Origin of the sequence: Granulicella tundricola MP5ACTX9, from assembly GCF_000178975.2 — a bacterium.
GTDB classification, from domain to species: domain Bacteria; phylum Acidobacteriota; class Terriglobia; order Terriglobales; family Acidobacteriaceae; genus Edaphobacter; species Edaphobacter tundricola.
The window spans coordinates 860,976-917,025 of record NC_015064.1 but is presented as its reverse complement, the minus strand read 5'-3'; the positions used below and the strand labels follow the sequence as shown (position 1 = coordinate 917,025).

Here is a 56,050-nt window from a genome sequence, read left to right as displayed (position 1 = left end):
GAGTAGACCTGCAGGGGGGAGCTGGCGAAGACGGGCCAGTCAAAGGAGTTGTGAGCTGGGGGGAGGGTTCCGCCGTGGAGCGAGGTGAAGGAGTTGAACTCGTCGTCTAAGTCGGAATCGGTTTTGTGTTTGTGGAGGTGCGGCGTCTTTGGGGTGCCGGGCTTGCCGATGGTGAAGACGGGCTTGACGGCGTTGCCGTCAGCCTTGGCGATGACGACTACGTTGCCATCGTCATCTTTCATCTCTCCCTTGCCCGTTTCCTTGCCGACGGCGAACTGGGCGTGATCGTCTTCGTCATCGATCTTCTTTTTGTCGTCCTCTGTGTAGTTTGCGCCGAGGCTGGTGTGGACGCCGATGCCGGGGCTGATGTTGAGCGAGCCGAGGCCGGTGGCGAAGGTGGTGACCTGCTCCTCGCCGAAGGGTGTGGATTCGAGCACGAGGATGGAGTGGGAGTCGGTCTGGGCTCCTCCGGCAGCGCAGAGGTAGAGCTTGCCATCCGCGGCGACGAGTCCGCTGAAGCCGGGATGCAGCCATGCGGGAGGCGCAGGCGTGGCGAAGGGGCTCGCTGGTGCGGAGGCTGGGGGCTGGGTTGAGGCAGCGTGGGGGGTGAGGGTGTGGAGTGTGCCATCCTCCCAGACGTGGGCGACGTTGTGTTCTCCGGCTCGGCCGAAGTTTGTTTCGTTGGTGAGGATGGAGAGGGGCAGGTGGGCGATGGCGTCGGAGCGATGCGAGGCGAGGGCGAGGTCTTCATCGATGCCGGTCATGGCGGCGCTGGTGCCGAACTGGCCGGCGAAGACGTAGCTGGCGATGGAGATGAGCGTGCCGAAGAGGAGGATGGGCGCGAGCGCGAGGAGGAGACAGGTGACGATGAGGCGGTTGCGGACCTTCCAGAGGATGTGGCCCATGATCCATCGCCAGATGAGGATCATGAGGAAAAGGGTCAGGACGGACATTGCCGTGAAGGCCAGAATCCAGAAGAGTTTGCCTATGGTGCCGGGGACAAAGGTGGCGGATGCGAAGGCGATGAAGCTGACGAAGACGAGACGGATGGTGGCGTGCTCGATGAAGCCACTGGGCGGGCGGCGGGCGACGGCTGCGAAGACGGATGATTCTGCGTTGCGGAGGCGCTGGGACAGTGGATTCATTGGTATGGCTTCACGTTACATCATGTGGCTGGGGAGTTTTACGGAAGATGGGGCGGAACGGTTCCGCGAATTGGTTTTTCGGTTCCGGGTGTGTCTGTCATGCACGGGACAGACGTAACTGACGACAGTTCTTACCATGGCAGCTATGGCAGATCTTCTCGATGCTCCTCGCGTTGTCGTTGCGGAACGGACGCATGACGGAATCTATCTTGAGTTCGAGGATGGGAAGTGTGCGGTCTACCCTGCCTTTTTCCTCTATGCGTCATATGACATGGCGCGCGTCCTGAGCGAAGCTGATCTGGCGACGTCTCCTAAAGTACGGACGAACGCGTAGAGATCCAGCCTGATCTCGACTCCATTGAGCGTTTGACTCGGAATGTTTCACCACACTAGTCTCTGAGGCGGTGGCGAAGTCAGGCAGAGCGCGTTCCGTTTCAGCCCATGCTCGTCCGCGATGAGTCTACGAGGGTGTGAATGGAAGTGTCACGGCGGTCGTTTCTGGTGGGTAGCGCGGCGGTGTGCGCGGCTACAGGTCTTCATGCTCCTTTGCTGGCTTCGGTTTTGCAGAGCAGCGATGACGCAAGGAACGTTCGGCTGGAGGATGGGTGGGAGTTTTACAAGGGACCTCTGGATGGGCGGTTCCAGGTGTGGCACAGCGAGGAGCTGGTGACGTGGCAGAAGATCGCCATGCCGCACTGCTTCAATGCGTACGATGCGTGCGATCCGGATACGCCGGCGTATCGCGGAGTGGGCTGGTACAGGATGAAGCTGAAGGTGACGAACCCCTCCAGCGATGGGCGGACGGTGCTGCACTTCGAAGGCGCGGGGCAGCGGTCCGAGGTTTGGATCGGCAATGAGAGGGTGGGGAGCCATAGCGGTGGGTATGACGAGTTTGTCGTCGATATTACGGACGCTTGTGCCAAGACGAAGGGTGCCGAGGTGCAGCTTGCGGTGCGCTGCGACAACGAGCGGGATATCGAACGGATGCCGTCTGACCTGAGCGACTTTACCTTGTACGGCGGGCTGTATCGTGCGGTCCACCTGGTGTATCTGCCTGCGGTCTCGCTGGAGGCCGTGCATACGCGGGTGGAGTTTGAGCCGGGTAAGGTGGCGAAGATTGCGGTGAACGGGCGGCTGTATGGGACGGGTGGCGTGGGCGTGGTGCTGCGGCTGAGTCTCTTCGATCCGCAGGGCAAGCGGGTGTTTGAGAAGACGGTGGAGCGCAGGGCGTGGACAGGCGAGGAGACGTTTGCGAGCTTCGATCTGCCGCAGCCGCAGCTCTGGTCTACGAAGACGCCGTCGCTCTACCGGTGCGAGGTGGAGTTGAACGGGGTGACGGTGGCGCACCGGTTTGGCGTAAGGCATACGCGCTGGGAGGATCATGGGCCTTTCTTCCTGAACGGCGAACGGCTGGCGATCCGGGGGACGCAGCGGCATGAGGATCATGCGGGCTACGCGGCGGCGATGCCTGAGGAGTTGATCCGGCAGGAGATCAGGCTGATGAAGGAGATGGGCGCGAACTTTTTGAGGCTGGCGCACTATCAGCAATCGCGCGTGGTGCTGGAGATGTGCGACGAGCTTGGGATCATGGTGTGGGAGGAGGTGCCGTGGTGCAGGAGCGGGGTGGGGACGAAGCTGTTCCAGGAGCGTGGCAAGACGCAGCTGACGAACATGATCGACCAGCACCGGAACCATGCGTGCGTGGTGATCTGGGGGCTGGGCAACGAGGACGACTGGCCGGGTGAGCTGAACGGCGAGGATCATGCCGCGATTCGGGCTTATATGACGGAGCTGCGGGAACTTTCGCACAAGATGGACCCGGAGCGGATGACGGGGTATCGTCGCTGTGATTTTGCGAAGGATATTCCGGATGTTTACTCGCCTTCGATCTGGGCGGGATGGTATGGCGGGGTCTATACGGAGTACAAGGCGACGCTCGAAAAGGCGAGGCCGACGGTGAAGCATCTGCTGCATGTGGAGTGGGGGGCGGACAGCCATGCGGGTCGTCATGCGGAGGAGCCCGATGCAGTGTTGAAGCAGGCGCTGGCGGATAAAGATGTAGCGGAGAAGGGGCTCGACTATAAGCTGACGGGCGGGGCGGCGCGGGTTTCAAAGGATGGGACGTGGAGCGAGACGTACGCTTGCGATCTGTTCGACTGGTATCTGAAGACGCTGGAAGAACTGCCGTGGCTGCCGGGTGCGGTGCAGTGGGTGTTCAAGGACTTTACGACGCCGCTGCGGGTGGATAATCCTGTGCCGCGGGTGAACCAGAAGGGCTTGCTGACGCGGGATATGGTGCCGAAGGAAGGGTACTTTGTGTTCCAGTCTTACTGGGGTGAGAGGCCGATGGTGCGGGTGTATGGGCATGACTGGCCGGTGCGGTGGGGGAAGGTTGGGCAGGAACGGATGGTTCGGGTGTACTCGAACTGCGCTGAGGTGGAGCTGTTTTTGAACGGCAAGAGTGTTGGGAAGAAGAAACGGAATGCTGAGGACTTTCCTGCGGCTGGGTTGCGGTGGAACCTGGCGTTTGCGGCGGGGAAGAATGAGCTGCGGGCGGTGGGGGTTGGCGGGGTTGCGGATACGGTTTCGTTTGAGTATCAGAGTGCGGTTTGGGGGAAGGCTGAGAAGCTGGTGCTGGCGGTGAAGAGCAAGGGTTCCGGCGGCACGACGGTGGAGGCTTTGCTGCTGGATGCTGCGGGGGTTCGGTGTTTGGACAGCCGGGCTGTGGTGCGGTTTTCTTTGGCTGGGGATGGGGTGCTGAAGGATAACCTGGGGACTCCTACGGGGTCTCGGGTGGTGCAGATGTATAACGGGCGGGCGGAGATTACGGTGGCTGGGACTGGGATGGTGGGGGTGGTTTCGGATGGGGTGACTGCGGGGTTTGTGGCGATTTGAGGGTAGGGTCGTTTGCTTCCGCAAACGAGGCCCACCCTAACCTGACGATGGGGCTGTCAGGTGAGGATGGGGCACACGGCCTGTGTTGAGAGTTCTCAGGCGCGAGAACTTTGTTTGCTGGGGATGCGTATCGATGTAGGCTGGTTGCGATAGATTCAGCAACCAAAGGAGATAGAGATGCAGAGCAGGATTCAAGGGACGACGATGCCGGTGCTTGAGGTTCTTTTGCAGCCGGGTGAGGCCGTGATCTCAGAGGCAGGCGAGCTGAGCTGGATGTCGCAGTCGATCCAGATGACGACGCATACGCAGATGGGCGGGGGCGGCGGGTTCTTTGGCGCGATCAAGCGCGTGGCGGGCGGCGGTACGCTGTTCATGATCGAGTACACGGCGGCCGGCATCCCGGGTGAGATTGCGTTTGCGACGAAGATTCCGGGGCATATCCTGCCGATCGAAGTTGGGCAGGGCAACGAGATCATGGTGCATCGGCATGGGTTTCTGTGCGCGACGCAGCAGGTGCAGTTGGGAGTCGGGTTTCAGCAGTCGCTGGGCGCGGGCATCTTTGGCGGCGATGGATTTCTGCTGCAGAAGATCAGCGGCTATGGGACGGCGTGGCTGGAGCTCTCGGGCGAGGTGATCGTCAAGGACCTGCGGCCGGGCGAGATGCTGCGGGTGCATCCGGGGCATGTGGGTGCGTTTACGGGCGGGATGTCGTTCCAGATCACGCGGGTTCCGGGGATCAAGAACATGATCTTTGGTGGCGATGGACTGTTTCTGGCGGCGCTGACGGGGCCAGGGCGGGTTTGGCTGCAGACGTTGCCGCTGGCCAGACTGGCGCACCAGATTTTGGAGTTTGCTCCGAGTGAACGGCGGCAGGAGAGCGTGCAGAGCGGGGTTGTGGGCGGGATCGTTGGGTCGCTGCTGGATGGGATGAATCGGGGGTAGAAAAGAAAAAGCCAGAACCAATACAGAGGTTCTGGCTTCGCCAGAATGACGAGCTTCTGGTGCTTATGGGCTAGAAGCTGCGTTTGGGGCCGTGCGTCACCTTGTGCAGGACGAACTCCTGCAGGAGCGCGTTGGCGACACGGCCTCCGGTGGCGACGGCAGCGTTGCCGAAGACGAGACCTGCGCCGCGATTGGTGGGTGGGTAGTAGATGTTGGTGAGGGCGCTGGAGGCTAGGTCGCCGCCGATGCTGGAGTAGTTGAACTGCCAGCGGCCGTTGTCACCGCGCGCGATGAAGGGTGCGGAGGCGGCGTGGAGGGCGCGGGACTTCTTGGTGCCGGTACCCTGATAGAAGTAGCGCGGGTCCTGGTGCAGGAGCGAGGGCAGGATGGCTCCGCCGATGAGGATTCCTGAGGCTCCCTGGGCGTAGACGGCTCCGAAGCGCTGGCCGTAGCCTTTGGCTCCTTCTACATAGGCGGGGGTGTCGGCGGCCTGGTCGATGCCGGCGAGGAAGGCTGCGGCGGCGAAGGTGAAGGCGTCGGTGGAGGCCTTGAAGGCGAGCTGATATTTGAGCTTGGTGGAGAGGGGCGCGAACTGGTGATCGTACTCGACGTAGAAGTTGGGGATGACGCCGAAGACACGCTGCTTCTCATCGATCTTGACCTGCTCGGTGGCGAGCTGCTCGATGGTGATGGCGGAGACGGAGGTCTCGACGACGCCGACGGCGAGGGGGATGTTCTTGAGATCGCGCTCTTCGCCGGGGGTCAGGATCTCCTCCGGGGAGTTCCACGCGGCGAAGCCCTTGGCAGTGACCATGAGGTGATAGGCGACGGCAGGGTGCAGATCCGTGAAGGTGAAGACGCCGGATGCGTCCGCGATGGCGGTATGGTGATCTTCCGGGGTGGGACCGTCGATGGTGACGGTGGCTCCGGGGATAAGGCCGCCGTCCGTATCGGTGGCGGTTCCTACGATGCCGGCGCTCTGCGGTTGGGGGCCGGAGACCTGCTGGGCGATGCCAAAGGGGGCTGAAAGGCTGAGAAGAAGGATGCTAAGAGCTTGCTTGCTGGACATAAGTTGCACGACGTACCTAAGGAGCAGACGCGCCAGAAGGCGCAAGGGTTCAGAAATTGCATGTTTGAACCTTCGGAAACGAGGAAAAGTCTGTGACAAAGCTGGTTTGCGGGGCGTATATTCGGTTCGCAGTTCGGTCGGAATGCGTGCCGCTGCGGAGGTAGGGCGATGAACGTGGATCCGAAGACGGACAGGATCGGCGGTACGGCTTCGCTGATGTTCAGCGTGATCTGTGCGTGGTTTGCCTGGATGGACTGGCAGGGGGGGCAGAGCATCTGGAAGGTGTGGGTGGTGATGTGCGTGGTGCTGGCGCTGAACGGCGTGGCCATGTTTGTTCATGCGAGCAGGACGACTGCCCGCTGAATGTCATCATCGCTGCAAAGATGTAATCTTTTTTGCAGGAGCGTTGCCGCGATCCGGTGTGGGGCCGTAGACTCGCAGGCATGAACCGAAACTCACTTCCCTTCTCTGTCTCGTGTGCGGCCGCTGCGGCTGCGTTGGCTCTTTCGATTGCACCTGCGCGGGCGCAGGACTGGGCCAAGGCGGAGCTCGCCAAGAGCCCACGGCATGGCGAGTACGTCACGATCAATGAAGCCAATGGCCGCAAGCTGCAGGCGTTCGTCGTATACCCCGAGGTGAGCGGCAACGCTCCCGTGGTGGTGATGATCCACGAGATCTTTGGGCAGAGCGACTGGGCGAAGCTGATGGCGGATGAGCTTGCGGCGAAGGGATATATCGTTGTGGAGCCGGATCTTCTGAGCGGCTTTGGCGCGCCTGCGGCGGACTCCATGGCGGGGATGAAGATGGCTCCGGGCGAGAAGATGCCTGAGGACCATATGCATGCGGCAGCCCCGACGGGCGCGGCGTTTGTGGCTGCGACGCCGGGTGGGACGGCGGCGTTTCCGGATCAGCCGTCGGTGACGAAGGCGGTTTCAGGGCTCGATCCGGCGATTGTGACGGCGGACCTGGATGCTGCGGCCGACTACGGCAAGAAGCTTCCGGCGGCAAGCGGCAAGCTGGCCGTGGCGGGCTTCTGCTGGGGCGGCGGCAAGACGTTTGCGTTTGCGACGCATCGCAAGGACCTGAGCGCGGCGTTCGTGTTCTACGGGCCGCCACCACCGGCGGATTCGATGGCTGCGATCAATGCTCCGGTGTATGGGTTTTACGCTGCGAATGACGCACGCATTGGGGCTACGATTCCGCAGGCTACGACCGATATGAAGGCTGCGGGCAAGAAGTATGAGCCGGTGACGTATGCGGGTGCGGGCCATGGCTTCATGCGTGCCGGGCAGGCTCCGGATGCGTCAGCGGATAACAAGAAGGCGTGGGACGATGGCTTTGCGCGGCTGCTGACGCTTTTGAAGGGGATGAAATAGCAAGAGCAACCGACTACCACGGATAAGACGGATCAAGGACGGATAAGAGCGGATTGAGGCTTGCGGACGCAGGCTTTATCCGCTCTTTCCCTTTGTTGTTTGTCTTATTTTGCCCTTATCCCTTTTTCTTCTTATCCGTGATGAGCTTTGGTTAGTGCTCGAGCTGGCGGGTGCTGGGCTGCTGACCGACCTTTGTGCGGAGGTTTCGGGGGGTGGGTTTGTGCTTGCCCGGGGTGGGCGGGGTGACGTCGGTGGGGTTGAGGCGGTAGAGGATTAAGAGGTTGCGGTCGGGGTCGTCCATGGCGGGGATGGTGGCGACGCGCTCCGGCTGGAAGGTGGGGTCGAGCGCGTCCATCTTGTCGTCTTCAATCTTGTTCCAGGTGAGGTACCAGCCGGGACGGTACTTCTTGACGCGATCCTCAAGCTCCAGCGTGCCAAAGTCGTCGCAGATGCTGGGCAGGCCGGTGGCGAGCGAGAGATCGGAGCCGGAGATGGAGAGGACCAGCGGGTTGTGGTCGGGGTTCTGGTTGTGGTCCGCGACGATGATGTCGTGGACCTGATGGAAGGCGTCGAGCAGCGTGTACTCCGGGTGGCGGACGTAGTGGAGCGTCTCATGCGCCTGGGGGATGGTGATGGTCAGGATGAGCGCGGCGGCGGCGGCCAGGGTGAGGTAGCGCGGGGTGTTCGCGCGGATGCGGGTGAGGATGAGCTCCTCGATGACGACCGGGATCAGCAGCGTCAGGGGCACGGCGACGACCAGGTAGTAACGGGGCTGGAGGTTGTCGTGATACGCGAGGAACGCCGCGTACCCAAGAGCCCAAAGCAGCAGCGCGGGGATCAGGGGATGGCGGCGTAGGCGCGTGAAGAAGATGGCGCTGACGGCGATGCAGGCGACCGCGGTCGGAAAGAGAATCTTGCCCATCCAGTTGCCGTCCTTAAAGGTATCGGAGAGGACGGTGGTGGCGGTGGCGAGCGTGATCTGGGTATAGGCGTTGGCGCTGAAGAGGTAACGGTAGTCCAGCAGGTAGTGCGGACGGACGACGCCGACGAAGTATGCGAGCCAGATCAGGATGGCCAGGGCGACGGTCGGGATGCTGACGCGCAGGAACGGGAGTACGTGGTAGTCCAGCGCGGCGAAGACCAGGAAGGCGATGGCCGGGACCAGAAAGAGGCCGGTGGTCTTGGTGAGGATGATCGCAGGCAGCAGGACGGCGAGCGCCAGCAAGGGCAGGAGGTTAGGGCGGATGGACTGGATGAGGTCTTGCTTCCAATGACCGGTCGGGGGGCGGAGATGGGTGACGTGACTTGCGGCCAGCAGGGCGAGCAGCGTCAGCAGGACCAGCAGAGGCTCCAGGATGCCCATGCGCGTGAATACAAAGCAGAAGGGGCTGACGGCGAGCAGAAGAATCGCCGCGTAGGGCGCAAGGGTCGAGCCGCGCAGTGAAGCCCAGCGCCGCAGCAGCAGGAAGGAGGCGATCAGGATGCCGCCGAAGACGGAGACGGTGAGGGCTCGCACGGCGACGAGGGAGACGCCGGTGAAGCGGAAGAGGATGGCCTCCAGCAGCGGCCAGACGGGGAGGGCGGCGGCGGGGTTGAAGTCGCCCGGAACGTACCAGTGGCCGAGCTGGTAGTGGCGGATCGCGGCGTCGCCGTACCAGCCCTCGTCGGTGTACTTGGACCAGTCCATCCAGGGGGAGAAGTTGGGGAAGTCAGCGGCAAGATGCGTGAAGTGCAGGGCAAAAAAGACAGCCGCGCCCAGCAGCATCAGGGTCTGGACGAGGAGCCGGAATGGTTTGGGCAACAGTGTCATGCGGGGCAGGTTGAAGTCCTCACTATAACGGGAGTCGACAGTGAGATGCCTGTTGGCTAGACGGGTGGTGCATTGGAGCCGGGCTCCGGCCGCAGCGGCGGCGCGTTCCGGTTCATGACACCCCGGACCGGAGCGCCGAGCACGAAGTTCTGCGTGGCGCGCACGCGGGTCTTTTCTCCTCCGCTCAGCAGGATGATGATCCTGGGGAGGACGTAGGCAGACAGCAGGGCCGAGAAGATGATGACCTCCGCCCCGAGCGTCGCCATCCAGACGACACCGACGAGCATGCCTTCCGGCGCATAGTGAGCCGAGATGGCGATGAAGAGAAGACCCCAGGGTGCCTTGCGCACATCGCCGGAAAGAGAATCGGCGACGAGGAACATGAAGAGCATGAGGAGCGGCAGAACGAAGCCGACTCCGATCCAGGACCCCTGGTAGAAGCCGTCGCCTACGGGGCTGAACGAGATTCCCGTCGTGGTGTCGTCCTCACTGAGGAAACCAAGCTGTCTGCCGTAGAGGTTTGCCTGTCCATAGACCGGCTTATTGGCCCAGATGAAGTGCGGGATAACGTTGAGGAAGCTGTCTCCGATGGCACCGAAGCCGATGGTCTGGTTGGTCTGGGTGTAGTCGATGAGGAGGTCATCCCAGGCGATCATCTGGAGCCGGTCGAAGAAGCCTTCCGAGGTGTCGTAGAGGTGCGGCTGATCGCCGAGATCGGTGACATCGGGAGCCTCAAGATAGAGCTTACGGGTCTCCTCAAGATGGGTGAGATACTGTCCAGCTATCAAGGCGCTGGCCAGAAGACCCTGAGCATCCCCGCGAGACCTGCGTCCATATTGTGAGAACGGGACGAGGTAGTAGAACATGAAGACGAGGACGCAGACCCCGGAGATCAACTGCTTCTTCGAGAAGTCAAAGCGCATGGCGATGCATGGCACCAGCCAGGAAAGCAGGGAGACGAACATGCCCTCCTTGGAGTACGACGCGACGCCGAAGAAGAAGAGCAGCAGTCCGGCACACCAGACGATCCAGTTGGTGCTGGACTTACCCTTGCTGTGGGCGATCTGGTAGGTCGTCCCCAGGATGATGGCCATCTGGACAAAGTGGTTGAGTTGGGCGAAGGCGGTCGTGACGCCTGAGCTCGTTGCGGCACCGACGCTATCGGCGGTATTGGTGGCCAGAGAGGCAAAGGTGCCGATGGTGCCGAAGATGAAGCAGCCGATGGCGGCCTGCTTCATACGCTCGCCGACCACGAGGTTCGCCAGCAAGCCCTCCCTGGGGCGGATGGCGGTGCAGACGTAAGCGGCGGCCGCCATGCCGGCCATGCCGATGCAGTAAGCCGACATGGTGACCAGGGGTGCGCGCAGATGGGATTCGCCGGGCTGCCCCAGCAGGACTTTGTATGTGAATCCGATCAGGCAGGTCAGGGTCGCGGTGAAGAAGATCCAGGCGCCTGACGGATAGGCAATGCCGCCTGCCAGATTGAACGCCAGGCCGGCGAGCAGGACGTAAACAAAGAGCAGCAGCGCAAAGGTCAGACTGGTGCCTTCCAGGACCTGCGCGACAAAGAGGCAGACAGCAAAAAGGATGACCTGCTTGGGCGGAAATCGGTCTGGAATCGGCAGGCGCATCGAGGCTCAAGTCTAACAGGACGACCGTTTAGGGCGGCTTGGGGATCGATCCGCACGCCTGCCAGCCCGAGGACAGATTCGCAGGGATGCAAGCTCGCAGTGGGGCCAACCCGTGCCTGGACCGGCCTTTGTTCCTGTTGTCAAGGCAGCGTCCCGGGCAGGAATGGCATCCACCGGTCGATGACGTGCGTAGACCCTTTGAGATAGTTTTGACTTGAGGCGATCGAACAGGTGTCGGCCACGACGGTACGAACCACGATGACGGGATTCGGCAATGCGTTGAGGACGGAACGCGAGCGTTGTGGATTGACGCTGGAGCGGGTCTGTGAGGAGACGAGAGTCTCCCTGCGCTTTCTGGAGGCGGTCGAAGCGGAAGAGTACGCCACGCTGCCCGGGGGAGTCTTTCGCAAGGGCATAGTGCGGGCCTACCTTAAATCTGTGGGCCTGGATGAGCCGGACTGGATGCCACGTTTTCAGTCCAGCCTGGAGGCCTACGCCGCGCGGACCGGTAGGCCGCTTGAAAACGATGGCGAAGCGTGGGTCGAGTTTGCGGAAAACGTGAAGCGCAATCGCACGCCGGGAGCCAATGCGAATAGCTGGCGGTGGGTGGGCGTCGCGATCATGCTGCTCGTCCTGGCAGTGATAGCATGGGCCTTATGGCACTACGAGCTTGAAAGCAGGCTGAGCGTGCAACCACAGGTCATACGTCCCGGGAGACAGGATGTCGGAAGCAGAACTGAAGGCAACCCCGAAGGAGCTTACCGCGCATCGGCGAGCCCTTCCGGCGCTGACAGGAATCCGCTTCTTTGCGGCGGCCTATGTCGTACTGTTTCACTCCCGGCTGGCGGCCGTCATGGCGGCCAGGGGCTGGACAGCGGCGGGTAACTTCTTCCTCAGCGGCTATCTGGCGGTTCCGCTCTTCTTCATCCTCTCCGGCTTCATCCTTGCCTATACCTACAATGGTCAGATCCGGCATAAAGGCGACCATCAGCGTTATTTTGAGGCGCGGTTTGCCCGCATCTGGCCGCTCTACGCGCTCTCCCTGCTGCTGGCTTCGCTGGTCAACCTGCGGGTTCCGTCTCCAGGCGTGATGGTCGCGACGGCGCTGATGCTGCAGTCCTGGAATCCGTTCAACCTGGAGATGGCGGGGTCGTGGAACGCCGTTTGCTGGACGCTCTCCTGTGAGCTTCTCTTCTATCTCTGCTTTCCCTGGCTTCAGACGTGGCTGGAACGAGGCCACAGGCGCCTTCCGCTCGTGTTGCTGGCAGGGTCTGTCCTGCTTTGTGTCGGGACCAACTCCGGATCGAGGACGCTCTGGTACACGGCGCACGGCGTCTACCGGTTCATCCCGCTGGCGGTGGTTCATGTTCCGGAGTTTCTGGTGGGAGTGGGTCTCGGAAATTACTTTCTGGAGCGGCAGAGATTGCCGGAGAGCGCTTCGAGCCGCTTTGGGCAGGGCTGGCTGACATATATCTCCACGCTGGTGATTCTGGCTCTGCTGTGCCGTCCCGCCTCGTTCTGGACTTCACTGGTGATTCCGGCGTTTGCCGTGCTCGTTTATGGGCTGGCGGAGGAGCGGACGCTGCTCTCCCGCGTGCTTTCCAGCCGGCTGATGACACTCTGCGGTGGCATGAGCTATGCCATGTACCTGATGCAGAACGTGGTGAAGCCATGGGTGGCGGAAGGAATGAACCGGCTCCATATCGATTCGGTTTCACTGCGCCTGGCGGTCAATATGGCGGTCCTGCTGGCGCTGTCCTACGTTCTGTTCACCGCGGTTGAGAATCCTGTGCGCAAGCTGTTGCGCGGCATGTTCGCGCGGATGGAAGGCCGGAGAGACCTCCGGCAGCCGGACCCGGCCCGTTGAGAGCCGCATGGGTTCCGCTTCTGTAGCGCCAAAATTGCCATGAGCAGGGTAAAATAACAGGATTGGGCTTTGTGAGTCTCTTGATAGCTCGCATGACACACCCACGAGAATCCTGGAGGATGTTGAGTTGGCGAAACGCGACCGTTTTTTATTTACCAGTGAGTCAGTAACCGAAGGCCATCCGGATAAGATTGCCGATCAGATCTCAGACGCCATCCTGGATGCGTGCCTGGAGCAGGACCCCATGAGCCGTGTGGCGTGTGAGACGCTCACCTGCACCGGCCTCGTCGTCATTGCAGGCGAGATCACGACCAAGGCCTACGTGGACTTCCAGGGCCTGGTCCGCTCCACCATCGCGGAGATTGGGTACACCCACTCGTCCTATGGCTTCGATTCCAACACCTGTGCGGTCATCTCGACCATCAACAAGCAGTCGCCTGACATCGCGCAGGGCGTCGATACCGGCGGAGCCGGCGACCAGGGCATGATGTTCGGGTACGCCACCAACGAGACCCCGGAGCTGATGCCGCTGCCGATCTCGCTGGCGCACCGCCTGGCCGAGAAGCTGACCGCAGTCCGCAAATCCGGCCTGATGCCGTACCTGCGCCCCGACGGCAAGAGCCAGGTCACCATCGAGTATGCGGAGGTCGGCAAGCCGGCTCGCGTCGATGCTGTGGTCATCTCCACGCAGCACGATGAGGACGTCACCAACGAGCAGCTTCGCGCGGAGATCCAGAAGAATGTGATCGAGGCCGTCATTCCTGCTGAGTTGCTGGACAGCAACACGAAGTTCCACATCAACCCGACCGGCCGCTTCGTCATCGGCGGACCGATGGGCGACTCCGGTCTCACCGGCCGCAAGATCATCGTCGATACCTACGGCGGCATGGGCCGTCATGGCGGCGGAGCCTTCTCCGGTAAGGACTCGACGAAGGTCGACCGTTCCGCGGCTTACATGGCGCGGTACGTGGCCAAGAACATCGTCGCCGCGGGTCTTGCGGACCGCTGCGAGGTTCAGCTTGCTTACGCCATCGGCGTGGCGGAGCCGGTCAGCGTTCTGGTCGATACCTTCGGGACGGGCACCGTTGAGGCAGACAAGCTCACGGAGCTGGTTCGCGCCAACTTCAACCTGACCCCCAAGGGCATCATCGAGACCCTGAAGCTGCGCCGTCCGATCTTCAAGCAGACTGCGGCTTACGGTCACTTTGGCCGTGAGGGCGCTGACTTTACGTGGGAGCAGACCGATAAGGCTGCCGCACTGAAGGCCGGCGTGGCTGAGGCTGTCGCAGCGAAGTAGTCCCCTGAACACACGACGGACGAGTTTGCCGGAACCTTATGGCAGGCTCGTCCGTTTCTCTTTTCACCGGGCTGAAAGTGCTATCGTGGGAGGGCCGTGAATACGCTTTTCACCAACGATGAGCAGGAGCAGGACGAGCAGCGCAAAGCCGCGCGTGCGACCCCCTCCGGCCCGAAGTGGAAGCTGGCCCTGAACCACGCGAAGCTGATCCTGGACCAGATCCTGCTGCGCGGGCCGGACTATCCCAGCCGCAAGATCGCCACCAAGGCGATGTTCTGGACGCTGCTCAGCATGTCCGCGCTGTTTGGCGCGATGAGCGGGCTCATGGTCGTGTACTCGATCGACCTGCCGCAGATGGAAGAGCTGGCCAAGTATCGGCCTAATACCACGACAGAGTTGCTGGATGTGAATGGCAAGGTCATCGGCTCGTTTGCGCTGGAGCGCCGCGTCGTCGTCCCGTACAGCGACTTCCCCGTCGTGCTGCGCGACGCCATCATCTCCATTGAAGACAAGAGCTTTGAGCGCAACTGGGGCATCAACCTGGTGCGTGCGGTGGGCGCGGCGTATGCGGACATGCACACGCACAGCCGCGCGCAGGGCTCGTCCACGCTGACGATGCAGCTTGCCCGCAACCTGTTTCTCTCCGCGCAGAAGACCTACTGGCGCAAGCTGCAGGAGATCTTCCTGACGGTGCAGATCGAGCGCCGGTTCTCCAAGAACCAGATCTTTGAGCTCTATGCCAACCAGATCTACCTGGGGCATGGACGGTACGGTTTTGAGGCCGGCTCAGAGTTTTACTTCTCCAAGCACGTCAAGGACCTGACGCTGCCGGAGGCTGCGCTGCTGGCCGCGCTGCCCAAGGGCCCGGAGCAGTACTCGCCCATCCGCAACCCGGAGCGCGCGCTGAAACGCCGCAACCTGGTGCTGTCCGAGATGGAGCACGACGGCAAGATCACGCCGGAGCGCGCCGCCGAGGCCGAGGCTACGCCGCTGGGGCTGAAGATCGAGGTCGCACCCAACAGCGAGGCACCCTACTTTGTCGAAGAGGTGCGCCGCCAGCTTGAGCGCGAGTACGGCGTGGACGAGGTTCATGGCGCGGGCCTGCGTGTCTATACGACGCTGAATATGGACCTTCAGCGCGTGGCCAATAAGGCCGTGCTGGACGGCACCGCCAGGTACGAGCGCCGCCACGGCTGGAAGGGCAACCTGCAGAACGTCATCGCCGGTGGCCTGGACCCCGCAACCTACAAGCACCCGGACTGGAACCAGACCGCGGTCCCCGGCGACTACGTCCACGGCATGGTCACGGCCGTGACGCCGAAGCGCGTCGACGTGAAGCTGGGCAACCGCACCACCGCCCTGACCCCGGCTGACTGGGTCTGGACCCAGCAGGCCTCGTCCAGCTTCCTCAAGGTGGGCGACCTTATCTATGTCCGCATCGAGCCTGTAGCCGACGCCACGCTCCCTGTGCTTCCCTCCACGCCGCTCCACGCGACGCTCCAGCAGGACTCCGGCGTCCAGGGCTCCATGATGGCGGTCGATAACGCCAACGGCGAGGTTCTCGCCATGGTGGGCGGGCGCGACTTCTACCTCTCGCAGTTCAATCGGGCCACGCAGTCCGTGCGACAGGTCGGCTCGTCGTTCAAACCGTACGTCTTTACTGCTGCGCTGGAGGCGGGCACCAAGATCACCGACATCGTCGTCGACGCGCCGACCTCCTTCCCAACCCCCGGCGGCTGGTACACGCCGCGCGACTACGAGGCAGGCTTCGCCGGCGCGATGACCGTGCAGTCCGCCTTTGAGCAGTCACGCAACATCCCCGCGCTCAAGCTGGCCGCCAAGGTCGGCATCAGGACGGTGATCGCCGTGGCCCATCGCTTCGGCATCACCAGCGAGATTCCTCCGTTCCTCCCCATCGCCATCGGCGCGGCGGACATCACACTGGCCGAGCAGGTGGGTGCGTACAGCGTCTTCCCCAACGACGGTATTCGCATTGCGCCGCACTACATCCGCAAGGTGACACAGCCGGACGGCGTGCCGCTCGACGCCAAGAAGCCCGCCGTCACGGAGGTGATCTCGGTCGAGATCGCACGGCAGATGATGACGCTGCTGAAGGGCGTCGTGCTGCGCGGTACGGCCGCCACCGCAGCCGGGGAGCTGCACCATCCGCTCGGCGGCAAGACCGGCACGACCAACGACTTCACCGATGCATGGTTCATCGGCTTCTCACCCTCCGTCACCTGCGGGACGTGGATCGGCTTCGACAATCGCCAGACCCTGGGCAAAGGCGAGCAGGGCGCAAAGGCCGCGCTTCCCATGTGGATCGACTTCATGAAGGCCGCCATCGTGGGTAAGGATGACGAGCAGTTCCCCTCAGCCGGCGCACCCAAGAAGGTTCTGGCCGTGCAAGTCACGCATGGGGACGACGACTCCGACAAGCAGCCCGATAAGGACGACGACTCCGCCGATCCCGACTCCGCCACGCCCAAGGCTGCCGTACCCATCGTCCGCCAGCCACCCGTGACCGATACCACGCCGCTCACCCCGACGCCGCAGGCACCACCGGCCGCACCCGCTCCCCAGCCAAACTAGAACGTCACGTTCGCACCCGGGACGATGCTGTTGATGCGCCGGCTCTCCAGGTCCTCCGCCACGAAGAGCATCTCCTGGCTGATCGCAATCAGATCCTTGTACACCTGCTCCAGCTTCAGGTCGCCGCTTTCAAGCGATGCCTGCAGCCTCAAAATCCGATCCTGAATCACATCTGTGTCGAGACTATCCGGCGTGGTCATGTGCGGAAGTCTACCACCCCCGCGCCCTCCGCTATACTGGGCCAAGCCCCCTGACCTACTCCTGCAGGCAATCTGCATCTTACGGTTATTCAAACCGATTCCACCCCCGATTCACCAGGAGGCCCTTTGCTCGTTCGATCTGAATTCGCCATCGAATTTTATCTCCCTCAATCCGTCGCGATGATCGGCCTGCTGCGCCTGCACTCCTCCTTCGATCCCCTGGTGCGCGAGCCCGAAGTGCTTGAGGCCGTGCATCTGAGCAATGGCACCCGCACCCCCATCGCCATCCAGGAGTATGTCGATTCGTTCGGCAATCGCTGCTCGCGCTTCCTCGCACCGCAGGGTCACCTCGCGCTCAGCGGATCGAGCGTCGTCGATATCGACTTCTTTGCCGTGGAGATCGACACCCAGGCCCAGCAGCACCCGATTGAAGACCTTCCTCCCGAGGTGCTGCAGTTCCTGCTCAGCAGCCGTTACTGCCAGGTGGACCAGATGTCGCTGGTCGCAGGCGATCTCTTCGGCCATACCACGCCCGGCTGGACCCGCGCCATCGCCATCCGCGACTGGGTCCACAACCATGTTCGCTTCGACTACAAGTCCGCCCGCAGCACCAAGACCGCGCTGGACGTGTTCACGGAGCGCGTCGGCGTCTGCCGCGACTTCCAGCACCTGGCCGTCACCCTCAGCCGCGCCATGAACATCCCATCCCGCTACGTCACCGGCTACCTGGGCGATATCAAGCGGCCCTACAGCGGCGCGGGCGACTTCAGCGCCTGGTATGAGGTCTTCCTGGACGGCAAATGGTGGACCATGGATGCACGCCACAACGACGGACGCATGGGCCGCGTCCTGATGGCCGTAGGCCGCGACGCCACCGACGTCGCCATCACCACCAGCTTTGGCATCGCGGACCTCAACAGCTTCCAGGTGGATAGCTACGAGATCGACGCGCAGAACAACCGCGTTCCGTTGCCGCAATATACCTAAGGGTCCAGGCCTGACTTTGGCGTGTAAAAGCGGAGTGCCGTGCGTCCGGCGGGCGGGGAAGATACTCTTATGACTGTGAGCTCTCTTCCCCCCGCCGTTTCAAACCCCAAAACGAAGGTCCCCAGCCTCTTTGCCGGCAAGGCCTGGCAGCAGGTGCTCGCGCGCGACGAGCGTGCCGACGGCCAGTTCGTCTACGCGGTCAAGACCACCAAGGTCTACTGCCGCCCCGGCTGCCCCAGCCGCCGGCCCGAACGCAAGAACGTCTCGTTCTTCCCCACGCCGGCGCTGGCGCAGGCTGCGGGCTATCGTGCGTGTCTGCGCTGCGAACCTGACTCGGTCGCGCGCAAAGACGATCCGCAGGTCAAGGCCATCGACGCCGTCACCCAGTACCTGACCGAGCACGCCGATCAGCGGACGAAGCTCAAGGACGTCGCCAAGGCCACCGGCGTCGCGCCCCTGACCATCCTGCGCGGCTTCAAGCGCGTCCTCGGCGTCAGTCCGCGCGAGTACGCCAAGGCGCAGCGCGTCGCCAAGTTCAAGGAAAAGGTTCGCCAGCCCAAAGGCACCGTCACCGACGCCATCTACGACGCGGGCTTCGGCTCCAGCAGCCGCCTGTATGAAGGCGCGGACGCCTCGCTGGGCATGACGCCGTCCGCGATGAAGGCCGGCGGCCAGGGCGAGACCATACGCTTCACCACTGCGGAGACTCCGCTGGGCATGATCATGGTCGCCGCGACCGCACGCGGCATCTGCTCCATCGTCTTCGGTGACTCGGCCGAGCAGCTCGAAACCGAGCTCGCCCTGAAGTTCCCCAAGGCAGAGCGCAAGCACATGGAGCGCGAACTCAGCTACGCCGTCGACGCCCTGATCGCCGCCATGAGCGAGAGCCCCCGCGCCCTGGCGCTGCCGCTCGACGTCCGCGCCACCGCCTTCCAGCACCGCGTCTGGAGGGAGCTGCAGGCTATCCCGCGCGGCCAGACCCGCACCTATTCCGAGATCGCAGAAGCCATCGGCAGCCCGGCCTCCGTGCGAGCCGTCGCCGGTGCCTGCGCGGCCAATCCCGTCGCGCTCGCAGTTCCCTGCCACCGCGTCATCGGCAAGGACGGCAAGCTCACGGGCTACCGCTGGGGCATGGACCGCAAACGCACGCTGTTGACCCATGAAGGTGCAGAGCTTGGCTAACGAACCGATACCCAAGGCCTACAAGCCCTGGATGATCCTCAGCACTGCCGTCCTGATCGGCTCGCTTGTGCTGTTCGCGGTAGACGCCGTGGGCGCGTTCCTCAGCTTCGGGGACAAGACCACGCCGCTGTGGGTGATCGTGGTCGGAGTGCTCGCCGTCTTCGGTGTTTTCCTCGGCTTCGGCGGGCTGTTCGTGCTGCTGGCCACCGCAGGCTTTCAGGCCTGGCGAGCGGGGCGCCGCGTGCAAGTCCTGCCACCGGAGTAACCCGCTTTCTTTGGTGATAACAAAGCGCAGCAACCTTAGCCGCACACGCATCCAAAGGCCGGGTACAGTAGTTCCATGAGCGCGAGCGTCCAGCAGGCCAATCCAGGTTCAGACCAGCAGGTAGACGCGCGTGCGCTCTACAGCAAGATCTCCTGGCGTCTGATTCCTTACATCTTCATCCTCTACATCCTGGCCTATCTGGACCGCGTCAACGTCGGCTTCGCCGCAGTCGAGATGCGGCGCGACCTCAACCTCTCCGCCACCGTCTACGGCCTCGGTGGAGGCATCTTCTTTCTTGGCCAGTTGATGTTCGATCTGCCCAGCAACCTGCTGCTCGGCAAGGTCGGCCCACGGCTCTGGATCGCACGCATCATGATCACGTGGGGCATCGTGGCCACCTGCATGATGTTCGTCAAAGGTGCGCACTCGTTTTACCTGCTGCGCTTCCTGCTCGGCGTCAGTGAGGCAGGCTTCTTTCCTGGCATGATCCTCTACCTCACCTACTGGTTCCCGTCAGGGGAACGCGCACGCGCTATCGCCAAGTTCATGACGGCTACCTCCATCGCGGGCGTGGTCGGCGGCCCCATCTCCAGCTTCCTGCTGAGTCTGGAGGGCAAGGCCGGCCTGCACGGATGGCAGTGGCTCTTCCTCATGGAAGGCCTGCCCACCTTCCTGATGGGCATCTCCGTCCTCTTCGTGCTCAACGATCATCCCGACGACGCAGGCTGGCTCTCCGACCCCGAAAAAAAGTGGCTGGATACGGAACTGGAACGCGACCGCAAGGAAGGGGGCGCAAGCGAGAAGCACAACCTGCTCGACGCCTTCAAGCTGCCTATGGTCTGGGTGCTCGCAGGCATCTTCATGCTGGACCAGATCGGCGTCTACACGGTCAACCTCTGGATGCCGCTGCTGCTCAACAGCTTCCTGCATGTGGGCAAGCTAGGCGATGCGGCGGGGGCCAGCGTCATCGCACGTTATGCCACCGTGCCGTACATTGCGGCGGCCATCTTCACGGTGATCGCAGGTTGGTCCAGTGACAAGACGGGCGAGCGGCGCTGGCACATCGCAGGCTGCTTCCTGCTCAGCGTGATCGGCTTCACCTGGGCCGCGTACGCGCATAGCCTGGCCGCGGCACTCTGCGCGATGACCTTGGCGGCCGTCGGTTACTGGAGCATGATGGGACCGTTCTGGGCGCTGCCCACGCGCGTCCTGGGCGGGCAGGCTGCGGCTGGCGGAGTGGCCATCATCACCATGATCGGCAGCATCGGCGGCTTCGTCGGGCCCACCCTCACGGGCAAGCTGAAGGACCTCACCGGCAACTTCACCGCCGGGCTGCTGGTCATCAGCGGACTGTCGCTCGTGGGAGCGTGCCTGTGCATCGCGCTCAAGCCCGCGGACCGGAAGGGCACCCTCACCCATCCCGAAGCGTGACGGCACACTCAATAAATCAGCAACATGCACGCAACCTTTCCCGGATTTGGAGCTCTAAATTGAATATGAGAACTTTACGAATCGCTCAGGCAATGGCCTCCCTCACTCTCGCTTCCACGCTCCTGATGCCGAACGTCTCGTTCGCCCAAACTGCCGGTCAGGACATGCACACCGCCGGCCATGACACCAAGGACGCGGCTGACGATACCGGCCACGCCGTCAAGACCGGCACGAAGAAGACCTACCACAAGACCAAGCACGTCACCAAGAAGGCCGCCCACAAGACGGAAAGCGGCACAGTCAAGGCTGCGGACAAGACCAAGGAAGGCACCACCGTCGCGGCGGACAAGACCAAGGAGACCTCGGTCAAGGCCTATGACAAGAGCAAGGAAGGCGTACAGAAGGTCTTCGACCCCAGCGCCCATAAGAAGAGCGTCGTGACCGATAAGGCGCGCGAATCCAACATGAGGGCCAAGGACGATGTCCACCAGGACACGCAGAAGCTCAAGGATGAGAGCCCCAAATAGCCCTTCACCCTGAACACTAGAGTGGCCCGGACGAATCCCGTCCGGGCCATCTCTGTTTTAGCCCCTCACCTTTTAGCTGCGGGCCTGCTTCTCCGCAAAGTCGCCGATGACCGGCAGCTTGTACCACTCGCCGCGGCTCGCCTTGATGATCACGAAGATCCAGAGCAGGAAGATGCCCAGCCCGACCAGCAGATGAACCGGCACGAACAGCAGGCCGATCAACGGGATGAAGTGCAGCGCGATCTGCAGGATCGTCAACGCAATCTGGATTACGATCGACGCCACGCACAGCCCGATCGACTGCCACGAGTGGAACTTGATCAGCGGCACCTTGTTGTACGGCTCCAGAACAAGGAAGATGATCGCCGGAATGATCGTCACATACGCCAGGGCGGACGCAACGTTGTCCGAGAGTCCGGAGCTCGCCGCAGTCGGTCCGGTATAGGGTGGCGCGGCACCGTAAGCGGGCGGTGCGGCGTACCCGACCGGCGGCGCACCGGCGTTGACCGTGGAATAACCGGAGGTATCGGCAGGTCCCGCTGCCGCCGCAGCGACTGGCGCGCCACAGCTGTTACAGAAAGCGCTTTGGGGACCCACTTCGGCATGGCAGATTGCACATTGCATGGCATCACTCCTGGAGTTTTTGAACCTGGGATTGGGAGATACGGGGCCCGGCACTGCCGCAAGGCAGCTCTCGTAAACGACTCATTCAGTTGGACCTGAATTGCTACCCAGCATAGTCCCGTTCGCTCTTTCTGCAACGTCTTTTTTTGTCGCTTTTCCCAGCACATGCTCCCGGGCGTAGACTCATCACGACATGTTCAAACGCATATCGATCCCGCTCACGCTTGCCGCCGCGACCCTCCTGTCCAACCCCGCACCAGCCACCGCCCAATCCGACGCAAAGCCCGTCCGCGTTGCCATCATCGGCCTGGTCCACGGCCACGTCATGGGACTCTTCAGCGCGCTGCCGAAGAACACCAACGTCCAGCTCGTCGGCATCGTCGAATCAGACAAAGCGCTCTCCCAGAAGTACGCCGCCAGGTATCACCTTGCGCAAAACCTCTTCTACACCAGCAGCGAGCCCATGTTCGCCGCCACGCACCCCGACGCCGTCCTCGTCTACTCCACCATCAAGGACCACCGCAAGATCATCGAAGACGCCGCCAGCCACAACGTCTCGTCGATGGTTGAAAAGCCCCTCGCCACCACGCTCGAGGACGCCCTGGCCATCCGCGCCGCAGCCCGCGCCCACCACGTCCAGGTCCTCACCAACTACGAGACGACCTGGTACGCCAGCAACACGGAAGCCCTGAACGAGGCCGCCTCCGGCAAGCTCGGGACGATTCGCAAGGTGGTGGTCCACGACGGCCACGAAGGCCCCAAGGAGATCGGCGTAGGCCCGGAGTGGCTCCCCTGGCTCACCGACCCCATCCAGAACGGTGCCGGCGCACTCTTTGACTTCGGCTGCTACGGCGCGGACATGGTCACCGTCATGATGCACGGCCAGGCCCCGCTCAGCGTCACCGCCGTCACCCAGACCGACAAGCCCGGCATCTACCCGCACGTCGATGACGACGCGACCGTCATCCTCCGCTATCCCGGCGCACAGGCCGTCCTCATGCCCTCCTGGGACTGGAGCTTCGCACGCAAGGACATGGAGGTCTACGGGATGGACGGCTACGCCATCACCGTCGCCTCCGACGGCATGCGCGTCCGCTACAAGGGTGAGAAGGAAGAGGCCCGCACCACCGCACCCGCACTCCCGCAGGAACGTTCCAACTCGCTCGACTACCTGGCCGCAGCCATCCGCGGCCAGATCAAACCCGGCGACGACATGACTTCCCTCCCCACCAACATGGTCGTCGTCCAGATCCTTGCCGCCGCACGCGAGTCCGCACGCACCGGCAAGACCATCGACCTGAAGCCTCTCGCCCCATAAGTACCGGCCCGTTCCGTTAGCATAGGAAGATGAGTTGGTCCCTCCCCACGCTCGGCGAGCTCGAATCAGCCGCCGAGCTCATCTACCGTCACATGCCCGCCACCCCCCAGTACCGCTGGCCGCTGCTCGACGCAGTCGCCGGCACGGAGGTCTGGGTCAAGCACGAGAACCATACCCCCGTCGGAGCCTTCAAGATCCGCGGCGGCATCGTCTACATGGACATGCTCCTCCGCACGCGCCCGGACATCCGCGGCGTCGTCGGAGCCACCCGCGGCAACCACGGCCAGTCCATGGGCTTCGCCGCCCGCATGACCGGCACCTCCGCCACCGTCGTCGTCCCGCGCGGCAACAGCCCTGAGAAGAACGCAGCCATGCGCGCCCTCGGAGTCGCCGTCATCGAAGCCGGGGAAGACTTCCAGGAGGCCTGCGAGTACGCCGACGCGCTCGCCCAGGATCGCGGCCTGCACCGCCTCCCCTCGCTCGCCACCGAGCTCGTCTGCGGCGTCGGCACCTACGCGCTTGAGTTCCTCCGCACCGCCCCCGTACTCGATACCGTCTACGTCCCCATCGGCATGGGCAGCGGCATCTGCGGCATGATGGCCGCGCGCGACGCCCTCAACCTCCCCACAAAGATCGTCGGCGTCGTCTCCACCGGCGCACCCGCCTACAAGCTCTCCTTTGAAGCCGGCCGCAAGATCGAGCACGACGTCACCACCCTGCTCGCCGACGGCCTCGCCTGCCGCTCCCCCAATGAGGACTGTCTCGCCGCCATGCTCGCCGGGGTAGACCGCGTCATCGCGGTGGACGAGGACGAGGTCGCCGCCGCGATGCGCAGCCTCTTCATCGCCACCCACAACGTAGCCGAAGGCGCAGGAGCCGCCAGCTTCGCAGCCCTCATGCAGGAGAAAGACGCCATGCAGGGCAAGCGAATCGGAGTGGTCCTCTGCGGCGGCAACGTAGACGCAGACATCTTCGCCAAGGTGCTCGCCGGCTGAAGCAGAGTATGTGATCTGATATCATCTCCACCACGGAGGCATCACCGTGTCGAACGCACTCCCCTATCTCATTCCGACGTTCGCGGTCCTCCTCGGCGTCCTCTTCACGCGCCAGGACATCAACGCCCTGCGCGCCGAGCTGAAAGCTGAACTCAAATCAGAGATCGGGCAGCTCCGCAGTGAGATCATCACCCTCCGCGACAACATTCATCGCGACATGATCGGTTTACACGAGCGAGTCGCGACCGTCTAAGCCAAGCAAAACAACTAGAGCCTCCCTCCCGGGTAGCACTGGCCCCTTACGCCGTCTTTACCTCAGCCAGCAGATCGGGATGCCTCTCCAGCACCTTCAGCAGTTTGATCAGCGCCACCGGCGGCTTCGTCTTACCGTTCTCGTACCGTGAGAACGCATTCACCCCACCGCCGAAGATCACTGACGCCTCACGCTGATCCAGCGCCAGCTTCTTCCGCACGCGGCTGATGAACTCCGGGTCCACCATGGACGCATTCACCTGCTTGTTGAACTCCAACATCAGCGCACTCACACGGTTCGCCTCCGGCGCATCCAGGACCGTCTCCCCGCACGCCGCGCAGAATGACCCAGCAATCTCACCTAGTACCGTGCTCTCGCCTTTGTAGCTGTACGGCATTTCACGCACACCCCGAACCAGCTTGGCATCTCCACAATTTGGACATTTCATCGTCATAGCTCCTTGAACGAAACGATCAGTACGTCGTCAATGACCGTCAGCTTCAGATACACCCGGACAGAACCCGACTCGCTTTGACAACCGTTCGATACACATCCTGCCAAACTCTATGATCTGCATGGGTCGTCATCGACTTGTAAAAGTCAGCCATGCTCAACGCATGGACGACCGCCAACATTCCCGCAAAATCAAGCCCCAGAGCCGCTCCGCCCGCCAGCGCTGTGAACGTCGTACGCACCTTACCCTCTGCGAGCAGCGCCTTGACCTTCGCGAGAGGGCAGTGAGGAGTACGCTTCTCCATAACCGATAATAACCTACTTGGTTATCCCTGGTATAGCTCCCATGGGAGCAGTTTCGCACTACAATCGACCTGGAACCAGCCCATCATGAGCAATCAATCTGCATCGCTCCGCCGTCGCCTCCTCCTGCTGCTCGCCGCAATGTTTGCCGCGGGGACGTTGAGCGCCCACGCTCAGTCCACCCCCACCTTTGAAGTAGCCACCATCAAACCCGCCGCCCCCAACACCGACGGCCACACCCACATCAACTATCCTCCCGGCGGCCTCTTCAGCGCGTCCAACATCACGCTCCTCGCCCTGATGCAGTGGGCCTGGGACATGCCGCAGAAGCAGATTCTCGAAGGCCCCTCCTGGCTCGCCACCACGCGCTTTGACCTCTCAGCCAAGTTCATCCCGACCGAGATCCCAGCCGACCCCACCCATCCGCCTCTCAGTCCGCAAGACCTCAAACGCCGCATGGTCCAGTCGCTCCTGGCCGAGCGCTGCAACCTCAAGCTCCACCCCGAAACCCGCACCCTGCCCGCCTACGACCTCATCCTCGCCAAGGGCGGCTCAAAGCTCCAGCCCAGCAAGGCCAACGGCAAAAACTTCAGCATAGGCAGCACCCACTTCGACGGCGAAGGCCTTCCCGTGGACCTGATCGCAGAGCAGATCTCCCATCTCGTCGGCCGCATCGTCGTCGATAAGACCGGTCTGCCGGACCGCTACGATCTCAAGCTGCGATGGACCCCGGACGACGCACCCCCAGCCGAAAACGCGCCTCCCACCCTCTTCACCGCTATCGAAGAACAGCTAGGCCTCAAGCTGGAGCCCGCCAAAGAGGCCGTCCCGGTCCTGGTCATCGACCACATCGACCTGCCCTCGGCCAACTAACGTCTACGGTCGCACCTGCTCAGTGCAGTTCGATCACCAGGTGGATCACCGGATGCTGATTGCTGTCGAAGTGGCTCAACTCGCCCTGCTTCGACTCCTTGCCCCGGTACCGCGCCCACACCAGGTAGTCCGTATCGTTGCGGAGCCGCTTGAAAAGATAGTTCCCCCCCGCATCGGTCAGGTAAGACGTGATCTCCTTGGAGCTCTCGTTTTCCAGCAGCACCACCGCGCCCTTCAGCGGCTCACGGGACCCATGATCCGTCACCGTCCCAATCAGGTCGCGCGGATGCGTGTCCTGAGCTCTACCTGGCACACCCGCCAGCAGGAAACCCATCCCGGCGATCATGAGGCGGGAAGACCATCCGTTCATCGCAAGGCGTCCCAGGCCCGGAATCGCGGGAGCTTCGTCAATCGGCATGCACCGTGAGATGCGTCCGCACCGCATTCCGTCTCAAAATACGCGAGCCGTCCTTTTTGAGGATGGATCGCCTTCCCTTACTTCAACTACTTCTTCAACGCCCGCAACAGGATGGCGCGGGACGCAAGCTCACTCGCCTGATCCCGCTTGCAGGGAAGCACTTTGAGAGGGTCGATTATCACGCAGCCAGGGTGGCGTGCACGGTTCGCGTGACTCGGTCCGCCTGGGGGCCCTTCTCCCCCTGGATCACGTCGAACTCAACCTTGTCGCCTTCCTTCAGGCTCTTGTATCCGTCCAGTTGAATGGAGCTGTAGTGAACAAAGACATCCGGACCTTCTTCGCGGCCAAGAAAGCCAAAACCCTTCGCATTGTTGAACCATTTCACTTCACCCTTGTACTGTGCCATGTCATGTCTCCTGTAGCTTACAGATTTGATATCAAAGAAGGTCTGAATCTCTGGAACAAGCGCGAGTCTATTGATCTGGTTCTTCTTAAAAAGTCACCAAGACGACACAGGAGAGATAATCAGGATCAAGAAATCAGTCTTATCGTGCGACTTACATTTCAGCATTTCAAATGAACTCACATGAAAGCTCTTGTACGGTGAATTACATAGGCTTTTGGCACAAGAGAAGGTTTATCAAGATGGGGGTTAGGTCGGCCTTGCTATTGGCCCGTTTCGGCATGATCTCCGTCAGCCAGAATGCGATTCGGCTGCATCGCCGCAAGGTCCAACACGGAAAAGGATGCAAACGTTCCATCACTGAAGTTGATCAGCAGACTCTGGTCATTCTCATAGTCCACTTCAATGATGCCAAGGTGTGACTCCATCTTTCCTCCAGTAACTCGCGTTCAATCCGGCGAGTACGGCGTTCAGAAAAAGGGGTGGATCAACCACCGAATTAATCGTCCGCAGGCTACAGCAACGCTGCAAACCAAGCCGACTCTGTCTCTAACCTTGGGCCTGATGACAACAACGTAGCACCAGCGCTTTTTCCTGTCGGTACGATGCAACACACTCCTCTTTCCACGCTCCCAGGCTCTGTGCCATTCAAAGCGGCTTTCGGAACGTGACCCGCTCAAACCGATCCGTTTCACCAGGCGAGGTATCGCAAGGCCCCGGTGATATTCTTGGGAGAGCTTAAAAGACGTAACACATAGAGGATTCTGAACAATGGCGACAGCGACAGTAGACGTGCAGGCAGTCAAGAGCGCGGCAAACGACTATAAGGTAGCGGACATCTCCCTCGCAGGCTTCGGCCGCAAGGAGATCGATATCGCCGAGCAGGAGATGCCCGGCCTCATGTCCATCCGGCGCAAGTACGCCGCAGGCAAGCCCCTCCAGGGCGTCCGCGTCACCGGCTCCCTCCACATGACCATCCAGACCGCCGTGCTGATCGAGACCATGGTCGATCTCGGAGCCGACGTTCGCTGGGCCTCCTGCAACATCTTCTCCACCCAGGATCATGCCGCAGCCGCCATCGCCGCAGCCGGCGTCCCCGTCTTCGCCTGGAAGGGCGAGTCGCTGGAAGAGTTCTGGTGGTGTACGAATGAAGCCCTCAGCTTCCCTGACGGCAAGGGCGGTCTCCTCGGCCCGCAGCTCGTCATCGACGACGGCGGCGATGTCACCCTGCTCATCCATAAGGGCTACGAGATGGAAGCTGGCGACAAGTGGGTCGATAGCCCCTCAGGCTCGCAGGAAGAAGGCGTCATCAAGGACCTCATGAAGAAGGTTCACGCCCAGTTCCCCACCCGCTGGACCGATTGTGCGAAGGAGTGGCGCGGAGTCTCCGAAGAGACCACCACCGGCGTCCACCGTCTCTACAAGATGAAGGAGAAGGGCACCCTGCTCGTCCCCGCCATCAACGTCAACGACTCTGTCACCAAGTCCAAGTTCGACAACCTCTACGGCTGCCGTGAGTCGCTCGTGGACGGCATCAAGCGCGCCACGGACGTCATGGTCGCCGGCAAGGTCGCCGTCGTCTGCGGCTTCGGCGACGTAGGCAAGGGCTCGGCTGCTTCCCTCCGCGGCCTCGGCGCTCGCGTCATCGTCACGGAGATCGATCCGATCAACGCCCTGCAGGCCGCCATCGAAGGCTACGAGGTCACTACGCTCGAGGAGACCCTCGGACGCGGCGATATCTACGTCACCTGCACCGGCAACGTCGACATCATCACGCTGGAGCATATGAAGCTGATGAAGGATCAGGCCATCGTCTGCAACATCGGCCACTTCGACAACGAGATCCAGATGGAGCCCCTGAACGCTTCCGGCGCGACGAAGCTCAACATCAAGCCGCAGGTCGACAAGTACACCTTTGCAAGCGGGAACAGCATCTTCATCCTCGCCGAAGGCCGCCTCGTCAATCTTGGCTGCGCCACCGGTCACCCCAGCTTCGTCATGTCCGCCAGCTTCTCCAACCAGACGCTCGCGCAGCTTGACCTCTGGGAGAACAAGGACAAGTACGCCAAGGACATCTACATCCTGCCCAAGAAGCTGGATGAGGAGGTCGCACGGCTGCACCTGGAGAAGATCGGCGTGAAGCTCACCACCCTCAGCCCCAAGCAGGCCGACTACCTCGGCGTGCCGGTCGACGGCCCCTACAAGGCTGAGATCTATCGTTACTAACCTGACTCTTGCAACGAAAGAAAAGGCCACCCATTCGGGTGGCCTTTTTCAGTGAATTTTGTAGTGCGTTTGTGATGATTTGTGGTGCCGATAGACGCGATTAGGACGTGGCAGTCGCCGGGTCGAAATCGTCAGCCATCACCACCTGAATCCCTGGAGTCGTGAGCAAAGGCTGGTTGATCAGCACGATAGTCTTCGCCGTTCCGCTCCCGTAAACGACCGCGTTGCCGCTGTAGGAGGTCGCCGTGGTCGCCGAAGGAACCGTCCCCGTGGGCACCGCTGCCAGCGTATAAGTCCCTGCAGGCTCATTGAGATAGCCCGTATTCGTCCCGAACGTAACCCCGGTCAGGATAGGCTTGACCTGCGAGATCGTGGACCCATTGGGAATCAGATAAATGTCCACCGCGCCACCCGCAGAGGACTGGTGAATGAACCGCAGAGCCACCTGCCCGGAGGGCGCGGGAACCGACTGATCCTTCAAAACCGTCTCGCCCAGCACGGTCGAATTATCCCCCACCACCACCGTATATTGCGCGTTCGGACCGAACGATCCAAGCACCGTCGCAAGCTGCGTTTTGCCTCCGGCGGCGTCCACGTTGATGTTGTAAGTCCCTGGCGTTACAGGCACATACGTCGTAATCGTACCCAGTCCCAGGTTGTAGGCCAACGCGCCCGAACCCTGGTAAACGTCGATTCCATTGGAGTTCGAGGACGCATCCACGATGCGAATCAGCGAAACGACCGGATTCCCCGTCACAGCGGAGCATCCGGGCAAACCCACCAGCCCGGCAAGCGAAACAGCGCTTAGAACCTGGCGTTTGTTGGGAATTGCACGAAAAGATAGAGTTTTGGACCTTAGCGCGGTCATGGTCTCCCGAGGCAGATGGGGCATAGAGTTCATTGTTTGGGACTATCGATCACTGTATCCGAGTTTCCGGTCGATGCGAAGCAGTAAATGCTCCGCACCGGGAAACCTTCAGGGGATTGCTGAAAACAAAGCTACTTACCCGCCTGTTTCGCAATAATCATGTCCTTGATCTTCGAGTAAGTCGCATCCGGAATGATGCCCTTCTGGGTCAACTGCGTCTTCATCGCGTACGGACGGCCCTTGACGATCCGCGCGGCGTACGCATCGCCGATCCCCGGCAGCGCCTTCAACTGACCGAGCGTAGCGGTGTTGATATCGAGCTTGTCAGCCGAGGCCGCGGCGGCAGCAGCCGGCGTGGCGGGCTTGGCCTGCGAGAACATCAGCGGGGTAAGAAGGAAGACGGCAGCGGCGAGCGTGTGGCGGAAAAAGCGCATGGTTCAGGGCTCCTGGATCAGAATTGTTCTGCGTGCCAAGGAGTCTACTTCATCGGCGTTGCAAGACTGAACTCCTGATTTACGGTCATCTCCACGGCCACCGACTTTCCATCCTGCATTCCAGGTCTGAAGTGCCAGTGGGAGAGAGCCTCGGCGGCCTTCGCGTCCAATCCGTACCCCAGGGGCCGGACGATCGTAATCCTGTGCGGACTGCCGTCAACGCCAACAACCACCCGCAAGACGACGGTCCCCTGCACCCGATCCTGCCGGGCGGCGGAGGTGTAGTCCGGGCGAGGCTGGCTGTCGGGAACGGGTGCACTGACGTTCGGCGGGAGCTTTCCGCCCACACCCAGAACCGGTGTATCGAGCAGCGAATCCGGGCTGGCCGCATCCTTGCTCCAGGCCAGCGACGGCTCAAAGTAATGCCGCCAGAACTCCGGCGTGGACCGCTGCAAAGCCGGATCGATTCCGGTGGAGAAGATCGCAGCCAATGTGGTCTTGAGGGCCTGAACGGTCTCCGCTTCAGCGATCTGGATGTGAACAGCCTCACCCTTCAGCGGATGCCGATCAAAGGTATGGGCATCAGGGTTATAGCGGATGGCGACACGAATCCCGTTCAGCAACAGCACATCCGCTTTGGGCTGTGTGACCGCCTGCAGATCGAAGCCAGTGAGGGTCCAGTCCATCCGAGGAGGCGCTCCCTGTACGTGGCCGGAGGCGTCATAACTCAACTCTGAAGCGCCGTAAAAGCCGCGCAGGAACAGGGCGCGACCGATAAGAAGCTCCGCCGCCGCCAGGCGCGGATCGGATGCTGTGCTTGCTGAGGCTAGGGGAGGAACCGTCTGGGCGCTGGCCCGCAAGACCGCGAACCCCGGCAACAAGAGGGTGAGTGCAGCGATCCGGCAGATAAAAGGGAGCGTAAGGCCCATGCGAATCACTCTAACTCACCCCGAAGCACGCTACTTGATATCCCGCCAGTTATCCCCCAGCCCGATATCCGCCACGATAGGGATGGAGAACTCAGCCACGTTTTCCATCTCATGCTGCACCAACGTCTGCATCTCCTCAGCCTCGGACGGCACGACGTCGAAGAGCAGTTCGTCATGCACCTGCAACGTCATCCGCGACTTCAGCCCACGAGCCCGGATCTCACGATCCAGCGAGATCATCGCCAGCTTGATCAGGTCCGCCGCCGTGCCCTGCAGCGGCGTGTTGATCGCCGTGCGCTCCGCAAAGCCGCGCATGTTCGGGTTGCGCGATTGGATATCTGGGATCGGCCGCACACGCCCGAAGTGGGTACTCACCGCACCGGCCAGCCGCACCGTCTCGAGCGTCTCGTCGATGAAGCGCTTGATGCCCTTGTAGCGGTCGTAGTACGTCTCGATATACGTCCGCGCCACCTTCTGGTCGATCCCCAGTTGCGCCGCCAGCCCAAACGGACTGATGCCGTAAACGATGCCGAAGTTCACGGCCTTCGCACGCGCACGCGTCTCCTTGTCCATCGTCTCCGCGTCCACGCCGAAGACCTCGGCTGCGGTCAGGGTATGGATATCCTGCCCCGTCCGGTAGGCGTTCAGCAGCAGCGGGTCCTGCGAGAAGTGCGCCATCAGCCGCAGCTCAATCTGCGAGTAGTCCGCCGACATCAATAGATTCCCAGGAGCCGCAATGAACGCCGCCCGGATCTCCCGCCCGATAGCCGTGCGCGTGGGAATGTTCTGAAGGTTGGGATTCGTGCTTGATAGCCGCCCCGTTGCCGTGCCCACCTGGTTGAACGTCGTGTGGATGCGCCCTTCGCGGTCCGACAGCGAAGGCAGTTGATCCAGGTAGGTCGACTTCAACTTCTGCAACTGACGATGCTCGATCACCAGCGCGGCAATCGGATGATTCTCCGCAAGCTCCTCGAGCACATCCTGCGCGGTCGAAACTACCTTGCCCTTGCCGTACTTCATCGGCTTCGGCAGATCCATCTTGTTGAACAGCACATCGCCAAGCTGCTTCGGCGAGTTGATGTTGAAGCGATGCCCGGAGTCAGCATAGATCTTCTCCGCCAGGTTATCGATCTCCACCGCGAGCCGGCTGCTCATCTCGTTCAGCACCGCTGGATCGATGCGCACGCCCGCCTCTTCCATCCGCAGCAGCACCGGCACCAGCGGCAGGTCGATCGTCTCGTACACCTTCACCAGCGGCCCATCAGCCTTACCCACCACGGGCGCAGCCGCAGGGGGAAACAGCATCTCGTGCGTGACCGCGCCACCCAGCGCCGGATCGTCCTTGGGAATCTCATGCACCACCAGCCCGGCCTCTTCCACCTGCTTACGCAGAATAGGCGCGACGCGATGGATCGCATTGGCAGACTCCGGCAGCAGCGTAGGCGAGACGACACCCTTGACCACCGGCGTCAGCGCACGATTCGTAAACCGCGCCACCACATCCGGCAGCGTGTGCGAGCCATGCGTCGGGTTCACCAGATAGCTGAGGAGCATCACATCGTCCCGCACCCCGGCGAGCGTAATTCCATGCGGCTCCAGCGCACGCAGCACGGCCTTTAGATCGTGCAGATCCTTCGGCAGCGCCGCATCCTCCAGCGCATCCCGCAGCCCTGCAAAGTCGATCGAAACCTCAATCGCCGCATTCTCGGCGACAGCCAGCCCCAGCCGGCAAGCAGCATCCTTCGGTTCTTCAACAACCGCAGGCGTCTCGTCAGCGGGAGCGCCGAACAACGACATATTCTCCGCCGGAGCAGGCTCAGCCTCTTCCACGTTCTCCGCAGGCTCAGCTGCTGTTTCTTCGGCAAGCGCACGAGCATCCTCAAACATCGCCAGCGAGAAGCCACGCACCTTCCCTGTCTCCGGATCGGTCTCGCGAGCAGCCGCCAGCAGCGCCGTCAGATCGGCCTCAGTCGCCTTCAGGTTGAACGCTAGCGGAGTGTTGTCGACCGCAGGAGCAAGCTCCTTCAACAGCGTCGTAAACTCCAGCTCGGAGAACAGCTCACGGCACGCGGCGTTGTCCACCGGCTGCGTCCGCATCGCCTCAATCGAGTACTCGATCGGCACGCCCGTATGAATCGTCACCAGTTCCTTCGAGAGCATGATGTTCTCGCGGTTGTTCAGCAGCGACTCGCGATAGGTCTTTTTTTTGACCTCCTCCGCGCGGTCCAGCGCACCCTCCACCGTCCCAAACTGCTGGATCAGCTCCACCGATCCCTTGTCCCCGATCCCCGGCGCACCCGGGATGTTGTCGATCGCATCCCCGCGCAGCGCCATCACATCGATCACCCGCTCCGGCGGCACGCCAAGGATGCCCTCAACGCCAGCCGGATCGAGAATCAAATTGTCCTTCGTCGGGTTCAGGATGGACACGTTGTCATTGACCAACTGCATCATGTCCTTGTCCGAGCTCACGACATACACATGATGCCCCAGCGCGGAGAGCTTGCACGACAACGTCCCGATGACGTCGTCCGCCTCGAAGCCCTCGTAGTACAGAATGGGTATCCGGAACGCCTCAAGAGCCCGCCGGATATAAGGCTGTTGCTGGATCAGGTCAGGCGGCGTCTCGACACGATTGGCCTTGTATCCGCCATACTCCGTCGTCTCAAACTGCTGCGTCTTGATGTTGAACTTCTTGACGTCCTTCAACTGCGTCGCAAGCTCATTGCGATGTACCGGCGCGCCCACGTCATACACCGCAGCCAGGTACACGGGCGCAAAGTCCTTGCGCAACTTGTTGATCATGTTGACGAAGACGTAGGTCGCCGCAGTCGGAATCCCGGTGCGCGTCGACATGGGCCGCTGCCGCTGCATCGCGTGGTACGCGCGGAAGATGAAGGCCATTGAATCGAGCAGGTAGATCGGCGGTTTGGAGCCTGGTGTTTGTGCGCTTGCCATGATCGTTTGATGTTACCCGTTTGGCCGGGGTCACACCCGGTTACACGATCAACATGCAATCTCCATAACTGAAGAACCGGTACCGCTCCCGCACCGCATGCGCGTACGCGGCCAGGGTGGCTTCCCTGCCCGCAAACGCGCTCACCAGCATCACCAGCGTCGATTGCGGCAGATGAAAGTTCGTCAGCAGCCCGCCAACCACCCGAAACTCATGCCCCGGAGAGAGAAACAGGCTCGTCGTCCCGGAGTGCGGCGCAAGATTTCCAATCGCCGCACAATGCTCCAGCGTCCGCGTCACCGTGGTCCCCACGGCGACGATCCGCCGACCTTCGGCCTGCGCCCGCTGGATCGCCTCAGCAGTTGCCGCCGGTAGCGTATAAGGCTCGGCATGAAGCCGTATATCCTCCGTCCGCTCCGCACGCACCGGCTGGAACGTCCCCAGCCCAACGTGCAACGTCAACGTCTGCACCTCGACACCACGAGCCTTCAGCGCAGCCAGAATCTCCGGCGTAAAGTGCAGCCCCGCGGTCGGCGCAGCAGCCGAGCCCGCAGGCTGCGCGAACACTGTCTGGTAGCGTTCTCGGTCGGCGGTCGTGTTCGGCGCTTCATCGGGCCGATAAATGTAAGGCGGCAAAGGGAGGTGCCCAATCCGCTCCAGAATCGCCGTCAGAGGCTCCTGCGGATCGGCGGGTATGAGCCGCAAGGTGCGTTCGCCAAACTCTCCCGCCGCCAGCACCTCAGCTGTCAACGCCGGAGCACTTGGCCGCTCCGCATCATAAAAATGGAGCGTCTCCCCCGGCTGCACCTTACGCGCCGGCCGCACCAACGTCTCCCAGGTAGACCCCTCGTCATCTGCTGAGATCTGCGAGGTCAGCAGCACCTCAATCCGCCCCGTAGGCGCAGGCGAATTGTGCTGTGTATGCAATCCCGCACGCACACCAAACAGCCGTGCCGGGATCACCCGCGTATCGTTCAGAATCAGCAGATCGCCAGCCTTCAGACACTCCGGAAGACTCGCAAACGAATCATCGACCAGCGCACCTGACGCACGATCCATCCGCAGCATACGGCTGGCGCCGCGCGTCTCCGGCGGAGTCTGGGCGATCAGCTCTTCAGGCAGTTCGTAATCGAAGTCAGAGACAAGCACTTTGCAAGTTTACTAGGCTCGATCAGTCCGCGGCCTTCCACGCCTCAGCCAGCCGCACAGCCTCGTCCATCGCAGCCTGAACGCCCACCTGTAACTCCTCGAGCGTCTCTTCCCCACTCCGCATCACCAGCGGAGGCCAGGTCAGCGCAACCCGCGAAAACGGCTTCGGAATCACGAACGAGTCCCACGTCTTCAGCACCCACGCACGCTTCGGCAGCGCATAAAACGCACCGATGTACGAAGCGTCCACCAACTCCGCGACCTGCACAATGCCGGGCTTGGCAATCATCGGCGGCCCCTTCGGTCCGTCCGCCGTAATGGCGCATTGATGGCCGTTCTTGAAGTGCTCCACCATCTGGCGCAAAGCCGTCGACCCACCACGCGTCGAGGACCCACGAATCGCGATGAAACCAAGCCGCTCCACCGTCCGGGCGATGATCTCGCCATCAAAGCTTCGCGAGATCAGGATGGCAATCTTCTGCCCTCGAAAGTAGTACGCACACGCCAGCAACGATCGATGCCAGAACGCATACACCTTCGCTCCCGGAATCGTTCCACCCGGCGGCACACCAGGCGCGGCAACGTCCTCATACCGCAGCGTCGCGCCCAGCGCACGAATCACCCACGCAGCCACGAACGGTGCGACGGCAAGCACAACACGTTGGCTACGGCTGTATGACACCTTTGCAGTCTCCCTTTTAGCTGTACTTCAACCAGCGCAGAATCTCCGGCAGGTTCGGCTTCTTGCCGTACATCAGGATGCCCACGCGATAGATCCGGCTGGCCAGCCACAGCGTGCCCCAGATCGTCAGGCCCATCAGTACGAAGCTCAGCACCACCTCAATCGGATTCACATGCGTCAGCGAGAGCCGGAAGTTCATCAGCAGCGGGCTGCAGAACGGAATCAACGAAACGATCCGCGCCAGCGTCGAGTTCGGTGCCTGCACGATCACGAAGATCATCAGCATGCAGAAAGCCAGCGGCATTACCAGGAACAGGTTGAGCTGCTGCAACTCCTGCTCGGAGTTCGTCATCGCGCCAAGCGCCGCGGCGATCGACGAGTACAGCAGAAAGCCAAAAATGAAATAAGCCACAAAGAACGCAATCTGGCTCGCACTGACAACCGAGTGCCCGCTCACACCGCCCGGCAGCATCCCCGCAAAGGTCGTCGCCAGCACACCCACCGCCAGCATCCACACCCCGATCTGCGTCAGCCCCACGGCTCCCACGCCCAGAATCTTACCCGCCAGCATCTCGTCCGGCGTGATGGTTGAAAGCAGCACCTCAAAGACCCGGCTGGTCTTCTCTTCGATGATTGAGCGAGCCGTGTTCATCCCGTACAACATGATCACCATGTACATCAGGAAGAAGAAGACATAAGCCGCGCCAAACGCCAGCTTGCTGCTGCCGGTGGAGCTGGTATCCATCTCCACAGGGGCCATCATATCCTCGATCTCGGCGGCCCCCATCCCCTGCTTGTGCAGCCGCTCCCGCGTCAACACATCCTTGATGGAGTTGGTCAACGTCTCCTGCGTGGCAATGTCGCCGGCAGACCGTGGAACGTAGACAAAGTTAGGGCGTGCGCTGCCGTCCGCCGGAGGGCTCACCCACAGGTATCCAGCGAGATCGTTCCTCGCCTTCAGCCGCCCGCTCAGCCCTTCGCGCACACCCGGATTCGGCTCCAGCAGATCCACCGTCATGCTGCTCTTGCTGCCGTTGGTAAGCTCCTGCTTCAGGTCGGCGGAGAAGACCGGATCGCTCGAGACGATGGCCACATGAGCCGAGGACTTGGTCCGCGTCGACAGATATCCGGACCCGAAGACGAAGCCGCCCATCAACAGTGGGATCAGGATTGTCGCCAGCAGAAACGCACGCGTGCGAATCCGCTCCAGGTACTCGCGCCGCGCGATCAGCCCAACGTTCCGCAGATTTCTACGCATCGACGTTCTCCCCCACCGTCTCGATGAAGATCTCTTCCAGCGTCGGCTCGACCACCTCAAAGCGCGTAATGGATGTGCCGCACGCGATCGCCTCAACCAGAATCGACTGCGCTGCGGTCGGATCGGAGAGCACCAGCTCCGCACGGCCTGAATACGTCTTCGCCCGCTCCACCGCCGGATGATCCAGAAAGCTCGCATCACCCGTGTAGTTCACCAGCAGCCGATTGGCTGGATAGCCAGCCTTGATCTCGCGCATCGACCCCGAAAGCACCAGCCTGCCCTTGAAGATGATCGCAATCGAATCGCACAGCTTCTCCACCTGGTCCATGCGATGGGTGCTGAACAGAATCGCCTTGCCCTGCTTGCGCAGATCGATCAGCGTATCCATCAATAGCGTCGCATTCACCGGGTCCAGCCCGCTGAAGGGCTCATCCATGATGATCAGGTCCGGATCGTGAAGCAGCGCAGCGATGAACTGAATCTTCTGCTGCATGCCCTTCGAAAGCTCCTCGGTCTTCTTGCCGATGGCCTCCGAGATCTGCATCCGCTCGCACCAGACCTTCGCCCGCGCGGTGGCCACCGCCGAGCTCAACCCATGCAACTGCCCTAAAAATACAAGCTGGTCCAGCACCCGCATCTTCTTGTAGAGCCCACGCTCCTCCGGCAGATATCCGATGCGGCTCAGCGCATCGCGCGTAAACGGCTTGCCGAATAGCCTCACCGTACCCGAATCCGGCCGGGTAATCCCAATCATCATCCGGATCGAGCTTGATTTCCCACTCCCGTTCGGTCCCAGCAACCCAAACATCGTGCCCGGCTCGATCGTGAGAGAAAGCCCTTCGACCGCAATCTTCGTGTCGTAAGCCTTGCGTATGTTATCCAGTTCAACAATGGGGGCCATGAGGTCTGCTTAAGTCTAGCAGGGACAACGAATAAGCCCGCGGCTCGCCTCTTGACAGCGATTCGTTTATAAACGACCATAGAGCCGTGTACGAGATTGAGCATTACCTCACACCGGAAGGCCGCGATCTCTACCAAGACTGGCACCGTGCGCTTCGAGACTCCAAGGCAAAACAGGCTGTCGATCGTCGTATCTACCGCATGGAAGCCGGGAACTTCGGGGACCATAAGTTCTGTAGAGATGGAGTTTGGGAGTTACGGGTCGATGTCGGTCCGGGTTATCGCGTGTACTACGCAATGGATGGTTTACAGATCGTCCTGTTGCTATGCGCCGGTGACAAATCATCCCAGTCAAAAGATATCGATCGCGCCTGCGGATACTGGCGTACAGAAAGGGAGACAAGAAATCATGCCGACAATCAGCCACGATGAATCCATGGCCCAGGTGTTTCGTGAGGACCCGGCCTATGCGCTTGATCTGCTCAACAGCATCCTGGAAGACGGTGAACCCGCAGAGTTGCTCATCGCCCTCCGCCAGATGACCAAGGCTTTTGGCGGCGTGCAAGCCGTCGCGGAATCATCCGGCTTGAACGCCACCCAGCTCTACCGGACCCTGTCAGCCGATGGCAATCCAGCCCTCAGCACCCTGACAGCGATCCTGAAAACCATGGGCCTGCGCCTTGCCGTCACGCCGGTGAAGGCTGCCTGAGCGGACACTTGATAGCATCAATCCTGTGTCCCTGAAGCTCTCCACTCCCATCCAGTTCGTGAAGCGAGTCGGAGACCGCGTCGCCGAAAATCTCGCCAGGCGCGGGGTGGAGACCGTCGAGGACCTCCTCTACCACCTGCCCTTCCGCTACGAAGACCGCCTCAACCCCAAGCCTCTCGACCAGATGAAGCCCGGCGAGATGGCCTCGCTCCTCGGCGACGTGCGCGGCAGCACCCTCCTCACCACCCGCGGCCCCGCCATCTTCGAACTCACCTTGGGCCTTGTCCCCCTGGGCGCGGAAGGCCTCGGCTTCGGCGGCCGCATCTCCCAGCCCACCATCAAGTGCCTCTGGTTCAACGGCACCTACCTCCGCGAGCGCTTCCGCCTCGGTCAGCAGGTCGCCGTCTACGGCAAGCTGGAGGCCTCGCGCTCCGGCGGCAGCGGCCGCTTCAAACTCATCCAGCCCCAGTTCGAGATCCTCCCCGGCCCCGGCGCATCCGGCCCCGACGCAGAGTTCGCCGCACTCGAGATGGGCCGCATCGTCCCGGTTTACGAAAGCCTCGGCGGCACCACGCCCTGGGGTGCCAAGCTCACCTCAAAGTGGACTCGCCGCGTCATGTGGAGCGTCTTTGAGGAGCTCATCGAATCCGGTGCCGAAATAGAAGAGACCCTGCCCGCGCCCTTGCGCGAGCGGCTCGCCCTCCCCAACCGTCTCGAAGCCCTCAAGAGCATCCACTTCCCGGAGGCCGGCACCCCCGTCGCCGATCTCATGACCGCCCGCACCCCCGGCCACAAGCGCCTCATCTTTGAGGAGTTCTTCTACCTTGAGCTCGGCCTCGAGCTCAAACGCCGCAAGCTCCGCGAGCGCATCGGCACCCGCTTCGAGACCACCGACCAGGTTCGCGCCGCCATCCGCCAGGTCCTCCCCTTCCACCCGACGACCGCGCAAAAACGCGTCCTCGCGGAGATCGTCGGCGACATGAAGAAGGACCAGCCCATGCGCCGCCTCCTCCAGGGCGACGTCGGCTCCGGCAAGACCATCGTCGCCATGCAGGCCGCGCTCGTCGCCATTGAAAACGGCTTCCAGGCCGCCCTCATGGCACCCACCGAGATCCTTGCCACCCAGCATTACCTCAGCGCACGTAAGCTGCTCGCAGACAAGCTCTCCCCCCTCACCGGCAAGCCCTACCGCGTCACGCTCCTCACCGGTTCGCTCGATCTCGACCGCAAGCGCGAAAGCCGCGGCCGCATCATGCGCGGCGAAGCCCACCTCGCCATCGGCACACACGCCCTCATTGAAGAGAAGGTCGACTTCGCCAACCTGGGCCTCGTCATCGTCGATGAGCAGCATCGCTTCGGCGTTCAGCAGCGCTTCAAGCTGATGAAGAAGCCCAACGCAGAAGGTGTCATGGCTGATCCTGACGTCCTCGTCATGACCGCCACGCCCATCCCCCGCACCCTGGCCCTGACGATCTACGGCGACATGGACGTCAGTGTCATCGACGAGCTACCGCCCGGCCGCACCCCCATCGTCACCCGCCGCACGTCGGAAGCCAGCTCCGCCAAGGTCTGGGAGTTCGTCCGCAAGCAGGTCGCCCTCGGCCATCAGGCCTATATCGTCTATCCCATCATCGAAGGCGCAAACGACGACCAGCCTGAACTCGACTTCGCCCCCGAACCATCCGCCCAGGATGAACCGACGCCGACAAAGGGCAAGCGCGGCAAGAAGACAGAGAGCCTCTTCCCCAAGGCCAAACTCCGCTCCGCCACCCAGTCCTTTGACGAACTCCGCGCCGGGCCGCTGCAAGGCCTGCGCGTAGGCCTGCTCCACGGCCGCATGAGCGCAGATGACAAAGAGGTCGCCATGCGCCGCTTCCAGCGCGGTGAGACGGATGTCCTCATCGCCACCACTGTCATTGAGGTTGGCGTCGACGTCCCCAACGCCTCCGTCATGGTGATCGATCATGCCGAGCGCTTCGGCCTGGCCCAGATGCACCAGCTTCGCGGACGCGTCGGACGAGGAGCCGCCAAAAGCTACTGCATCCTCATGACCGGAGACAAGGTCAGCGAATCGGCGGAGCTTCGATTAGACGCAATGGTTCACACCCAGAACGGTTTTGAACTGGCAGAGCTCGACCTGGCCCAGCGCGGCCCCGGCGAGTTCTTCGGCACCCGTCAGGCCGGCATGCCGGAGTTCCGAGTAGCCGATCTTGGACGCGACCGCGAAGTCCTCGAAATAGCCAAATCAGAGGCCGCCCGCTTCGCCCAATCCCCCGACCCCACCCTGACCCCGGAACAGATCACCGAGGTCTGGGACCGCCTCAAACAACAATGGCAACGCCGCTACGCCCTGGTAGAAGCCTAGTGCTGGTTCGCTAGGCGCTAGGCGCTAGTCCCTGCCCTTACGACGCCTTCGCCGTAAGGTGCAGCCCTGCATCCTGCGAGACCTGCTCCACCATCTCCGGTACATGCCGAGCCACATGCTTCTTCGGTCCACGCTTCCGCGCCACCAGCACCCGGATCTTTTCCAGCAGTTCCACCGCAGAGCAAGCACCCTTGGGCAAAAACGCATCCGCCGCCAGCGCACGGTCAAAGCTCGTCACCGTCCCGGAGACGATCAGCGCCGGCAGCATCGGATGCATCTGCTTCGCCCTCCGCACCAGCTCGTTGCCGTCCATCTGCGGCAACAGCAGGTCTGCGATCAGCAGGTCCATCGTCCCCTGTTCGGTCTGTTCCAGGATCTCAAGCGCACCCTGCGCTGTCTGGCTTGAGATCACGCGATAGCCGCGCGTCTCCAGCAGGAAGGTACGGACTGAGAGGGTTTGTTCGTTGCTATCGACGCAGAGGATGACTTTCTTGGGACGCATAGGTATCCGTTCTCGCTTTCATGGGCTGGCCCGGCGCTGGGAGACGCATGGCAGTAAATCTTTGCGCGGTTCGTACCGTCTTGCAGGACGAGTTGGGCCGTCCACTCCAGGCAGCCCGTCTGCGGATCAAGCGAACAAACGTAAAGAGCATGAAACGAGGCTCTCCCGTCTGCTGCGCTTGACCTTGTGCGGGTCAACGTGGAGCAGTGCCCGGCTCATCCCTCTTGCAAGAAGGCGGAATCGCGGTTGCGAGAGAAGCCAGACCGCCCCCTGAACGAGTCAGGTAGCAGATCGCCTCACGGTCTCCTTGTGAACGCAGTTCTTCGTGCCGCCGCGAGAACAGGAAAGGCCCGAGCCCCGCGCGTCCCGGTGTCGTGAAGACACAGGGCCGCGCAGGCGCTGGAACCCGCCTGCAGATGCAAACGGTAAAAGGTGCGCACGGGAGCCGCGACTGCATGGGCAGTCTGGCGTCTCTCAGCTCAAATTGTCGGTAAATCAGGCGAAAGCTTTTGGCGCTTCGGGGGCATTCAGGTGTCGTCCGGCCATGCCGTCCAACCCCTCACTCCCTCAACGCTTCCCAACCTTACGGAGCGGAACCTACCTTTGCAACCGGCGAAAAATAAGCGAAACAGCACATCTTTACACCTTGCTCTTTCACCGCATTCGCAGGAGGGTGCGTCTTTGTTGCAGTTCCGTGAATGAGCCCTGTGGGAATCACAAGGGGAACGGCAGGAAAAAGCGTCCCGTTGCAACCGGAATGGTGCGTCCGCCTACGAACACGTCAGAAATGGGAAATTCTTTAGCCTCAGGAATGGCCCGCTTCGCACGCACAGAAATCCTCGAAGGGCGAAGCATCTCCACCCCTTGTTCGATCACTACCTGCTGCTCACTCTCCACCAGGCCATAGCGCACCAGCCACGCAATCGCACACCCGGAGGCCGAACCCGTAGCCGGATCTTCCCCCGTATAGAACTGCATTCGAGCTCTGAAATCAGCATCTTGCGCCGGCGTAATGCAGTGAAAGAACTTAGCGTCGCACGTATCGAGATACGTCTGCGCTACCTGCTGCGGGATCGCCAGACGCCCCAACGCCTCAACCGATCGCAAGGGCACAATGCAGAACGCCATACCGGTCGAGACAGTCTGAATCGGATATCGCGTATCGAGGTCTTCAATCGGTATTCCAAGAACCCTGCTGATCGTCTCCGGATCGTGTACCTGTCCAAAGCTCGCATCATTCTGCCGCATCGTCCCGAACACGCCGTCCTCACCCTCCGCAGGCGCGTCAAAGCGCACCGGGATAGGCCCCACAGGAAGCTCCAGGGTGATCTTCTCTGCGCCGGCAAGCACGGGATGGTTCCAGTACAGCCAGGACGCCGTCCCAAGCGTGGGATGCCCTGCAAAGCGCAACTCCTCCTGCGTCGTGAAGATCCTCACCTGCACCCCTTGCTCACGCTCCACGGCCTCGTCGCGAGGCACGATAAACGTCGTCTCGGACAGGTTCGTCTCCCGCGCCAGCGCCTGCATCTGCTCGGTCGTGAGGCCGCGAGCGTCGGTAAAGATGGCGAGCATGTTGCCTTCGAGCGCACGCTCCGCAAACACGTCCACAATGGCGTACTCCAGCGTCCTGCGAGAGGTGGGCAAACCTGATCCTGATATACCAGCGGTTGACATCAAAGCTCCAGAGTGAGAGATTTGGTACACCGCAGTGGGGCAAACGGCTCCACCATGCTAGCCGAACTTGAATAGAGCGCTGGCCGCGGTACAACTTTGATGCTCAAGGCTGATTCGATGACGCTGAACTTCAACACCTCCGCACTCATGACCGCTCGCTGCTGTTGCTGTGAGCCGTACACGGGTGCGTGGCTGAGCGAATCGAAGTAAAAGTCCTTCGAACGAAACTCAAAACCCACCCAAGGCCAACGCCGGGTGGGTTTTGCTTTGGCCCCAAGCTTTCCACTTGAACGAAACAGGAGACGCAGGAAGATGTCACTTCGGATCAACGATATTGCTCCCGACTTCACCGCGGAGACCACGCAAGGCACCATTCACTTCCATGACTGGATCGGCGAGAGCTGGGCCGTGCTCTTCTCGCACCCCAAGGACTTCACCCCCGTCTGCACGACCGAACTCGGCGCAGCCGCCAGCCTGGAGGCGCAGTTCGCCCAGCGCGGCGCAAAGATCATCGGCCTCAGCGTCGATCCCGTCAGCAACCACGACAAGTGGGCGCAGGACATCCTTGACGTCGGCGGCTCAGCCGTAACTTTCCCCATGATCGGTGACCCCGAGCTCAAGGTAGCAAAGCTCTACGACATGCTCGCGGCAGACGCAGGCGAGACCTCCGAGGGCCGCACCCCCGCCAACAACGCACCCGTCCGCACCGTCTTCGTCATCGGACCGGATAAGCGCATCAAGCTCACCATGGCCTACCCCATGACCACCGGCCGCAACTTCGACGAGATCATCCGCGTCCTTGATTCCATGCAGCTCACCGCGAAGCACAAGGTCGCAACCCCGGCCAACTGGAAGCAGGGCGGCGACGTCATCATCACCGGGGCCGTCACCAACGAGGAAGCCGACAAGATCTTCCCCGGCTACAAAACCGTCAAACCGTACCTCCGCACAACCAAGCAACCGAAGTAGAATCAAGATGCATGCCGCGTCCGCCCTGGACGCGGCACAAGGGCACCGATGGCGAAGTGGCTAACGCGCTGGTCTGCAAAACCAGTATTCATGGGTTCAAATCCCATTCGGTGCTCCACACACTTCTGAGTTAGCATCTGACAGCCCAGGAGAACTCCATGCCTGAGTCCCGCATCCCCCGCATCCTTGAGCTCGCCCCAAACTTCGAAGCCAAGAGCACCCACGGCACCATCCGCCTCACCGACTACACCACCCGCGGCAAGTGGGTCATGCTCTTCTCCCACCCCTCAGACTTCACCCCCGTCTGCTCCACCGAGTTCGTCGAGTTCGCCCGCCGCCAGGCCGATTGGGACCGCCTCAACGTCCAGCTCATCGGCGTCTCCATCGACTCCCTCCAGTCGCACATCGCCTGGGTCCTCGACCTCGAACGCATCTTCAACGTCAAGATCGAGTTCCCTCTCGTCGTCGATCTCGACCAGAAGGTCAGCGCCGCCTACGGCCTCGTCCACGAAGCCGTCAGCGACACCGCCACCGTCCGCTCCGTCTTCGTCATCGACCCCAAGGGCCTCATCCGCGCGTTGCTGTATTACCCCATGCAATTAGGCAGAAATGTAGACGAGCTCATCCGCATCTTTGAAGCCCTCCAGGTCGCCGACACCAACGGCGTCAGTTGTCCCGCCAACTGGCAGCCCGGCCAACCCGTCGTCGTCCCCGCCCCCGCCACCCAGGCCGACGCCGTCAAGCGCGCCGCCGGAGTAGCAGGGATGGACGTTCAGACCTGGTACCTTTCCACCAAACAAATCCCCACCAAGTAACTAAGCCTTCAAAGCCCGGCCTAGAAACTCCCGCATCGCCCCGGCGACCTCGACCACATGCGTCTCCAACGCAAAGTGTCCGGTGTCCAGAAACTGCACGGTCGCGTTCGGATTATCTTTCTTGAAACCCTCCGCACCCGGAGGAATAAAGAACGGATCATGCTCGCCCCAGATCGCCAGCAGCGGCGGCTTCGCTTTGCGGAAGTACTCCTGGAACGCCGGATACCGCTTCACGTTATTCGCATAGTCCAGAAACAGGTCGAGCTGAATCTCCATATTTCCCGGCCGCAGAATCATCGCCGCATCCAGCGTATATCCCTCCGGCTTGATGCGCTCCGGATGCGGCACGCCATAGGTGTACTGCTCTTTGATTCCATCCGCACTCAGCGCCTGGTGTACTACCTCGCGATGCTCCGCCGTAGGCTCCCGCCAGTACGTCTGGATCGGAGCCCACGCATCGCCCAGCCCGGCCTCATACGCATTGCCATTCTGACTTACGATCGCCGTCACCCGCTCCGGATGCGCCATCGCCAGCCGGAACCCCGTCGGAGCACCATAGTCGAAAACATACAGCGCATACCGCGTCAGCTTCAGCGCCTCCGTAAACGCGTCAATCGTCTTCGCCAGGTTCTCGAACGTGTACTTGTACCCACGCTCCGCCGGAACCTCCGTAAACCCGAACCCCGGCAGATCCGGCGCAATCACCCGGTACTTATCCGCAAGCAACGGCATCAGCTCCCGGTATTGAAACGAGGACGTCGGAAACCCATGCAGCAGCAACACCACCGGCCCGTCCACCGGCCCCGCCTCGCGGTAGAACACACTCACTCCGTCAGCCTCTACACGATGAATCGCCGCAACCGTCATAGCCGTGCTCCTTGAAATCTCTGCTGCTGTTCCCTCTGCCGCCAAACTCATAGGAGTTCCGGCAGTCATCGCCAGAATCCCTCCGCCCGCACGTATAAAGCCTCGTCTATCCATCTGCATCCTCTTCCAAGAAGTTCCGGCCCATCTTGCTAACCTGCAAAGTAGATGTAAGCAGGTTACAATGGATTCAGGAGAATTTTCTTGGCCACCACAGAAATCTCAGACCTAACCCAGATCGCAGATCATCCAGTCCTCAATCTGCTCAACACCGTACCCATGGTGGATGGCGCACTCGTAGACTCCCTCCAGGCTGACGCCGACGTCCTCGCATGGCTTTCGCACGCCGGCTTTCGCAGCATCGCCAAGCCTCCGGCGCCTCGCAACTCCCTGCTCCAGGCCGCACGTCACCTCCGCGAGCAGATCCGTACTGCCATCGAAGACCGCGAAGCCGGCAACCCAATCAATCGATCAGTCTTGAACCGCATGCTGTCCCAAGGCAGCAGCCACGCACAACTGATCGAGCATCCCGACGGCACATTCACCACAGAACGCATCTGGCCCGGCAACACTCCGCAGCAACTCCTCGCACCCGTCGCAGAAGCCGCCGCAGACCTCCTCGCCCACGGTGACTTCAACCTCATCCGCCGTTGCGAAGACACGTCATGCGTCCTCTGGTTCTACGACCGCACCAAATCCCATCAACGCCGCTGGTGCAGCATGGCCTCCTGCGGAAACCGCAACAAAGTAGCAGCCTTCCGCAAGCGCCAACAATCAGAAGCCCTCTAACGACAAGCCAGAGAACGCCAGACGTAATCCGCCTTGATCCGTTCTAATCCCTCTTATCCGCGTTACGCCTTCCTCGTTCTCAGAACGAAATTCTCGCTCCCAGTTGCACACTCCGAGGATCGCCCACGGCAGTAGCCCCAGCAAACCCACTCGCACCAGCCGTAGCATTCGGGATCATGTCATTGCGATGGTTCAGCGCGTTGAACGCCTCTGCCATTCCCTCCACGCGCAGCCGGTCACTCAGCACAAACGTCCTGCTCAGCCGCGCATTCAGAGAATAGAAGTCGAACCCCACACCCGTATTCCGCCCAATCAAAGTTCCCGACCGACCCTGCTTACAAGCCGTGGCATCCGCACCCGGCAGACAAGGCCGCAGCGCCGTAAACTGCGTACTCGTCGTCCCTGAAACAATGTTGAACGGCAGCCGCGACTGGTACTGCAGCACTCCCGAAAGCATCCATCCATGCGTCACGCGCCCGCGCCAATCATGTGCCGCATCCATGCTGCTATGCACCGTCGCATTGAAGGACACGCGATGCCGCTGATCGTCGTCAGACCGTCCGCGATCCTCACGCAGATTGAAGTTATTCACCGGCGCACTGAAGAAAAACTCCCCCACATCGTCGATAGCCTTCGACCAGACATAAGACGCTCGCAGACTTCCATACCTCACCGGTCGCTGAACGACAGAGACCTCCAGTCCGTCATAGTACGAATCACCTACAGAGTCATACTGCTTGTTATTCGCATAACTCGAATTGATATAACTCCCGTCATAGTTCACGTTCTTATTCAGATCCGCCAGCAGGTGCTCCCCACGCAGATGCTGGTAACTCATCTCAACCGTAGTCTTGCTTGAGATCTGCTGCTCCACGCCCAGGCTTGCCTGTTCGGCATAAGCATTCTGAATATTCGGATTCATCGTAGCCAGACTTACTTTGACTCCAGCGGGAGGTGCAGTCAGCACAGCAGGAAACGCCGGAGCACCCGTCGACAGAGGAGAAACGCTGTAACTCAACAAAGTAGCCTTCGTCAGATCTGTACTATTGCCTGCTGATAACAACGCATTCGCCAACGCACGCAGAGCCACCCGGTCATAGAACAATCCAAAGCTTCCCCGCACCACCGTCCGTCCATCCCGCGCCGGAGCCCACGCAAATCCAATCCGTGGCGACACATTCCCCTTATCCGTCTGGATGCTCTTCAAAAACTGCAGATCGTATCGGACGCCTGCATTCACCGTCAGCTTCGCAGAGGCCTTCCACTCATCCTGCACATACATCCCAACATTCGGGTTTGTCTGGCCCACGACGGGCGTTCCAAACGACTGCGTGAACCCACTGGAGTTATAAGTCCCCGCCAGAAAATTTGCCAGCGAGGAAAACGTATAAGCCCCACGCAGCGACTGCGGAAAGGTAATCGTCGTGTCGTTCATCAGGAAGTCAACGCCGCCCTTCAGCGTATGCGCCCCACGCTGATGGACCACGTTGTCCACCACCTCACCCAGGTAATTCATCCGCACTGTAGGCGAAGCCGAAAGCCTCCCAAAACTCGCCACCCCGGAGATACTCACGGCAGGCCCAACCTCATCGTTCGGCGGAGCCGCATAGCTGTCCCGCGTAAACTGCGCACGAGTCTCGTTGAACGTCCGCGAAGACAGCGTGGCAATGTTGCTTACCGCCAGCGTATCGTTCGTATCGAACACCGAGCTACCCGCACTCACCGCGCTCAAAGACCCCACCCCACGAGCATTGATGCTGCTCAACTCGTAGTGCGTATACCGTGCATTGACGCGGTCCCGAGGCCCAAACTCATGATCCACCCGCCCAAAGCCATAGGTCGTATGTAGCGTCGTCGGAAACAGCGTCGTACCGGAGTTCCCTCCAGACACAGCCAGCAGCGGAGCCGCATAACCCACCGCAACAAGCTTCGCATTCACCGCTGCGGCATTTGCGGGGGAGATCGCAATCACTCCATCCGTGTTCAGGTTCCGCTTCTCAAAGTTGAGAAAGTAAAACGTCTTATCCCGCATGATCGGGCCGCCCAGACTCGCCCCATACTGCGCCTGCGTCAGTGGCAGCGTGCTCCTGCTCAAAGCATTCTCGGAGTTCAACCGCTGGTTCCGCAGGAAACCATAGACACTTCCCCGCAGCGCGTTACTCCCACTCCGAGTCACCACGTTGAAGTAGCCACCCATCGCCCGCCCAAACTCCGCCTGCCCGCCGGAGGTCACCACCTGGAACTCGCGGATCGTATCCAGCCCAAACGCATTCCCCGCCAGCCCCGCTGCATCATCGTTCGCGGAGAGTCCATCCACCACAAAGCTGTTGGAAAAGTTCCTCTGGCTGTTCACCGAGATCCCTTGTCCCGGCACCGACGACGTCTCCGCCAGCAACTGCGTACTCGCCGTATTCGTCCCGGAAACCCCCGCCACCAGCCCCGCCAGATCAAGGAAGTTCCGCCCATTGAACGGCAGGTCATGCGCCTCCGCCTCACTTACCATCCCCGCAATCTGGCTGGAATCCGTCTCGACCACTGCCCCTTCATCCTTCACCTCCACCGCGCTCGCCGAGGAAGCCATCCGCAGCCCCACCGCCAGGTCGAACCCCGCCCCCACCGTCAACCTGACCTCGCGCCGAACCTCCGCAAATCCAGCCCCATGCACCTCCACCACATAGTCGCCACCCGGCAAATACGGGAACCGAAACCGCCCCTGCCCATCCGTCTCCGCCGTATGCAGAATGTTCGTCGTCACCTCACGAGCGGTCACTGCCGCATGAGCCACCAGAGCCCCCGCCGGATCGCTCACCCGCCCCGTCAACGAAGCCTCCGTCACACTCTGCTGCCCACCAGCAACCGCACAAACCGCACCCAACAGCACACCACAAACACAACTCATTCGCGTCAATTCAAAGCTCCACACTTCGGCTGGAAGAAGACCGTGAACGAACCTCAGAAGCTGCCCCCAGGAACGATGGGTGCCCCATGTCCCGATCCTGGGACGTGGGTCTACACCGGGCACAACCGCTGGGGAATGCCCCCTGCATCTTCACTGCGGAAGATCAGGGTCTCAATTCAAGATTCGTTTGAAGGCCAAACGAGCAGGCAACACACCCCGCTCAAGTCAAGCTATTTACCCCACCACGGGAGGCCCACGCTTCTGATGCGAGCGCCCCTCAGACACCCGCCCACGAGCCTCAGTCTGCGCCACACCTGCAGCCCGCACATACACCCGTTCCATCACCCGAACCACCGGCCCATAAGCCGCAGGAGCAGGATGACTCATCACCAACCCACTGCCACCATAAGGACAGTGAGGCGAGAGAGTCGCAACCCGGGTCTCCCCGCTGTGTTCCGCCTCGGACTGCATGGCACCGTCATGCGCCATACGCGAGCAGGCATGAACCCCACCCTTCCGGCAGCAAGGCGCCAACCCCGCGTCGCTATCCATCCCCAACGCAAACAGGGGCGTCAACCCCGGCAAGCCGAAGGCGATCAGCACCACGAGAGCTAGAAGGCGTCGCACAACTTCAATCTACCATCGCAGTCTCCGAAGCCCACCCGCTTCGGAAACGTCAAGACATCGAATTCACAAAAATTCGTGGTGCATTTGTGGTGAGTATGTGGTGATTTGTGGTGCGTTTTCACCACAATTAACGTGGTTTGATCGTGTACGTTATGCCCGTCGAGTACTGCACGGAGTTCTTTTTTGAGCCAAACGGGGCATTATTGAGGTAATCGTCAATGCCGTTGATATTCAACCCAAACCCCTTGATTACGGGGAAAACAAACCCCGCATTCACATGTGCCGAGTAAGCATTCGTATCATTCCATGAGGGCGTAACGCTCCCGAACTCATTGAAAACAATGCCTTTCAGCAGGTGCCTCAAGTACGTCTCTGAAAAGGTTGATCCAGCAAGATTCAGGTTCGGCGCGGGCGTGCTGCCGTCGATTGTGAAGAAGGATTCCTTTTCGTAGTGGATATCTCCTTTGAAATCAAGCTCATGCTTGGCATTCTTGATCACAGTGATTCCTACACCGCCGCCGTAAGCCTGTTCTAAATCAACGAGTTGGCTGTAATTATGGTCGAACGTTGCCGCCCCAAACGCAAACAATCGTGGTGAAAAATACCGGTCATGCTCTGCGTTTGCGTGGAAGATATTGGACTTAATCGTAGGCGTCAGTGCCTGGGAGGAGGTTCCGTAGGACTGGTTGTAGGCGATCGAATCCTTGGTACGGGCGGGGAGCCAGTCGACCGTAGGTGTTGCACGCGCTAGACTTAGCGCTCCGGTAAAGGTCGTGGAGTCCTGCGTGGCGCGCACTAAACTGACGCCTCCCACGGCTGTTCCGCCCCATCCCTGGAGCAATCCTTGTGGATGATTGATGGCTTTATCGAAGGCGGCGGCGTCGATGAGGCGGTCGGCTTTTTCTATGGGGACTACCTTGGGGCCTTCTTTGGTGGCGACGACTAACTGCTTATCTGCCACAGAGATACGACCGCTGGGGACCACGGCGGCGGCGTTGCGGCGGGTGAGCTTTTCGTTCGTGGTGAGGACGGCAAATTGCTGGTCGGAGCGGAGTTCCTTGATGTTGGCCCAGCCTACGGTGATCTCGCCGGCCATGAGGGACTTGAAGGTAATCCCTTTGGAATCAGCCTTTTCGAGCGTTCCCGTAAGCTGCTCGCCGTTGACGAAGACGAGCGAATCGGGGGTTTTGGGGGTTTGAGCGTAGAGGGAGGATGCCAGAAGGAGGACAAATATCAGGGCGCGCATACCCTAAAGATACGTGCGAACTGCACCACAAATCACCACAAAATCACCACAAACTCACCACAAATTACTCCATGCCTGTGAACTCTCCTGAGAGGTACGCTGTGAGAGTGGGTGGAAGGAGTTCCGTGTCGTTATGGTGAGGATTTTGAAGTGGGTCTTGATGGGGTTGGTTGTGGCGGCGGCGGTGGTCTACATCGGCGACTGGGTGGTGTGGAAGGCGCGCGGGGGGCCGCTTGGGTCGGTGACGGTGAGCCGGTTTGTGGTGGCTTCATTGAAGGGGAACAAGGAGGAGTACTACCCGGACGGGCGGGCTGATGTGGATTGCAGCAAGAGCCTTTTTCCGCAGGCGGGGGCGGGGAGCTGCTGGTGGGTCGAAGGCCACCGCGTGGTCTTCGACCGGTAGGAGCGAGCGGCATCACGTTTTCGTATCGGTGCCTGGAATGTGAAGCACCCAAGAGGCCCGCGGCTAAAGCCGTTCTTCGGACGGGGGTAGACGTGGGGCTAAAGCCCCACTCTAATCCGAACTACAACGACAACAGCAAAGGCTTATTTGCTCTCCCTGGGTGGGGCGTTGGGGACTACTAGGTCGTTTTCTACGGAGAAGGTGCCGGGGGTGGAGTTGGCCTGGACGTAGGCGATGGTGGCGTCGGATTCGCTATCGACTACGCCCTTGAGGATGACGTGGCCGTTGTCCACGATGATGTGGATGGCGTGGTAGCCGAGGGGCGGGTCGTTGGTGATGCCGCCGGCAGCGCGGGCTACGGATGGGAAGGCGCCGAAGCCGACGGGTGAGCCGGTGTACTTGCGCAGGGCGGGCTGCGAGTAGATGCGGCGGTAGACGGCGACGCGGATCTGGTCGTCGAAGTTGGAGAAGGGGAGGACCTTGATCTGGTTTTCGACCGTCTCTACGCCTTCAATGGATTTGACGACCTTCTGGGCCTCGTCCTTGAGGATGGGGCGGGAGGCGAAGCCGTTGAGGATGATGGTGCGGCCGCGGATGCCGAAGGAGAGGGAGTCGAAGACGGCGTAGTCGGGCAGGCTGAGGAGTTGGTGGCGGACCTGCTGGACGATGCGCATCTGGTCGGCCTGCGCGAAGGTGTTGGGGTTACCGGCTTCGGGCTGCTGGGGTGCAGGCTGGGCGAAGGCGGGGGCAGCGATGAGGGCGGCGGCGAGCAGAAGGTTGAAGCGCATGGGTACTCTCCGGGAGTCTGAGTGACTCGACCAAAGTTGTGATGCTGCGGAGGCGGAGTTGGGCTACCTCTACGAAAAGGTTTATGAAGAAGATGCCAAGGTCTGGAGTCATTGATGCGTAAAGGGTTACACTGGCAGCCACCTGCACACAGGTACAGTGGTGATAGCATCTGGCATGTGGGCAAGCTCTTTGCAAGAGGCTTGTAGTTAGGAAAAACGATGACAGAAGAGTTGCAGCATTTGATTGAATCCGCAAGGACTCGCCCGTTCCCGGAAGAGGAGCGTGAGGCGCAACGCAGAAGTTTTGCGTATGGCAATACGAAAATCGAAAACAACCTGATTACGCGGGAGATGGTCGCGGAGCAGGACGAACGGCTGAAGCGCGAGATGCAAGGCCGGTAATGGCGGAGGAGATTCGGCATAGCAAGGCTGACGAGGCGGTCGTAGTGACCGATCCGAAGCTTGCGGCGGAGCTCGAAGCAGCCAATGGTCTCAAGCAGTACAACCTGGTTACGGATATGGTGCAGGCGTTCCTCGATCCTGAGCGCCCTTTCCGGCTTCGTCCATCGCACATCCAAGGGTTGCATCGGGCTGCACTTCAGGGTCTCACCGGGTATGCAGGAAACTGGCGGCCTTCAAAGGTCGGGATTCAGGGCAGCAAGCATGCTCCTCCCGAGGCGTTCGAGGTTCCGGAACGGATTGAGGAGCTTTGCGATTACGTGAACGACAGGTGGAAGGATAAGAGTCCTATCCATTTGGCGGCCTATGTGATGTGGCGCCTGAACTGGATTCATCCGTTTACGGATGGGAATGGGCGGACCTCGCGGGCAGTCTCCTACCTGGTGCTTTGTGTGCGGTTGGGATATCTTCTACCCGGTCATCTGACCATTCCCGACCAAATAGAGGCGGAGAAGACGCCGTACTACAAAGCGCTTGAGGCGGCGGATGTGGCATGGGCTGAGAACCGTGTCGATCTGACTGCGATGAAGGGCTTGCTGAGTACGATGCTGGCCAAGCAGTTGCTTGCGGTGCATCAGGAGTCTGGGTCGGGTGGGGAGTAGTCGGGCTAAATTAGCGATTGGGCTTTCCGCTGGGGTGAGGCGGGCTTTGCCGAACGGACGGCTATCTTTTAGAGGGAGCGCAGGGCTTCGTTGGCTGATTGGGAGTCGGGGAAGGTGGCGACGAAGTCCGGGGCGAGGAGAATGATGTTGGTTCCCCGCTGCATGCGGTCGAAGTATTTGCCGTGCGCGGCTTTGCTGTAGTCGAGGTTTGGGCGAGAGGTAAGAGTATCGAGTTTAGGAGATTTCTTCATCTTATGGATCGTCCTCTCGACGGATTCGGGGTGCCGTCAACTAAACTTGAAGCTATAACTTTGCAGATCTGAATTAATCGTTGAACCTTTGTAGTAACTCACGAAATCAAATGATTCTTGAATTTGATAGGCTTTATTCGACCTTCTCTTTGACACCCACAGCTCGAACTCGGGCCATTGCAGAAGTACCTGTTCAACAGCTTTCTTTCGTTCATTAATTTCTTTTCTGGCGTAATTAGTACACACAGCAATCACAGCATATTGACCATAACGTAATGCTTGCCCATATTTGCGGGTTTTATATCTGTCGCCGACCGGGCGGGGTGCTTGTCGTCTAATTATCTCTAGGGAAACTCTGCACAAGTTCTGCGTCCGCGGCCTGATGGATTAATCTGATGGTCAGGGGTGGATGGCGATGAAGCAGCAGACGTTTGCGTCGCAGTCGAGCTTTGAGAAGTATGGGCGGAAGTCTCGGCGGGAGTTGTTTCTGGATGAGATGGAAGTGGTGGTTCCATGGTTCGAGTTACAGGCTCTGATCGAGCCACACTACCCGAAGGCCGGCAACGGCCGTCGTCCTGTCGGGCTTGCGATCATGCTGCGGACCTACTTCATGCAGCAGTGGTTCAACTTGTCCGACCCTGGCGTCGAGGAGGCGTTTTACGAATCCGCCACGCTGCGGCGGTTCGCCGGCGTCGACCTGGGCGTGGCTCCGGCGCCAGATGAAACGACCGTGCTGCGCTTCCGCCACCTGCTCGAAAAGCACGACCTTGGCGGCGCGATACTCGACGCGGTGAACTTGCATCTGGCAGCCAAGGGCATCCGCATCGAGACCGGTACGATCGTGGATGCGACCATCATCCACGCGCCTTCTTCTACGAAGAACGAGAAGAAAGAGCGTGATCCGGCGATGCGTCAGACTCGTAAGGGCAAGCAGTGGTACTTCGGACTGAAAGCGCACGTGGGCGTCGATGCAAAAGAAGGTCACGTGCACTCGGTAGCAACGTCGGCGGCCAACGTCTCGGACGTACATATGCTGCCGGATCTGCTGCATGGGGAGGAGCGCAAGGTGTGGGGCGACGGCGGCTATCAAGGCCAGACGAAGGCCATCCGGCAGGCCGCGCCCAAGGCCCAGGACATGACCTGCAAGCGAACCAGGTTCAAGACCTATGTCGATGAAGCGGCAAAGAAGAAAAATACGACGAAATCAAAAGTAAGAGCGAAAGTAGAACATGTCTTCCGTATCCTGAAGCGCGTGTTCGGCTTCGACAAGGTGCGCTACCGAGGTATCGCCAAGAACCATCACCGGCTATGCACTAACTTCGCCCTCATCAACCTCTACCTCCACCGCAAGCACCTGGCAGGGCTGGCCGTATAGCGCCCGAAAACGGGCAACGACTCTTCAACACAGCGCAAACTCCAGCCAAAACCAAATACAGGGCGGCAGTATCGCAACAAACTAACGGCCGACTCAAGACGTTCACTCATAACGTCAAATCAGCCGCCTGCGCAGAGTCTCCCTAGGGAAACTCTGCACAAGTTCTGCGTCCGCGGCCTGATGGATTAATCTGATGGTTAGGGGTGGATGGCGATGAAGCAGCAGACGTTTGCGTCCCAGTCGATCTTTGAGAAGTATGGGCGGAAGTCTCGGCGGGAGCTGTTTTTGGATGAGATGGAAGTGGTTGTTCCGTGGCCCGAGTTACAGGCTCTGGTCGAACCGCACTACCCGAAGGCCGGCAACGGCCGTCGTCCTGTCGGGCTTGCGATCATGCTTCGGACGTACTTTATGCAACAGTGGTTCAACTTGTCCGACCCCGGCGTCGAAGAGGCGTT

The 56,050-nt window shown here is 61.1% G+C and carries 58 protein-coding genes and 1 tRNA gene (2 of these 59 only partly in view); 31 read left to right on the top strand and 28 right to left on the bottom strand.

Annotation, left to right across the window (positions count from 1 at the left end; all coding sequences use genetic code 11):
- A protein-coding gene (locus ACIX9_RS23485; protein ID WP_013579159.1) for a SpoIIE family protein phosphatase crosses the window boundary here: on the bottom strand, positions 1-1,145 show its 5' portion. The gene continues 1,144 nt to the left of window position 1, outside the view; only the first 1,145 of its 2,289 coding nucleotides appear in the window; it begins with the start codon at positions 1,143-1,145; its stop codon lies off the left edge, out of view.
- 145 nt (positions 1,146-1,290) lie between these two features.
- Between ACIX9_RS23485 and ACIX9_RS03830 the strand changes: the two genes are divergently transcribed.
- From ACIX9_RS03830 to ACIX9_RS03820, 3 genes are all read left to right on the top strand, one after another.
- The gene (locus tag ACIX9_RS03830) at positions 1,291-1,479 is read left to right on the top strand and encodes a hypothetical protein (RefSeq protein WP_041596922.1); all 189 of its coding nucleotides are present in this window, start codon (positions 1,291-1,293) and stop codon (positions 1,477-1,479) included.
- A 140-nt stretch (positions 1,480-1,619) separates the two neighbouring features.
- The gene (locus tag ACIX9_RS03825) at positions 1,620-4,040 is read left to right on the top strand and encodes a glycoside hydrolase family 2 TIM barrel-domain containing protein (protein WP_013579157.1); all 2,421 of its coding nucleotides are present in this window, start codon (positions 1,620-1,622) and stop codon (positions 4,038-4,040) included.
- A 177-nt stretch (positions 4,041-4,217) separates the two neighbouring features.
- The gene (locus ACIX9_RS03820) at positions 4,218-4,982 is read left to right on the top strand and encodes a TIGR00266 family protein (protein ID WP_013579156.1); all 765 of its coding nucleotides are present in this window, start codon (positions 4,218-4,220) and stop codon (positions 4,980-4,982) included.
- Positions 4,983-5,052: 70 nt separating this feature from the next.
- Here ACIX9_RS03820 and ACIX9_RS03815 read toward each other — a convergent pair whose 3' ends face one another.
- Complete coding sequence (locus ACIX9_RS03815; RefSeq protein ID WP_013579155.1) at positions 5,053-6,051, bottom strand: carboxypeptidase-like regulatory domain-containing protein; 999 nt, start codon at positions 6,049-6,051, stop codon at positions 5,053-5,055.
- Between the two features lie 168 nt (positions 6,052-6,219).
- Here ACIX9_RS03815 and ACIX9_RS03810 point away from each other — a divergent pair, with 168 nt between their 5' ends.
- Together ACIX9_RS03810 and ACIX9_RS03805 are read left to right on the top strand one after the other, a co-directional pair.
- A complete protein-coding gene (locus ACIX9_RS03810) occupies positions 6,220-6,414 on the top strand; it encodes a hypothetical protein (protein ID WP_013579154.1) in 195 nt (64 codons plus the stop codon).
- An 80-nt stretch (positions 6,415-6,494) separates the two neighbouring features.
- Entirely contained in the window at positions 6,495-7,427 is a 933-nt protein-coding gene (locus ACIX9_RS03805; protein ID WP_013579153.1) for a dienelactone hydrolase family protein, read from the top strand.
- Positions 7,428-7,578: 151 nt separating this feature from the next.
- Here ACIX9_RS03805 and ACIX9_RS03800 read toward each other — a convergent pair whose 3' ends face one another.
- The 3 genes from ACIX9_RS03800 to ACIX9_RS26275 all read right to left on the bottom strand — a co-directional run bounded on the left by ACIX9_RS03800 (position 7,579) and on the right by ACIX9_RS26275 (position 11,278).
- Positions 7,579-9,237 carry a hypothetical protein gene (locus ACIX9_RS03800; protein WP_013579152.1) on the bottom strand — a complete coding sequence of 553 codons (1,659 nt, stop codon included), beginning with the start codon at positions 9,235-9,237 and terminating at the stop codon, positions 7,579-7,581.
- Positions 9,238-9,293: 56 nt separating this feature from the next.
- Positions 9,294-10,868: a hypothetical protein gene (locus tag ACIX9_RS03795; protein WP_013579151.1), complete on the bottom strand. Its 1,575-nt coding sequence runs from the start codon at positions 10,866-10,868 to the stop codon at positions 9,294-9,296.
- A 140-nt stretch (positions 10,869-11,008) separates the two neighbouring features.
- Complete coding sequence (locus ACIX9_RS26275) at positions 11,009-11,278, bottom strand: hypothetical protein (protein ID WP_198152229.1); 270 nt, start codon at positions 11,276-11,278, stop codon at positions 11,009-11,011.
- On the opposite strand from ACIX9_RS26275, the gene ACIX9_RS27625 reads away from it, so the two are divergent.
- The 4 genes from ACIX9_RS27625 (at position 11,175) to ACIX9_RS03775 (ending at position 16,624) form a co-directional block, all read left to right on the top strand.
- Entirely contained in the window at positions 11,175-11,753 is a 579-nt protein-coding gene (locus tag ACIX9_RS27625; RefSeq protein ID WP_041596921.1) for a helix-turn-helix domain-containing protein, read from the top strand. The two genes, ACIX9_RS26275 and ACIX9_RS27625, sit on opposite strands and share 104 nt — an antisense overlap.
- Positions 11,656-12,735 carry an acyltransferase family protein gene (locus ACIX9_RS03785; RefSeq protein WP_408609725.1) on the top strand — a complete coding sequence of 360 codons (1,080 nt, stop codon included), beginning with the start codon at positions 11,656-11,658 and terminating at the stop codon, positions 12,733-12,735. Before ACIX9_RS27625 ends, ACIX9_RS03785 begins: the two co-directional genes overlap by 98 nt.
- A 127-nt stretch (positions 12,736-12,862) precedes the next feature.
- Positions 12,863-14,032, top strand: a complete 1,170-nt coding sequence (metK, locus tag ACIX9_RS03780; protein WP_013579149.1) for a methionine adenosyltransferase — start codon at positions 12,863-12,865, stop codon at positions 14,030-14,032.
- 96 nt (positions 14,033-14,128) lie between these two features.
- Entirely contained in the window at positions 14,129-16,624 is a 2,496-nt protein-coding gene (locus ACIX9_RS03775) for a penicillin-binding protein 1A (protein WP_013579148.1), read from the top strand.
- On the opposite strand, the gene ACIX9_RS03770 is transcribed toward ACIX9_RS03775, so the two are convergent.
- Complete coding sequence (locus ACIX9_RS03770) at positions 16,621-16,824, bottom strand: hypothetical protein (protein ID WP_013579147.1); 204 nt, start codon at positions 16,822-16,824, stop codon at positions 16,621-16,623. The genes ACIX9_RS03775 and ACIX9_RS03770 overlap by 4 nt on opposite strands.
- A 126-nt stretch (positions 16,825-16,950) precedes the next feature.
- On the opposite strand from ACIX9_RS03770, the gene ACIX9_RS03765 reads away from it, so the two are divergent.
- From ACIX9_RS03765 to ACIX9_RS23480, 5 genes are all read left to right on the top strand, one after another.
- Positions 16,951-17,811: a transglutaminase-like domain-containing protein gene (locus ACIX9_RS03765; RefSeq protein WP_013579146.1), complete on the top strand. Its 861-nt coding sequence runs from the start codon at positions 16,951-16,953 to the stop codon at positions 17,809-17,811.
- A 69-nt stretch (positions 17,812-17,880) separates the two neighbouring features.
- Complete coding sequence (gene ada, locus ACIX9_RS03760) at positions 17,881-18,993, top strand: bifunctional DNA-binding transcriptional regulator/O6-methylguanine-DNA methyltransferase Ada (protein WP_013579145.1); 1,113 nt, start codon at positions 17,881-17,883, stop codon at positions 18,991-18,993.
- Positions 18,986-19,258 (top strand): hypothetical protein, encoded by a 273-nt coding sequence (locus ACIX9_RS03755; RefSeq protein WP_157477265.1) that lies wholly within the window; start codon positions 18,986-18,988, stop codon positions 19,256-19,258. The genes ada and ACIX9_RS03755 overlap by 8 nt, the downstream gene beginning before the upstream one ends.
- A 75-nt stretch (positions 19,259-19,333) precedes the next feature.
- Entirely contained in the window at positions 19,334-20,689 is a 1,356-nt protein-coding gene (locus tag ACIX9_RS03750) for an MFS transporter (RefSeq protein WP_013579143.1), read from the top strand.
- A gap of 65 nt (positions 20,690-20,754) precedes the next feature.
- Entirely contained in the window at positions 20,755-21,216 is a 462-nt protein-coding gene (locus ACIX9_RS23480) for a hypothetical protein (RefSeq protein WP_157477263.1), read from the top strand.
- 72 nt (positions 21,217-21,288) lie between these two features.
- On the opposite strand, the gene ACIX9_RS23475 is transcribed toward ACIX9_RS23480, so the two are convergent.
- Positions 21,289-21,813: a DUF4870 domain-containing protein gene (locus tag ACIX9_RS23475; protein WP_198152151.1), complete on the bottom strand. Its 525-nt coding sequence runs from the start codon at positions 21,811-21,813 to the stop codon at positions 21,289-21,291.
- A 220-nt stretch (positions 21,814-22,033) separates the two neighbouring features.
- On the opposite strand from ACIX9_RS23475, the gene ACIX9_RS03735 reads away from it, so the two are divergent.
- Genes ACIX9_RS03735 through ACIX9_RS03725 form a run of 3 tightly spaced genes read left to right on the top strand, consistent with a single transcriptional unit; the run spans position 22,034 to position 24,406 of the window.
- Positions 22,034-23,158, top strand: a complete 1,125-nt coding sequence (locus ACIX9_RS03735) for a Gfo/Idh/MocA family protein (protein ID WP_013579140.1) — start codon at positions 22,034-22,036, stop codon at positions 23,156-23,158.
- 29 nt (positions 23,159-23,187) lie between these two features.
- Positions 23,188-24,153 carry a threonine dehydratase gene (locus ACIX9_RS03730; protein ID WP_013579139.1) on the top strand — a complete coding sequence of 322 codons (966 nt, stop codon included), beginning with the start codon at positions 23,188-23,190 and terminating at the stop codon, positions 24,151-24,153.
- Positions 24,154-24,199: 46 nt separating this feature from the next.
- Positions 24,200-24,406, top strand: a complete 207-nt coding sequence (locus tag ACIX9_RS03725; protein WP_013579138.1) for a hypothetical protein — start codon at positions 24,200-24,202, stop codon at positions 24,404-24,406.
- A gap of 46 nt (positions 24,407-24,452) precedes the next feature.
- Here the strand turns inward: ACIX9_RS03725 and ACIX9_RS03720 are convergent, their stop codons facing one another.
- Entirely contained in the window at positions 24,453-24,854 is a 402-nt protein-coding gene (locus ACIX9_RS03720) for a type II toxin-antitoxin system MqsA family antitoxin (protein WP_013579137.1), read from the bottom strand.
- 52 nt (positions 24,855-24,906) lie between these two features.
- A complete protein-coding gene (locus ACIX9_RS27620) occupies positions 24,907-25,164 on the bottom strand; it encodes a type II toxin-antitoxin system MqsR family toxin (RefSeq protein WP_013579136.1) in 258 nt (85 codons plus the stop codon).
- An 85-nt stretch (positions 25,165-25,249) separates the two neighbouring features.
- Between ACIX9_RS27620 and ACIX9_RS03710 the strand changes: the two genes are divergently transcribed.
- Entirely contained in the window at positions 25,250-26,035 is a 786-nt protein-coding gene (locus ACIX9_RS03710) for a TIGR03435 family protein (protein ID WP_013579135.1), read from the top strand.
- 19 nt (positions 26,036-26,054) lie between these two features.
- On the opposite strand, the gene ACIX9_RS23470 is transcribed toward ACIX9_RS03710, so the two are convergent.
- From ACIX9_RS23470 to ACIX9_RS25580, 3 genes are all read right to left on the bottom strand, one after another.
- Entirely contained in the window at positions 26,055-26,453 is a 399-nt protein-coding gene (locus ACIX9_RS23470; RefSeq protein WP_013579134.1) for a carboxypeptidase-like regulatory domain-containing protein, read from the bottom strand.
- A gap of 178 nt (positions 26,454-26,631) precedes the next feature.
- Complete coding sequence (locus ACIX9_RS03700) at positions 26,632-26,859, bottom strand: cold shock domain-containing protein (protein WP_013579133.1); 228 nt, start codon at positions 26,857-26,859, stop codon at positions 26,632-26,634.
- Positions 26,860-27,119: 260 nt separating this feature from the next.
- The gene (locus ACIX9_RS25580; protein WP_013579132.1) at positions 27,120-27,284 is read right to left on the bottom strand and encodes a hypothetical protein; all 165 of its coding nucleotides are present in this window, start codon (positions 27,282-27,284) and stop codon (positions 27,120-27,122) included.
- 343 nt (positions 27,285-27,627) lie between these two features.
- On the opposite strand from ACIX9_RS25580, the gene ahcY reads away from it, so the two are divergent.
- The gene (ahcY, locus tag ACIX9_RS03695; protein WP_013579131.1) at positions 27,628-29,082 is read left to right on the top strand and encodes an adenosylhomocysteinase; all 1,455 of its coding nucleotides are present in this window, start codon (positions 27,628-27,630) and stop codon (positions 29,080-29,082) included.
- Between the two features lie 100 nt (positions 29,083-29,182).
- On the opposite strand, the gene ACIX9_RS03690 is transcribed toward ahcY, so the two are convergent.
- From ACIX9_RS03690 to ACIX9_RS03655, 8 genes are all read right to left on the bottom strand, one after another.
- Positions 29,183-29,974, bottom strand: coding sequence for a DUF4397 domain-containing protein (locus tag ACIX9_RS03690; protein ID WP_041596919.1), 792 nt, complete (start codon positions 29,972-29,974; stop codon positions 29,183-29,185).
- Between the two features lie 107 nt (positions 29,975-30,081).
- The gene (locus ACIX9_RS03685) at positions 30,082-30,384 is read right to left on the bottom strand and encodes a ComEA family DNA-binding protein (RefSeq protein ID WP_013579129.1); all 303 of its coding nucleotides are present in this window, start codon (positions 30,382-30,384) and stop codon (positions 30,082-30,084) included.
- A gap of 44 nt (positions 30,385-30,428) precedes the next feature.
- Positions 30,429-31,313, bottom strand: a complete 885-nt coding sequence (locus ACIX9_RS23465) for an energy transducer TonB (protein WP_013579128.1) — start codon at positions 31,311-31,313, stop codon at positions 30,429-30,431.
- Between the two features lie 30 nt (positions 31,314-31,343).
- The gene (gene polA / locus ACIX9_RS03675; RefSeq protein WP_013579127.1) at positions 31,344-34,271 is read right to left on the bottom strand and encodes a DNA polymerase I; all 2,928 of its coding nucleotides are present in this window, start codon (positions 34,269-34,271) and stop codon (positions 31,344-31,346) included.
- A gap of 40 nt (positions 34,272-34,311) precedes the next feature.
- The gene (queA, locus tag ACIX9_RS03670) at positions 34,312-35,418 is read right to left on the bottom strand and encodes a tRNA preQ1(34) S-adenosylmethionine ribosyltransferase-isomerase QueA (RefSeq protein ID WP_013579126.1); all 1,107 of its coding nucleotides are present in this window, start codon (positions 35,416-35,418) and stop codon (positions 34,312-34,314) included.
- Positions 35,419-35,440: 22 nt separating this feature from the next.
- Positions 35,441-36,100 (bottom strand): lysophospholipid acyltransferase family protein, encoded by a 660-nt coding sequence (locus ACIX9_RS03665; RefSeq protein ID WP_013579125.1) that lies wholly within the window; start codon positions 36,098-36,100, stop codon positions 35,441-35,443.
- Between the two features lie 16 nt (positions 36,101-36,116).
- Positions 36,117-37,358, bottom strand: a complete 1,242-nt coding sequence (locus ACIX9_RS03660; protein WP_013579124.1) for an ABC transporter permease — start codon at positions 37,356-37,358, stop codon at positions 36,117-36,119.
- On the bottom strand, positions 37,351-38,259 hold the full coding sequence (locus tag ACIX9_RS03655; protein ID WP_013579123.1) for an ABC transporter ATP-binding protein: 909 nt from the start codon (positions 38,257-38,259) through the stop codon (positions 37,351-37,353). The genes ACIX9_RS03660 and ACIX9_RS03655 overlap by 8 nt, the downstream gene beginning before the upstream one ends.
- A gap of 86 nt (positions 38,260-38,345) precedes the next feature.
- On the opposite strand from ACIX9_RS03655, the gene ACIX9_RS24490 reads away from it, so the two are divergent.
- The 3 genes from ACIX9_RS24490 to recG are packed head-to-tail and all read left to right on the top strand — an operon-like array spanning position 38,346 to position 41,332.
- Entirely contained in the window at positions 38,346-38,690 is a 345-nt protein-coding gene (locus ACIX9_RS24490) for a type II toxin-antitoxin system RelE/ParE family toxin (RefSeq protein ID WP_013579122.1), read from the top strand.
- Positions 38,668-38,967 carry a helix-turn-helix domain-containing transcriptional regulator gene (locus ACIX9_RS03650; protein WP_013579121.1) on the top strand — a complete coding sequence of 100 codons (300 nt, stop codon included), beginning with the start codon at positions 38,668-38,670 and terminating at the stop codon, positions 38,965-38,967. Before ACIX9_RS24490 ends, ACIX9_RS03650 begins: the two co-directional genes overlap by 23 nt.
- A 25-nt stretch (positions 38,968-38,992) precedes the next feature.
- Positions 38,993-41,332 (top strand): ATP-dependent DNA helicase RecG, encoded by a 2,340-nt coding sequence (recG, locus tag ACIX9_RS03645; RefSeq protein ID WP_013579120.1) that lies wholly within the window; start codon positions 38,993-38,995, stop codon positions 41,330-41,332.
- A 37-nt stretch (positions 41,333-41,369) separates the two neighbouring features.
- On the opposite strand, the gene ACIX9_RS03640 is transcribed toward recG, so the two are convergent.
- Entirely contained in the window at positions 41,370-41,834 is a 465-nt protein-coding gene (locus tag ACIX9_RS03640) for a response regulator (protein ID WP_013579119.1), read from the bottom strand.
- A 714-nt stretch (positions 41,835-42,548) separates the two neighbouring features.
- Positions 42,549-43,478, bottom strand: a complete 930-nt coding sequence (locus ACIX9_RS03635; RefSeq protein WP_041596918.1) for a PhzF family phenazine biosynthesis protein — start codon at positions 43,476-43,478, stop codon at positions 42,549-42,551.
- 342 nt (positions 43,479-43,820) lie between these two features.
- Between ACIX9_RS03635 and ACIX9_RS03625 the strand changes: the two genes are divergently transcribed.
- The 3 genes from ACIX9_RS03625 (at position 43,821) to ACIX9_RS03615 (ending at position 45,292) form a co-directional block, all read left to right on the top strand.
- A complete protein-coding gene (locus tag ACIX9_RS03625; RefSeq protein ID WP_013579117.1) occupies positions 43,821-44,477 on the top strand; it encodes a peroxiredoxin in 657 nt (218 codons plus the stop codon).
- 42 nt (positions 44,478-44,519) lie between these two features.
- Positions 44,520-44,595: transfer RNA gene (locus ACIX9_RS03620), tRNA-Cys, on the top strand.
- A gap of 40 nt (positions 44,596-44,635) precedes the next feature.
- The gene (locus ACIX9_RS03615; protein WP_013579116.1) at positions 44,636-45,292 is read left to right on the top strand and encodes a peroxiredoxin; all 657 of its coding nucleotides are present in this window, start codon (positions 44,636-44,638) and stop codon (positions 45,290-45,292) included.
- Here ACIX9_RS03615 and ACIX9_RS03610 read toward each other — a convergent pair whose 3' ends face one another.
- Positions 45,293-46,273 (bottom strand): alpha/beta fold hydrolase, encoded by a 981-nt coding sequence (locus ACIX9_RS03610; protein WP_083808499.1) that lies wholly within the window; start codon positions 46,271-46,273, stop codon positions 45,293-45,295.
- An 87-nt stretch (positions 46,274-46,360) separates the two neighbouring features.
- On the opposite strand from ACIX9_RS03610, the gene ACIX9_RS03605 reads away from it, so the two are divergent.
- Positions 46,361-46,945, top strand: a complete 585-nt coding sequence (locus tag ACIX9_RS03605; protein ID WP_013579114.1) for a CGNR zinc finger domain-containing protein — start codon at positions 46,361-46,363, stop codon at positions 46,943-46,945.
- Between the two features lie 79 nt (positions 46,946-47,024).
- On the opposite strand, the gene ACIX9_RS03600 is transcribed toward ACIX9_RS03605, so the two are convergent.
- The 3 genes from ACIX9_RS03600 to ACIX9_RS03590 all read right to left on the bottom strand — a co-directional run bounded on the left by ACIX9_RS03600 (position 47,025) and on the right by ACIX9_RS03590 (position 51,717).
- Positions 47,025-49,844, bottom strand: coding sequence for a TonB-dependent receptor (locus tag ACIX9_RS03600; RefSeq protein ID WP_013579113.1), 2,820 nt, complete (start codon positions 49,842-49,844; stop codon positions 47,025-47,027).
- 234 nt (positions 49,845-50,078) lie between these two features.
- Positions 50,079-50,471: a hypothetical protein gene (locus tag ACIX9_RS03595; protein ID WP_157477261.1), complete on the bottom strand. Its 393-nt coding sequence runs from the start codon at positions 50,469-50,471 to the stop codon at positions 50,079-50,081.
- A gap of 127 nt (positions 50,472-50,598) precedes the next feature.
- On the bottom strand, positions 50,599-51,717 hold the full coding sequence (locus tag ACIX9_RS03590; protein ID WP_013579112.1) for a DUF481 domain-containing protein: 1,119 nt from the start codon (positions 51,715-51,717) through the stop codon (positions 50,599-50,601).
- Between the two features lie 133 nt (positions 51,718-51,850).
- Here ACIX9_RS03590 and ACIX9_RS03585 point away from each other — a divergent pair, with 133 nt between their 5' ends.
- Entirely contained in the window at positions 51,851-52,120 is a 270-nt protein-coding gene (locus ACIX9_RS03585; protein WP_013579111.1) for a hypothetical protein, read from the top strand.
- A gap of 143 nt (positions 52,121-52,263) precedes the next feature.
- Here the strand turns inward: ACIX9_RS03585 and ACIX9_RS03580 are convergent, their stop codons facing one another.
- A complete protein-coding gene (locus tag ACIX9_RS03580; RefSeq protein ID WP_013579110.1) occupies positions 52,264-52,908 on the bottom strand; it encodes a BON domain-containing protein in 645 nt (214 codons plus the stop codon).
- A 219-nt stretch (positions 52,909-53,127) separates the two neighbouring features.
- Here ACIX9_RS03580 and ACIX9_RS03575 point away from each other — a divergent pair, with 219 nt between their 5' ends.
- A complete protein-coding gene (locus tag ACIX9_RS03575; RefSeq protein WP_013579109.1) occupies positions 53,128-53,310 on the top strand; it encodes a hypothetical protein in 183 nt (60 codons plus the stop codon).
- The gene (locus tag ACIX9_RS03570) at positions 53,310-53,969 is read left to right on the top strand and encodes a Fic family protein (protein ID WP_013579108.1); all 660 of its coding nucleotides are present in this window, start codon (positions 53,310-53,312) and stop codon (positions 53,967-53,969) included. The genes ACIX9_RS03575 and ACIX9_RS03570 overlap by 1 nt, the downstream gene beginning before the upstream one ends.
- Positions 53,970-54,037: 68 nt before the next feature.
- Here ACIX9_RS03570 and ACIX9_RS03565 read toward each other — a convergent pair whose 3' ends face one another.
- Positions 54,038-54,220, bottom strand: coding sequence for a hypothetical protein (locus ACIX9_RS03565; RefSeq protein WP_013579107.1), 183 nt, complete (start codon positions 54,218-54,220; stop codon positions 54,038-54,040).
- Positions 54,221-54,635: 415 nt separating this feature from the next.
- Here ACIX9_RS03565 and ACIX9_RS03560 point away from each other — a divergent pair, with 415 nt between their 5' ends.
- Together ACIX9_RS03560 and ACIX9_RS03555 are read left to right on the top strand one after the other, a co-directional pair.
- Positions 54,636-55,595 (top strand): IS5 family transposase, encoded by a 960-nt coding sequence (locus ACIX9_RS03560; protein ID WP_041597380.1) that lies wholly within the window; start codon positions 54,636-54,638, stop codon positions 55,593-55,595.
- A gap of 213 nt (positions 55,596-55,808) precedes the next feature.
- Positions 55,809-56,050, top strand: the start of a protein-coding gene (locus ACIX9_RS03555; protein ID WP_041597230.1) for an IS5 family transposase. 718 nt of this gene lie beyond the right edge of the window; 242 of the gene's 960 nt are visible here — the first part of the coding sequence; it begins with the start codon at positions 55,809-55,811; its stop codon lies off the right edge, out of view.

Coding starts and splice junctions, on each gene's coding strand:
- ACIX9_RS03830 (WP_041596922.1), top strand. CDS start 1,291: ATGGCAGATCTTCTCGATGCTCCTCGCGTTGTCGTTGCGGAACGGACG.
- ACIX9_RS03825 (WP_013579157.1), top strand. CDS start 1,620: ATGGAAGTGTCACGGCGGTCGTTTCTGGTGGGTAGCGCGGCGGTGTGC.
- ACIX9_RS03820 (WP_013579156.1), top strand. CDS start 4,218: ATGCAGAGCAGGATTCAAGGGACGACGATGCCGGTGCTTGAGGTTCTT.
- ACIX9_RS03815 (WP_013579155.1), bottom strand. CDS start 6,051: ATGTCCAGCAAGCAAGCTCTTAGCATCCTTCTTCTCAGCCTTTCAGCC.
- ACIX9_RS03810 (WP_013579154.1), top strand. CDS start 6,220: ATGAACGTGGATCCGAAGACGGACAGGATCGGCGGTACGGCTTCGCTG.
- ACIX9_RS03805 (WP_013579153.1), top strand. CDS start 6,495: ATGAACCGAAACTCACTTCCCTTCTCTGTCTCGTGTGCGGCCGCTGCG.
- ACIX9_RS03800 (WP_013579152.1), bottom strand. CDS start 9,237: ATGACACTGTTGCCCAAACCATTCCGGCTCCTCGTCCAGACCCTGATG.
- ACIX9_RS03795 (WP_013579151.1), bottom strand. CDS start 10,868: ATGCGCCTGCCGATTCCAGACCGATTTCCGCCCAAGCAGGTCATCCTT.
- ACIX9_RS03770 (WP_013579147.1), bottom strand. CDS start 16,824: ATGACCACGCCGGATAGTCTCGACACAGATGTGATTCAGGATCGGATT.
- ada (WP_013579145.1), top strand. CDS start 17,881: ATGACTGTGAGCTCTCTTCCCCCCGCCGTTTCAAACCCCAAAACGAAG.
- ACIX9_RS03750 (WP_013579143.1), top strand. CDS start 19,334: ATGAGCGCGAGCGTCCAGCAGGCCAATCCAGGTTCAGACCAGCAGGTA.
- ACIX9_RS23480 (WP_157477263.1), top strand. CDS start 20,755: ATGAGAACTTTACGAATCGCTCAGGCAATGGCCTCCCTCACTCTCGCT.
- ACIX9_RS03735 (WP_013579140.1), top strand. CDS start 22,034: ATGTTCAAACGCATATCGATCCCGCTCACGCTTGCCGCCGCGACCCTC.
- ACIX9_RS03730 (WP_013579139.1), top strand. CDS start 23,188: ATGAGTTGGTCCCTCCCCACGCTCGGCGAGCTCGAATCAGCCGCCGAG.
- ACIX9_RS03720 (WP_013579137.1), bottom strand. CDS start 24,854: ATGAAATGTCCAAATTGTGGAGATGCCAAGCTGGTTCGGGGTGTGCGT.
- ACIX9_RS27620 (WP_013579136.1), bottom strand. CDS start 25,164: ATGGAGAAGCGTACTCCTCACTGCCCTCTCGCGAAGGTCAAGGCGCTG.
- ACIX9_RS03710 (WP_013579135.1), top strand. CDS start 25,250: ATGAGCAATCAATCTGCATCGCTCCGCCGTCGCCTCCTCCTGCTGCTC.
- ACIX9_RS23470 (WP_013579134.1), bottom strand. CDS start 26,453: ATGCCGATTGACGAAGCTCCCGCGATTCCGGGCCTGGGACGCCTTGCG.
- ACIX9_RS03700 (WP_013579133.1), bottom strand. CDS start 26,859: ATGGCACAGTACAAGGGTGAAGTGAAATGGTTCAACAATGCGAAGGGT.
- ACIX9_RS25580 (WP_013579132.1), bottom strand. CDS start 27,284: ATGGAGTCACACCTTGGCATCATTGAAGTGGACTATGAGAATGACCAG.
- ahcY (WP_013579131.1), top strand. CDS start 27,628: ATGGCGACAGCGACAGTAGACGTGCAGGCAGTCAAGAGCGCGGCAAAC.
- ACIX9_RS03690 (WP_041596919.1), bottom strand. CDS start 29,974: ATGCCCCATCTGCCTCGGGAGACCATGACCGCGCTAAGGTCCAAAACT.
- ACIX9_RS03685 (WP_013579129.1), bottom strand. CDS start 30,384: ATGCGCTTTTTCCGCCACACGCTCGCCGCTGCCGTCTTCCTTCTTACC.
- ACIX9_RS23465 (WP_013579128.1), bottom strand. CDS start 31,313: ATGGGCCTTACGCTCCCTTTTATCTGCCGGATCGCTGCACTCACCCTC.
- polA (WP_013579127.1), bottom strand. CDS start 34,271: ATGGCAAGCGCACAAACACCAGGCTCCAAACCGCCGATCTACCTGCTC.
- ACIX9_RS03660 (WP_013579124.1), bottom strand. CDS start 37,358: ATGCGTAGAAATCTGCGGAACGTTGGGCTGATCGCGCGGCGCGAGTAC.
- ACIX9_RS03655 (WP_013579123.1), bottom strand. CDS start 38,259: ATGGCCCCCATTGTTGAACTGGATAACATACGCAAGGCTTACGACACG.
- ACIX9_RS03650 (WP_013579121.1), top strand. CDS start 38,668: ATGCCGACAATCAGCCACGATGAATCCATGGCCCAGGTGTTTCGTGAG.
- ACIX9_RS03640 (WP_013579119.1), bottom strand. CDS start 41,834: ATGCGTCCCAAGAAAGTCATCCTCTGCGTCGATAGCAACGAACAAACC.
- ACIX9_RS03625 (WP_013579117.1), top strand. CDS start 43,821: ATGTCACTTCGGATCAACGATATTGCTCCCGACTTCACCGCGGAGACC.
- ACIX9_RS03615 (WP_013579116.1), top strand. CDS start 44,636: ATGCCTGAGTCCCGCATCCCCCGCATCCTTGAGCTCGCCCCAAACTTC.
- ACIX9_RS03610 (WP_083808499.1), bottom strand. CDS start 46,273: ATGGATAGACGAGGCTTTATACGTGCGGGCGGAGGGATTCTGGCGATG.
- ACIX9_RS03600 (WP_013579113.1), bottom strand. CDS start 49,844: ATGAGTTGTGTTTGTGGTGTGCTGTTGGGTGCGGTTTGTGCGGTTGCT.
- ACIX9_RS03590 (WP_013579112.1), bottom strand. CDS start 51,717: ATGCGCGCCCTGATATTTGTCCTCCTTCTGGCATCCTCCCTCTACGCT.
- ACIX9_RS03585 (WP_013579111.1), top strand. CDS start 51,851: ATGGTGAGGATTTTGAAGTGGGTCTTGATGGGGTTGGTTGTGGCGGCG.
- ACIX9_RS03580 (WP_013579110.1), bottom strand. CDS start 52,908: ATGCGCTTCAACCTTCTGCTCGCCGCCGCCCTCATCGCTGCCCCCGCC.
- ACIX9_RS03575 (WP_013579109.1), top strand. CDS start 53,128: ATGACAGAAGAGTTGCAGCATTTGATTGAATCCGCAAGGACTCGCCCG.
- ACIX9_RS03570 (WP_013579108.1), top strand. CDS start 53,310: ATGGCGGAGGAGATTCGGCATAGCAAGGCTGACGAGGCGGTCGTAGTG.
- ACIX9_RS03565 (WP_013579107.1), bottom strand. CDS start 54,220: ATGAAGAAATCTCCTAAACTCGATACTCTTACCTCTCGCCCAAACCTC.
- ACIX9_RS03560 (WP_041597380.1), top strand. CDS start 54,636: ATGAAGCAGCAGACGTTTGCGTCGCAGTCGAGCTTTGAGAAGTATGGG.